The organism is Acidihalobacter yilgarnensis (assembly GCF_001753245.1).
GTDB classification, from domain to species: domain Bacteria; phylum Pseudomonadota; class Gammaproteobacteria; order DSM-5130; family Acidihalobacteraceae; genus Acidihalobacter; species Acidihalobacter yilgarnensis.
Window position 1 is genome coordinate 2,550,232 of sequence record NZ_CP017415.1, and the last position, 57,671, is coordinate 2,607,902.

The window sequence follows — 57,671 nt, forward strand, 5'->3', positions numbered from 1 at the left end:
ATCCACCAAAGGCGTCCGCGCCAAGAATCAGACAGAAAGGCCGCTCTGCGCCAAAATCCTCGCGCAGCGAACACAACGTGTCATAGGTATAAGAGGGTCCGCTGCGCATCAGCTCGCGCCGGTCCAGTACGAACTCAGGCACATCTGCCAACGCCAATGCCACCAGCGCCGCACGCGATTCGGCGCTGGCGCCGGGAACGCCACGATGCGGCGGAATCCCGCAAGGCAGAAAACGCACCTCATCGAGCCCGAGCGCCTCGCGGATCTCAAGCGCGACCCGCAGATGTCCGTAGTGAATCGGATCGAACGTCCCACCCAGCAAGCCGATCACGATCGCGTTCCCGATCGCACTATTGGCGCACCTGCCCATCACCCAGCACGACGTACTTTTGACTGGTCAGCCCCTCAAGCCCGACCGGGCCACGGGCATGCAACTTGTCGGTGGAAATACCGATCTCGGCACCCAGGCCGTATTCGAAGCCATCGGCGAGACGGGTCGACGCATTGACCATCACCGAGCTTGAATCAACCTCACGCAGGAAGCGACGCGCACGGGCATAGTCCTCGGTGAGAATGCTGTCGGTATGGTGCGAACCATACGTGTTGATGTGCTCGATCGCGTCGTCGAGTCCATCGACCACGCGGATCGATAGAATCGGCGCCAGATACTCCATGCCCCAATCCGCCTCAGTGGCCGGCTCGATATTCGGTAGTACCGCGCGGGTACGCTCGCACCCCTTAAGACGCACACCCTCGTCCATATAGCGCATGGCCAACGGCGGCAGAATATCGGCAGCGCGCGAGGCGGCCACCAGCAAGGTTTCCATGGTGTTGCAGGTACCGTAACGCTGGCACTTGGCGTTGAAGGCGACGCTCAGGGCCTTTTCGGCCTCTGCGCTGTCGTCGATATAAACATGGCACACACCGTCCAGATGCTTGATCACCGGAATCAAGGACTCACGACTGACACGCTCGATCAATCCCTTACCACCACGTGGCACGATCACGTCGATATAGTCCTTCATGCGCAGCAGTTCGCCCACGGCAGCGCGGTCGGGCGTTTCGATCACCTGCACCGCCGCCTCCGGCAGACCCGCCGCGGCCAGCCCTTCACGGATACAACCGGCAATGGCCTGATTGGAGTACAAGGCCTCGGAACCGCCACGCAGGATTGCAGCGTTACCGGATTTGAGGCACAACGCCGCCGCATCGACGGTCACATTTGGCCGTGATTCGTAAATGATACCGATCACCCCCAGCGGCACGCGCATGCGCCCCACCTGAATGCCGCTTGGCAGGTAGTTGAGCGCCTCGATTGCACCCACCGGATCGGCGAGCTTGGTGATCTGGCGCAAACCCTCGGCCATGGTCGCGATTCGTGCGTCAATCAGCCCCAGACGATCCAACAAGGCGGCATCCAGTCCCCGCGCGCAGCCCGCCTCGAGGTCACGCGCATTCTCGGCCTTGAGTCTCGGCGCTGCGGCCTCGATCGCATCCGCGATTGCCGCCAATGCGCGATTCTTGACCCCAGTTTCGGCGCGTGCCAGCACGCGTGAAGCGGCCCGCGCACGCCGGCCGATGTCGTCCATATAGGCCGCCACCGAGGACATCGATTCGGATGTATTTGCATTCATCTGGAACACCTCACACGGCTAGACCAGCACACGACCGGCCTCCGCCGCCAGACCCCATACGGGGGGAATAGGGCACGGCCGCCCAGCACGAGAGCCAATTGTAACAATTCATCCCACGGATCGCCCGCCGCCTGTCCTTTGACCACGCGGTCGGCACGCGCGGCGAGCAATATGAGCAGCTGCGCGCGCGGTCCCTGCCAGCGCCGCGCGGCCTGCTCGACCGGTCGGCGGCGTTGCGGCGGAATGCCGCGCCACAGCGCATCGGTCTTGCCGCCGCTCGCAAGCCGCGCCAGCAATCGAGCCTCGCGCACCAGCGCCCAGGCGATCAGCGTCGGTTCCACACCCTCACCTCGCAGTCCATCGACGATCTGGGTTACGCGTGCGGCATCACCGCCTCGAATAGCGTCGGTCAGGTCATTGATGTCATAACGGGCACTGTCGGTCACCGCCGCCAGCACGTCGGACGCCGTCAGCGTCCCTGCAGGATGCAGCAATGCCAGCTTGGCGATTTCCTGATCGGCCGCCAGCAGATTGCCCTCAACCCGTTCGAGCAGCAAGGTCACGACCGCTTCATCCGCCAGTAGTCCGCGAGCCTTGAGCCGCTGCAGCAGCCAGCTCCGGGTCTCAGCCGCTGCCAACGGCCAGACTGCCACCCAGCAACCGACGCGTTCGATAGCGCGCACCCAGGCCGCGCTTGACGCGCCCTTATCCAGACGTGCCGACTGGATCAACAGGATCGTATCCGGCGGCGGGCGTTCCAGATAGGCGGTCAACACAGCGCCACCCGCCTTCCCCGGCTTGGCCGTACCCAGGCGAAGATCAAGCAAGCGGCGCTCGGCGAACAACGAGGTCGCAGCTGCCTCGGCAGCCAGATCGGACCAGTCGAAGCCGGTTTCAACCGTGATGACGACACGCTCCGCATAGCCTTGCTCGCGGGCGGTGCTGCGGATACGGTCGGCGGCTTCCATCGACTGCAGGGGCTCGTCGCCGCTGATCAGAAAGGCCGGCTTGAGCGGACCGTTCAGCGCAGCGGCCAACTGCGTGGGTTTGAGCGCCACCGCTAAGGATGACCTGCGTGCGCCTGCAGGCGCAGCAGGGCCAAATTCGCCAGTTCGCGGGTCATACTCTGACCCAGAATCTGCGTCTCTGGACCCTGACTCTGCAACTGCGAAGTGCTCAGGCTGTATTGACGCTGCACGGTGATTGTCTGCGGCGGCATTTTCCAGTGGCCATGGGTCGCGCGCGCCTCGAATACCAACGTCGTCGCCAACGCATAACTGGTTGCCTGATTCAACGCGCTCACCGTTAAGGCCCGCTCCGAGGTATTCACGGAAACAATGTCTAAAATTGCGCTGGCCTGACTGGGATCACCCACCAAAGTCACACCATTGGCGCGCAGCGCCTCCTTGAGAGCAACCACTACCGGGGCGTGCGGTGACGCTCCGGTTATATAGGTCCTGTAAAGCGCAGCCGGCAAGTGCGCCTCGCCGCGCAAGTGAAATCCGCAGCCACCCAGCGATAAGCCCACGGCGACGAAGGCCAGCAAGTGTGCGAGGAGGCGCCGTGGGCGGATCATCCCACGACCACGTTCACCAGACGCCCCGGCACCGTGATGATCTTGCGTACCGTCTTGCCCTCCATGAAACGTTGGACATTCGGCTCGGCAAGCGCCACCTGCTCGATGAACTCCGCTGCGGCGTCTGCAGGCACTGCGATTTCACCACGCAGCTTGCCGTTGACCTGAACGACCAACGTCTGCGTATCCTGGATCAACGCCGTCTCGTCCATCACGGGCCAGGCAGCCTCGACGACCGGTCCCTGATGCCCTAGGGCTGCCCACAAGGCATGGCTCGCGTGCGGCACGATAGGCGCAAGCATCAACACCATCGCCTCCAAGGCTTCCTGCATCACCGCACGGCCCGGCGCGGAACGATCTTCAAAGCGCCCTAATTCGTTGAGCAACTCCATGTTGGCTGCGATGGTGGTATTGAATATCTGACGCCGACTGATATCGTCGCCCGCCTTGGCAATGGCCTGATGCACCTTGCGCCGCAGCGCACGTTGCGGTTCGTCGAGCGTATCCAGGTTTAGCAATGGAACGGTGCCGGCGGTGGCGTGTTCATACACCTGGCGCCACAATCGCTTGAGAAATCGCGCCGCGCCCTCGACGCCAGAATCCGACCACTCCAGCGCCTGATCCGGTGGCGCGGCGAACATCATGAACAGGCGCACCGTATCCGCACCGTAGCGCTCGATCAGGGGTTGTGGGTCGACCGTATTGCCCTTGGACTTGGACATCTTGGCCCCATCCTTGAGCACCATGCCCTGAGTGAGCAACCGGACGAAGGGCTCGTCGCCTTGCACCAGGCCTTCGTCGCGCATCAGCTTGTAGAAGAATCGTGCATAGAGCAGATGTAGCACGGCATGCTCAACGCCACCGACATATTGATCCACCGGTAACCACTGCTGCGCCTGCGCATCGACCATGCCCGTCTCGCAGTGCGGTGAAGCAAAGCGGGCGTAATACCAGGACGATTCGAAAAAAGTGTCGAACGTGTCGGTCTCGCGCCGCGCAGGCCCGCCGCAGCTTGGGCACGACGTTTCGTAGAACTCGGGCATGCGCGCCAAGGGTGAGCCGGAACCCTCCAGCTCGATATTCTCGGGCAGTACCACCGGCAATTGATCGTCCGGCACCGGCACCGCGCCGCAATCCTCACAGTGGACCATCGGGATCGGACAGCCCCAGTAGCGCTGGCGCGACACACCCCAATCGCGCAGTCGGAAATTGACCTGACGTTCGCCGCGGCCCTCCGACTCCAAGCGGGCTGCGATGGCCTCAAAGGCCTCCGCGGAGGACAGGCCATTGAACTCACCCGAGGCGACGAGCATCCCCTTGGCCGTGTAGGCACCCGCTTCCAGATCGACGGTGTCGTCGTTCACCGGCGCGATCACCTGCTTGATCGGCAATCCGTAGGCATGTGCGAACTCCCAATCGCGCTGGTCGTGCGCGGGCACGGCCATCACTGCCCCGGCGCCGTATTCGATCAGCACGAAGTTCGCTACCCACACCGGCACCGGCTCGCCTGTCAGTGGGTGAATCGCGCGGTAACCCGTATCCATACCGCGCTTCTCCGCGGTGGCCAGCGCAGCCTCCGCGGTGCCCGTGTGCTTGCAATCCGCAATGAAGGTGGCGAGCGCAGGGTTATCGCGCGCGGCCCGTTCGGCCAGCGCGTGCTCGGGCGCCACGCCAACATAGGTCACGCCCATCAGCGTGTCGGGACGGGTAGTGAATACTCGCAACGGCGTATTGAAACCCTCAACGTCGAAGGTCAGCTCGATACCTTCCGAACGCCCGATCCAGTTGCGCTGCATGGCTCGCACCTGTTCCGGCCAGCCGGTCAAACCGTCGAGGTCGTCCAGTAGCGCCTGAGCGTAATCGGTGATCTTCACGAACCACTGCGGAATCTCGCGGCGCTCCACTAATGCGCCGGAACGCCAGCCTCGACCGTCGATAACCTGCTCGTTGGCGAGCACAGTCTGGTCAACCGGGTCCCAGTTCACCACCGATAGTTTCTTGTAGACCAGTCCCTTGCGGAACAAGCGCGTGAACAACCACTGCTCCCAGCGGTAGTATTCAGGGCGACAGGTCGCCAGCACGCGCGACCAGTCATAGCCCAAGCCAAGGCGCTTGAGCTGACCACGCATGTAATCGATATTGTCGTAGGTCCAGCGCGCCGGCGGCACGTTGTTTTTGATCGCGGCATTTTCCGCAGGCAGACCGAAGGCGTCCCAACCCATCGGCTGCAGCACATTTCGCCCCTGCATGCGCTGATAGCGTGAGATCACGTCACCAATGGTGTAGTTCCGCACATGTCCCATGTGCAGCCGCCCAGAGGGATAGGGAAACATCGACAGACAGTAGAATTTCTCGCGCGACGCGTCCTCGCGGGCCTGGAAGGTCTGATGGGTCTCCCAGTACGCCTGTGCGGCCTGCTCCACCTCGGCGGCGTCGTATTGCTCCTGCATAGCCTTGCCCATGTCCCTATCAAGAAGGCGGGAAGCTTACCAGCGCCGAACACGACGCGGCAATCGACGCCGCACCACGCCCCTGTAGCCTATGGAGTAGAATTGAATCAACCCACTCGCCGGAGACAACCCGCATGAGCAAAGACGACCCCAAAGCACATCTGAGCGAGGCCTATACGCGCATGATCGAACGCGCACGCACGACTGCGGAAGATGCCGGCAAACGCCTGGAACTCGCAGTCGACGAGGCCCGCGACATGGCTCACGAGCTGGGCGAGCTGACCCGCGACGAGGCCGAACTGCTGGCCGAATACGTCAAACGCGATCTGCAGGACCTGGGCGCCTATCTTGGTAGCACCGGACACGACCTGCGCGGCTGGTTCGTAATGGACAAAACGCTGGTCGAAGCACGACTGTTCGAGCTGATGACCTCGGTCGCGGACAAGACCAATCTGGCGCTCGCCGAATTCTCGCGCAATCTGCACGAGCCGGCGGTCTGGCGCACCGGTGAAATCACCGGCCCCGGCGTACTCGCGTGCCTCGACTGCGGCAAGACGCTGCAACTGGCCAAACCCGGCCGCATACCCCCCTGCCCGCACTGCAGTGCCACCCGCTTCCGCCGCCAACATGGCCTGCCTTCGGATTAAAGACGCCTACCCGGGAACGAACGACCGCGCGGGGCGTCAACCCCGCCCGTAGCTATCCTCGAAACGCACGATATCGTCCTCGCCGAGGTAGCTGCCAGACTGCACCTCGATCATCTCCAGCTCGATGCGGCCCGGATTTTCCAGTCGGTGCTTCACCCCTAGGGGTATGAAGGTCGACTCGTTTTCGGCCAGCGTGAAGACCTCATCACCGCGCGTCACACGTGCGGTGCCGCGCACCACGATCCAGTGCTCGGCACGATGGTGGTGCATCTGTAGCGACAACCGTTCGCCGGGCTTGACGGTAATCCGCTTGACCTGGAAACGCTCACCCAGACTGATGCCTTCGTAGGCACCCCAGGGACGCAATACACGGCGGTGATTCACGCTTTCATTGCGGCCCTCGCGCTTGAGCTGACCGACGACCTCTTTGACCTCCTGCACGCGGTCGCGCGAGGCGACCAACACGGCATCAGCCGTCTCCGCCACCACCACGTCCGACAAGCCCAGCACGGCCACCAATCGGTGTTCCGCATGGACATAGCTGTCGCGGCAATCCAGCGCGATCACGTCGCCCTCCAGACAGTTGCCGGCCTCGTCCCGCGGCCCCACTTCCCATAGCGCCTGCCAGGAACCGACATCATTCCAACCGGCGTCGAGTGGCACCACTACGGCATCGTCTGTGCGCTCCATCACGGCATAATCGATCGAGTCGCTGGGGCTCGCAGCGAAGGCCTCTGCGTCCAGGCGCAGAAAATCCAGATCCTCGCGTGCCAGGGCATGGGCGCTGCGAACGGCTTCGAGAATGGCGGGGGCATGGGTCTCCAACGCCCGCAGGTAGCGCTCGGCAGTGAACAAAAACATCCCGCTGTTCCACCAGTGACGCCCACCGGCTACATATGCCTCGGCGGTTTCGAGATTCGGCTTCTCGACGAAGCGCGACACACGGCGGGCCGATCCGTTATTCACAGGCTCGCCGGCCTCGATGTAGCCATACCCGGTCTCCGGGCGCGTCGGCACCACCCGAAGGTCACCAGTGCGCCGGCCTGCGCGGCGGGGAGCGCGGCGGATATCGCGGCGTGGAATGCAGCGGTGTCGTTGATCAAATGGTCGGCAGGCAACACCAGCATCAAGGTCTGCGGGTCGCTGGCAGCCAAGTCCAGTGCCGCCGCCGCGATTGCCGGCGCGGTATTGCGACCCGCCGGTTCCAGCAGAATTCGTCCCTGCACGCCGATGGCGCGCAGCTGCTCGGCAACCATGAAACGTTGTTCGTCGTTGCCGATCACACAGGGCGCGCCCAGACCTGGGAAACCCTCGAGGCGTCGCAGCGTGGTCTGGAACAAGCTCAGTGCACCGACCAAGGGGATGAATTGCTTGGGATAAGCGTGGCGCGACAGCGGCCACAGGCGGGTGCCGGACCCCCCGAGAGTATGACTGGGACGATATGTGTCACGATCAGGATACCTTTCGTTGTTGACGGCGCAGAGCCGCGAGCGACAGCCACCCCAATATCAGCACCGCGAACGACGACCAGACCACCGGCCCGTTGCCGAGGCGTACGTAGGGCGTGGCGCCCCCCATCGGACGAACCTCGGCACTGATCACCTCGGTGCGATCCATATCCGCCAGTGCAATGATCTCACCCTTGGGGCCGATGATTCCGGAGATTCCCGTATTCGCCGCACGCAGCAGGTAGCGTCCGGTTTCGAGAGCGCGCATGCGCGCGATCTGCATGTGCTGAGCGGGTTCCAATGAATCGCCAAACCAAGCGTCGTCGCTGACGTTGACCAGCAGACTCGCCTGCGGCAGACCCCGGATGACGAGATCGCCATAGGCATCCTCGTAGCAAATCGACACGTCAACCACCTGCCCTGCCGCGTGAACCGTATACCTCCCCTGCCCCGCACTCAACCCGGACATCGGCACGTCCATGCGACGATACAACCCGCCCAGCAGGCGCTTGAGCGGCATGTATTCGCCGAATGGCACCAGATGGTGTTTGAAGTAAAACTCGGGAGGCCCTTCGCCGAGGCTCGCCACGGCATTGTATATTCGTTGCCCTTGTTGCACGAACAACCCGACCATCAAGCCTGAGCCGTGTTTTTTAGCCTCCGCGGCAAGCGGGTCGAGATAGCTTTTGGCCACCTGTCGATACAGCGCCGGCACTGCACTCTCCGGCCAGACGATCAGCCGGCTGTCCCAATGGGCACGCGTCAGATCCCGATACCGCGCCAAGGTATGCTCGAATTCGCTCGGGTGCCACTTGACCTCTTGCGGCACGTTGCCTTGCACCACGCTCACCCGCATCGGTGCGCCCGTGGGGTGCGTCCAATCGATGTGCCTCAGCGCACCGGCACTGAACCAGAGGACTCCGGCCGCCAGCAACGCGCCAGCGCGCACAGGCACGCGCCGCCCGATCATAGCCATAACGAGCAGACCGGCCAGTATCGCCATCAGCCAACTGACGCCATAGTCGCCCAGCACGGGCGCCAGCCCTCCTGGCGCACTGGCAACTTGACTGTCGCCCAGCAACAACCAGGGGAACCCGGTAAACAACGTCCCACGCAACCATTCGAACGCCGTCCACAACGCCGGCCAGACCAGGATGAGCCGCACACTCAACGGCAGGCCACCAAAACGCGAGGCCACCCAGCCCATCACACCGGGGTAGAGCGCGAGTATCAGCACAAATACGCTGGCGAGCGGCAGGGCCAGCGCCTGCATGTACGCGCCGAACAGGGACAGCCCTGCGGTGATCCAGGAAACACCGAAACCGAAAAACCCGATGCCAAACAAGTAGCCGCGCCACGCCATACGGCGCGGGCTCGCCTCGATCCAGCTCAAAAACAGCAATGCAGGCCCGATCAGCGCCAACGGCGCCACCGAATAGGGCGCGAAGGCGACGACCGTCAGCAAGCCGGCCATCAGAGCGAGCAGATCGACGAGCCACGGTCGTCCGCTCAGGGCCTTGATCCTCATGCGACTCAGAGCGCGTCGCCGGGCGCCGGTATCGGCTGCACGCGAAGCTCCAGCAGATACACTCGGCGATTATCGGCACGCAGTACGCGGAAGCGGAAGCGATCGAGGTCGATCACTTCGCCGCGCTTAGGCACGCGCCCGACGCGGTTGATGATCAGCCCACCGATAGTATCGAACTCCTCGTCGCTGTAAGCCGTACCGAAGTGCTCATTGAAGTCCTCGATCGGCGTCAGCGCCTTGATGGTGTAGTGCCCATCGTCGTGCAGCAGGATCAGGCCCTCGCCCTCCACCTCGTCGTGCTCGTCGCCGATATCGCCGACGATCTGCTCGAGCACATCCTCGATGGTGACCAGACCGGCCACGCCGCCATATTCGTTGACCACGATGGCCATATGATTACGCGTATTGCGGAAATCTTTGAGCAGGACATTGAGACGCTTGCTCTCCGGTACAAATACCGGTGGACGCAACAAGTCCTGGGGATCAAAGCGCTCGTCCGCCTGACGGCAGTAGCGCAGCAAATCCTTGGCCAACAGGATACCGACGACCTCGTCGCGACTGTCGCCGATCACGGGATAGCGGGAATGCCCGGAGTCGAGCACACTGGCGAGAATACTGTCGAGGCCGTCGCTACGATTAACCACCTCCATTTGCGCGCGCGGCACCATGATGTCGCGCGCCTGCATGTCGGCCACCTCGAACACCCCCTCGATCATCGCGAGGGCATCGACATCCAGCAGTTCCCGATCATGCGCACTGCGCAGCAGCTCCACCAGCTGTTCGCGGTCCTGCGGTTCGCCCAACAGGGCACGGCTCAAGCGCTCCAGCCAGCCTAGCTGGCCGGAGCGCTTACTGGATCGATCTTCCATTAATGCATACGTCTCGCGTCGTGGTATGCGGCAGTCGCCGCGGTGCTAGGGGACCGAAAAATAAAGACGTCGCGCCGGCCAGTCCCTTATTCGTATGGATTGTCATAGCCTAACTGCCGGAGAATTTCGATTTCAAGCGACTCCATACGCGTCGCCTCATCGTCGGATTCGTGGTCGTGCCCCTGCAGATGTAATAGACCGTGAATCACCATGTGCGCGTGGTGCGCCTCGATCGACTTACCCTGAGCTTCGGCCTCGGCCTCGACCACCGGCACACAGATCACCAGATCGCCAAGGTGCGAATCATCCACACCGGGCGGCAGCTCGAAGGGGAAAGACAAGACATTGGTCGGCTTGTCGCGTCCACGATACGTGCAGTTGAGCGCACGCGATTCTTCCGCATCCACGTAACGCAGCAACAACGAACGCCCCGGCACACACATCGCGGCCTCAGCCCAGGTCTGCAAACAGTCATCGCTCGGCCCACCCGCCGTGATCGCCCGCTGCACCTCGATTTCGACCCGTGCCACCCTAACTCTGCTCGAAGCTGGCATAGGCCCGTACGATGCGCTGCACCAGTGGATGACGGACCACGTCGCTGGCATTGAAGAAGGTAAAACTCACACCATCAACCGACTTGAGCACCTCGATGGCCTGACGCAATCCCGATTCCACGTTGCGCGGCAGATCCACCTGCGTCACGTCACCGGTCACCACCGCGGTCGTGCCGAAACCAATGCGGGTCAGAAACATTTTCATCTGCTCGACGGTCGTGTTCTGTGCCTCATCAAGGATCACAAAGGCTTCGTTGAGCGTACGCCCGCGCATGAAGGCCAAGGGCGCTATTTCGATAATATTGCGTTCGAGCAGCTTGACCACCCGCTCGGGCCCAAGCATCTCGTAGAGGGCATCGTAGATCGGACGCAAATAGGGGTCGACCTTCTGCGTGAGGTCGCCGGGCAGGAAGCCCAGACGCTCACCCGCCTCCACGGCCGGGCGCACCAGTACCAGTCGACGTACCGCATCGCGCTCCAACGCATCCACCGCGCTGGCCACGGCCAGATAGGTTTTGCCGGTGCCCGCGGGCCCAATGCCGAAGGTCAGATCATTCGTTTGTATCTGATGCAGATAGCGCGCCTGCCGCGGGCCCCGGGCACGGATCAAGCCTCTGCGCGTGCGCAACTCGACCGACTGGATATCCGCCGTTTCCTCTGGCGGCAGTGCCTCCGCACCACATTCCTGCAGACACAAATGCACCCTCTCCGGCGTGATGTCCTCCGTGCCGGTACTCTCGTAGAGCGCGCGCAGCACCCGCGCGGAGACTTCAAGGGCCGCAGGTTCCTGCCCTATCAGAGAAAAGTGACCACCCCGATTATTGACCTCGACGCCGAGGCGGCGCTCGATCAATCTCAGGTGTTCGTCGAATTGTCCGCAGAGGTTGGCTAGCCGGGTGGTGCTGGCAGGTTCTAGCGTCAGATTGAGCGTTGCAGGGTGGGCGACGGCCGTCATTGTGGCCGATCCGCCTCGTCGTGAAGTCGCTGCTTGCGCGCGCTCATGCCCACGCCACCTCGGCCGGTGCCGCCGTATCGGCCAGAACGCCGCGCAATGAATTAGGTAATACCTCAGTAACGCGCACCTCGGCGAACTGACCGATCAGCGCCGGGTCACCCTGGAAGTTGATCACCCGATTGTTCTCCGTGCGCGCGGCCAGCCAGTTTGGATCCTTGCGTGACGGTCCGGTTACCAGCGCCGTCTGCACCGTGCCGATCATGGCCCTGCTGATCACAGCCGCCATTTCGTTAATGCGCGTCTGCAGACGCGAGAGGCGCGCCTTCTTGACCGTCATCGACACGTTGTCCTCATAGGCCGCAGCCGGCGTGCCGGGGCGCGCGCTGTAGATGAAACTGAAAGACTGGTCAAAACCAACGTCCTCGATCAGCTGCATCATTTCCTCGAAGTCCTCGTCGGTTTCGCCCGGAAAACCCACGATGAAGTCCGACGACAGGCACAAATCGGGTCTGACCTTGCGCAATCGGCGGATTTTGGCTTTGTATTCGAGAGCGGTATGACCACGCTTCATCGCCGCCAGAATACGATCGGAACCATGCTGTACCGGTAGATGCAGATGGCTAACCAGCTGTGGCACCTCGGCGTAGACCTGGATCAGCGAGTCGCTGAATTCGACCGGGTGCGAAGTGGTGTAGCGAATGCGGTCGATACCCTCAATGGCGGCGACGTACTGGATCAACAAGGCGAGATCGGCGATCTCGCCGTCCACCATCGGGCCCCGATAGGCATTCACGTTCTGCCCCAGCAGATTAACCTCGCGCACGCCCTGCGCGGCCAGCAACGCAACCTCCGCGATCACATCGTCGAAGGGCCGGCTCACTTCCTCACCGCGGGTATAGGGCACCACGCAATAGGTGCAGTACTTGCTGCAACCTTCCATGATCGACACGAAGGCGGTCGGTCCCTCGGCACGCGGCTCGGGCAGATGGTCGAATTTCTCGATCTCGGGGAAGCTGATATCGACCACCGGCGCGCGCTCTCGGCACACTGAAGCGACCATCTCGGGCAGTCGATGCAGTGTTTGTGGGCCGAACACGATATCCACGAAGGGCGCCCGCTCACGCAGCGCCTCGCCTTCCTGACTGGCAACACAGCCGCCGACGCCGATGATCAGATCCGGGCGCTGCAACTTCAGCTCGCGCCACCTGCCGAGCAGGGAAAACACCTTTTCCTGTGCCTTTTCGCGGATCGAGCAGGTATTGACCAGCAGGATGTCGGCCTCTTCCGCCGTGGTGGCGGCCCGCGCACCCCGAGCTTCGCGCAGCACGTCCAGCATCTTGCTGGAATCGTACTCGTTCATCTGACAACCCTGGGTCTGGACGTAAACCTTTTCGTGCATGGGGCGGCGACCGCTGGAAACGCAATGGAAAGGCGCATTCTATCAGAACTTAACGCCACGGCGCGCTTGCCACAGCACCGCCGTAGCACTAGATTTTCATTACACCCAACAGGGATATGACTCGCCATGACGGCACCCGACAAACCCACCCACACCGACAGCGGCGGACACATCCCCTCACCCGCCAACCCGCTGCAACGTCACGAACCACTACCTTGGCACCACCCCAAGCCACCGGAAGAAGACCCGGATGCGCCCGAACGGGTGCGGCGAATTCTGGCCAACGCCAGCTATCGCGAAGCCATCGAAGACAGTGATTTCCTACGCGACGACCAAACCCGCGGACCGCGCCTGCAGCTCGACTACCTCAAACCGGAGCTGACCTTGCGCGACCACGGCATCGAGCACACTGTCGTCGCCTTCGGCAGCACGCGCCTGGTCGAACCCTCCGCCGCCCAAGCTCATGTCGACACCCTGCGCGCACAGGTCGCGGAACACCCCGACCATGCTCCGGCCCGGCGACAATTGGCTACCGCCGAACGCATTCTTGCCAAGAGCCGCTATTACGACGTCGCGCGCGAATTTAGCGCCATCGCCAGCCAAGCCGGGCGTCATGCCCATGGTGGACGACTGGTGGTCATGACCGGCGGCGGACCCGGCATCATGGAAGCCGCCAACCGTGGCGCGCACGATACCGGTGCCGAATCCGTAGGACTGAACATCCGTCTGCCGCACGAACAGTATCCCAATCCCTACATCACGCCCGCCTTATGCTTCCGCTTTCACTACTTCGCGATGCGCAAACTGCATTTCCTGTTGCGTGCTCGCGCCCTGGTCGCCTTCCCGGGCGGCTTCGGCACGCTCGACGAACTCTTCGGTACGCTGACTCTGGTGCAGACCCGCAGCATCGCGCCGGTGCCCATCGTCCTGGTCGGCGAGTCTTACTGGCGGCGCGCGATCGACTTTGCCTATCTCGCCGACGAAGGCGTCATTGACCCGGAAGACATGGAGCTATTCTGGTATGCGGAAAGCGCGCAGGAAATCTGGGACGGCATCCTCGCGTGGTACGAGGCCGCAGGTAAACCGCTGATCGAGCAAGCCGACACCCACGCCGAGTGAGTTGCCTCACCTTCACGGGAGAACCACCTGCGTGCCGGGGTCGAGGACGGCCGCCTGCCCGACTCGCCACCCATATTTCTGGACTCGCCGATGGCCATCTCCGCCACCGAAATCTTCCGGCGCCACCCAGAATGCTACGATGCCGATGCCCTGGCGCTGCTCGCCGGCGGCCAGGACCTCTTCGCCGCGCCCAATTTGCGCTTTACCCGCGAAGCCCCACAATCGATGGCCTTGAACCAGATACACGGCGGCGGCGTGATCATGGCGGAATCCGGCATGTGTACCGGCGGCCGGGTACGCCACCACCTGCGCCACCATCTCTGGCGCACCGACAGCAGCGTAATCTTCGTGGGTTATGCGGCGCGAGGCATGCCCGCCCGACGAATCATCGACGGGGCGGACAGCCTGCACCTGTTTGGCGAAGATATCCCGATACGCGCACGCATCCATACCATCGGCGGATTCTCCGCGCATGCCGATCAGGCCGAGCTGCTGGCCTGGCATATGCGCACCGGATCACCCGAACTAACCTTCCTGCCTGGTCCACGGCGAACCCGAAGCGATGAGCGCCTTCGCCGACAAACTACCGCCCGCTGCGCGCGTGGAGCAACCGCGCCTGCACGCTGGCTTCGCGCTCTGAGCGCTAGGCGACGATTCCGGCTCAATCGCGATGTCCGTCACCGCCATAACCATATCCGTAGTCGCGGCCATCATCACCCCGGCGGTATCTATCGCCGCGATGATGTTCGCGCCACTCGTGACGTCGCCAAGCCCGCCTCGCCTCACGGTGGCGCCAGTCACCGCGATATCCGGGATGATACTCATCCACCCGTATGGGTGGCCGCACGACGACAACCGGCGGCGGCGCGATCCAGGCGCGCACCGGCCCCATATTCAGGCCGAACCACATGCCGCCATCGTTGTCAGCACGCGCCACGAGGCTACTGCTCATCAGCAAGACGCCGACACCCAGAGCCAAAACCGTCTTTTGTATTTGATTAGGCATTTCCATTTCCTCCCGGCAACCTTGCTCGCGACTGTATATACCGATACGGCGCATCGAATTCACCACCGTTGAACACAGTTTCTGCGGTCATGCATGAACACTGGCTGAATCGATGAAACGCGGCGCAACCCTAGCCTGGAGCCAACGGCATTCGCCACTGTCGGCAACTGGCGACAGTGTTCGCGCGAGGGAACTTCCGGCACAATACGCGTTCTAATTGTCCGGTCTGCTTGGTCAACGCGCCAGGCAGGCGAGACAGGGGGAAATCGATAAGGGACCCGTCGATCGGCGGTCCCGGCGTGAATGATCTGGACTTGCGATCAGTCTTGCACGAACATATCGCAACCCTTCTGAATCGTATCCGGCATCACCACCGGCATTCATCACACCTCAAGGAGAAAAAAGGATGAAAGTCAATGCCATACGCGGTTCAGCGGCGTCAGTGGCGCTCATCTCCCTGGCCCTGCTAGGGGGTTGTGCCACTACCGCCCAAACCGCTGCGCCCGCGCCCGTTGCGCCGCCCGCCCCCGTCGCCAAGCCCACACCGCCTCCGCCGCCTCCGGCACCGGTCAAGCCCACCCAAATGACGTCATACACCGTCATGAAGGGCGACAACCTGTGGCACATCGCTGGGATGCAGGATGTCTATTCCAATCCCTACGAATGGCCGCTGATCTATAAGGCCAATGCAGGCAAGATCAAGGACCCTGACCTGATCTTCCCCGGCGAAAACCTGACGATCAATCAGGATGCAAGCACGATGGAAATCGATGCGGCGATCTACCACGCCAAACGTCGTGGCGCCTGGAAGCTCGGACACCCGACCTCCAGCGATCTGAAGTATCTCAAGGAAAGCGCGGCCTCGTTCCTGAAGGCCAAATAAGCGTTCCACCCGCGCCGCCGGCCCACATGGGCTGGCGGCCGGTTGACACAGCAGCTTCACGGTCTTCCTTTCGAGTCAAATCGAGTCAAATTTTGTCAAACTTTTCAGCCGCTTAAATCCCCCCTCCAGTGCTACAATCCGCCACGGGCCACATGCAAATACCTCGGGTCACAAGCGGGCTCACAGCACCTCAGGCAGGGATGAGCGATGAACAGAATCCTCATGACACGCGCACTGCTCGCCAGCACAGTCCTCCTCGCAGGACTGATGACCGCCACGGCTGTCAAAGCCGATCGCGGTGACTGGCACGGCGACTACAGACACTTCGACCGCGGCGACCGCTGGTACCACGACGACCACGACGGTCGGTTCGGCTGGTGGTGGACGCAGGCCCGAGGCTGTGGTATTTCCAGACTCGCCCCGCCTGGCCGTACGCCTACCCCCGTTATCGCTACGAGTACCCATATGAATATCCGTATGAATATCCGTACGGGTACTCGTATGAATATCCGAACCCACCCGTCGTGGTAGTACCACCATCGCAACCTGCAGCCCCGCCGCCACCGCCACCGCCACCGCCACCGCCACCGCAGCAATACTGGTACTACTGCGAAGGCGCCAAGGCATATTACCCCTATGTAAGCACCTGTCCGGGCGGCTGGCGTAAAGTCCCCGTCACGCCACCCGCCGTCGATCACAGGTGAACGTGCCCATGAACGACTCCCGTCTCTTCTGCTCGCCGTCGTCGCGACCGGGCTGCTGGGCGGTTGCGCCACCCTGCCGCAAACGCCCACCGTCGCGGTCATGCCCGGACCGGGTAAGCCCTTCGATCAGTTCCAGCGCGACGACCTCGTATGTCGCCAATACGCCCGCCAACAGGTCGGCGTGGACCCCAATGCGGTCGCCCAACAACAGGTGGTGTCGGGCGCTGCGGTAGGCGGCGCCCTAGACCTTCTCGGCGGCCTGATCATGGGCGGCGACGACCCCGGCTTGACGCGTTCCATGACGGGTGCGGGACTGCTAATGGGTTCCGCGATGGGCGCCGGCGCCGCCCAGCAAAGCGGCATGACCCGATGCGCGACAAGCCCCGTCGTTCAGGGCTGGGAAGGATAGCGCTGGCGGCGTAGCCGCCTGTTGTTCTTGCGGTCTTGAGCAGTGTGGCCTTATGCCATACCATGAGCGACATGAAGACCCACGTCAGTTATCGCCTATCTGAAGAAGCCCTTCGGTTGTTGAAGCGCCTGGCCGCGGCCAAAGGGATCAGTATGGCGTCGGTTCTGGAGATCGCGATCCGAGAAGCTGCTAAAAAGGAATCGCTGCGTTGAACCGCCGCCAAGCCTTCAAGTACGCACTCATGCCGACCGGCGAACAGCAGCGCCAGATGCGCCGCTTCTCGGGTGCGTGCCGGTTCGTGTTCAACGAGGCACTGGAACTGCAAAAGCGTCGCTACGCGAGCGGCGAGTCGGGTCTCGGCTACGCCGGACTGTGCAAGGCGCTCACCGGTTGGCGCAATGGCGCCTCGCTGCCCTCCGGGCGCGGGGCGCCCTGGCTTGCCGATGCGCCCGTTCACCCGTTACAGCAATCGCTCAAGGACCTGGGTCGCGCCTACGCCAATTTCTTCGCCAAGCGTGCCGACTTCCCGCGCTTCAAGAAGAAAGGCCAGCACGACAGCTTCCGCTACCCCGACCCGAAGCAGCTCAAGCTCGATCAGGGCAACAGCCGCCTCTTCCTACCCAAGCTTGGCTGGCTGCGTTACCGCAACAGCCGGGACGTGCTCGGCACGGTGAAGAACATCACCGTCAGCCAGTCGTGCGGTCAGTGGTTCGTGTCGATCCAGACCGAGCGCGAGGTCGCGCAGCCCATCCCGCAAGGCGATGCGATCGGCATCGACATGGGTATTACGCGCTTTGCCACGCTCTCGGACAGTTCGTTCTACGCGCCACTCAATAGCTTCAAGCACCACCAGGCTGGGCTGCGCAAGGCGCAACAAGCCCTGAGCCGCAAAACCAAGTTCAGCAACCACTGGAAGCGGGCGCGAGCCCGCGTCCAGCGCATTCACGCCCGCATCGGCAATGTCCGCCGCGACTACCTGCACAAAGCCACGACCACGATCAGCCAAAACCACGCGCTCGTGTTCGTCGAAGACCTGCGGGTACGGAATCTGTCCAAGTCGGCGTCCGGCACCACCGAGAACCCTGGGAAAAACGTTCGCGCCAAGTCTGGCCTGAACAAGGCCATCCTTGATCAGGGCTGGTTCGAGTTCCGGCGTCAGCTGGACTACAAACTGGCGTGGCAGGGTGGCTGGCTAGTCGCCGTACCACCGCAGAACACCAGCCGCACCTGCCCGTGCTGCGGCCATGTCTCGGCGGACAACCGGCAGACACAGGCGCAATTTCGCTGCGTTGAATGCGGCTTCGAGGAAAACGCCGATGTGGTCGGCGCGATCAACGTACTAAGGGCGGGACACGCCCGGTTCGCCTGTGAAGTGAGCGGTGCAACAATGCCGCCAGCAGCAGGAACCCACCGAAGCGACTCAGGGGTGGCTCAATGCCGCGCCTGAGCGCCGTAGGAATCTCCGCCCTTCCCGCGCAAGCGGTGGCCGCAGGCCAAGGGCGGGGAGGATGTCAAGCTGCAAAGACGTTACAACGTCGCCTATATGCAATGCATGTACGCCAAGGGCAATGCCGTACCCGGATTTCCGGCCCCCCGCTACACGCCACCTCCGCCACCCGGCTATCCACCTCCGCCACCTCCGCCCCCCGGCGCGAGGTAAGGTCGCAACGTGGAAAGGCGGCGACGTCAGGACGCGGGCTGACGGGCGAACACCTCGCTCATCCCACCGCCCGCCAGTTCATGGGAGATTTCCTTACCATTATCGCTGACCGTATAAGTCTCAGCGCGAATCACCGTGGGCGTAGTCTTGAGCCACACCATCACCTGATTGCCCTTGATGTCGTAATGATCCACCGCCGTGCGGCTCTTCTGCCCGTCCTGGGTAACAATCATCGCCGACGACGTGAATTCGAGCGTCATCCCCTTGCTGAACGGCGCCGCAAGCCCACCCAGCACCGAACCCAGGTCGCCCCCGCCCGAATACCGCTCGAAGGTCCATCGACCTAATAACGGGTTGTTCAGCGAACAGCCCGTCAACAGCAAGGCCCCCAGAATCCCCAACACCCATATTCCGCGATACCACGCCCGCATCCGATTCTCCGTTCATGTCGGGGGACTCCCCAGATCGCTGATTTTACATGCACCGCCGACGCGGCCGAAATGAACTAGGGTCCGTTCACACTATTGGGCAACTGGCTTTTCGTGGCTCGCTAGGCGCCGCAAGCGTGGTGCAGCCTGTTACATAAGCGAGCGGCAACACCGCGAGACGCGAAAAGCGGCCGGCCCTACGGGTGCGACTGAAAAGCCACCACTCGGCGTTGTAAGGCGTTTACCCAAAGTGTTGCGAAACGTCTCTTCTCAAATAACCCAAGGATTAAGAACTTCCACCCCTGCTGCCTGAAAGGGGCCCGTATCTCGCGTGGCCACGACAAAACTGTTGGCTGCTGCGATAGCAGCGATAAAGCCGTCAGGTGCAGCAATGGCGATTCCCGCCATTTTTGTCTTCGTCATCAACTCAGCATAAGCTTGCGTGCAACTCATATCGAAGGGCAGCACACGCCCGACGAAGAGGGGCAAGACCTGCTTTTCCAGGTGCGCTTTCAATCCATCCCGACGTTTACCCGAAGGGAGGAGCGCAACACCCATGCGCAACTCTGCCACCGTGATGGCAGAAAGACAGAGAGTTTCCAGCGGCTGTGCGTCGAGCCACTCTATGATTCGTGGTTCCGGATCACGACGCAGAGGTTCTGAGACCACGTTGGTATCGAGCAGAATCATTCAAAGCTCAAGATCTGTGCTGGTGTCTGATCACGCACCTGCTCGATAATGGCGAATTCCGAGTCGCTCAGTCTTGCCTCCCGCCCGATACCAGCCAGTAACGAGCCTAATTTCACCCGTCCTTCCGGCTTCACGGCTTGCTCAAGGATCTCGCGAATTTCCGCCTCAGCGCTTCGGCCATGTTGGGCGGCCCGCACGCGCAATGCGCGGCGCACCTCTTCAGGCACATTTCTAACCGTTATGGATGACATGATAGCAACACCTCTCTTCGACATCATTGATGACATTTTACTAATTTGCAATCATGCTCACAACAACACTTTAGATAAACAGCTTGTCGGCGTTGCTCGTCGCTTATTTGGAATAACCAAACGGCACTCCTCGCGTCTTGATCGGCGGCTTTTCAGTCACAACAGCATGCCGCCCAATAGTGTGAACAGACCCTAGCCCCTGACGGATCGAGCTTGTGCAATTTGCGACAAAGCGTCGTACGGCTAATCCCGAGCGGTATACCCCCGGAACCAAGTAGCGCTGCCACTTAGAGTCCAATCACCTCATCCCATGGCATGAGGCCATGAACGGAGGGACATCGACAGGAAGGCTCTCATAGCCTCCGATTCCTCGCCCACTCGCGCGCGCTGAATCTGCGCGCCTTGCACACCCCTCAGGTCACTCAGTGGGACATCCGCACCACCGTAGCCGCGTTCACGACGCCCGGCGCCTCAGTCCCGCCCGCATTCCCCAAAGCCCCAGCAACGGCCCCGGCACCAGTAGCCAGATCACCGCCGTGCCCAGCGAAGCCCATAGCTGGGTCGTCAGCTCAATGGCCAGCACCGTGAGCATGAAACCCAGACTGTTCATGATCGCCAACGCGCTGCCCATCGCATCGCCAGACACCTCCCCCGCCGCAAGCGCAGAGAACTGTGGCGAATCCGCCGCCACGGCCATACCCCAGACCGCGAGCACGAGCCAGACCGACCACAACGGCGCGGCGCCCAATACCGGGTAGGCCACGCAAACCGCGCCCGAGATCGCAAGCGCGCCCGCGGCCACCCGCGCACTGCCGAGAGACCGGCTCAGATAGCCGCCGGCCACGCAGCCCACGCCGCCCAGCGCAATGAACGCGAACGACAGCATCGCCGTGGTCTGCGGTATCCAATGCGCCCTCGCCACCAGCGGCGCGATCAGCAATGGCGCCAGCGTCCATACCGCGTACAGCTCCCACATATGGCCGAAATATCCCCAGGCCGCCGCGCGAAAACCAGGACTTGCGAAGGCGCGGAAGACGCCGCCCCAGTTCATGCGCCCAGGTGCCGGATGGTGGGGACCGTCACCCAGCCAGAGGATCGCAAGCCCGGCCAGCAAGGCCAACGCAGACGAAATCCAGACGACCGTATGCCACTCCAGCGAGGCGCCCAGCGCATGCACCAAATGCGGAAAGCCGGTGCCCAGCGCCAGCATACCCACCAGCCAGCCGAGGACCATGCCCTTTTTTTCCGGTGCCCAGCTGACCACCAGCTTCATGCCCAATGGGTAGATGCCGGCCAGCGCCAACCCGGTGACGAAACGAAAGGGCAGCCCACTGGCCACCGAATGCCCCCAGCCGGCGAACCCCGCATTGGCAATCGCACCGATCAGCGTCGACAGAAAGAAGATGCGACTCGCCCGGTAGCGATCCGCCAGACCGGACAGCGCGAACAGCAACGTGCCGGCGATAAAGCCCAGCTGTACCGCGCTGGTCAGATACCCCAAGCCCTCAGCGCCAATACCCCAGGCACGTTCGAGTTGATCGGCCACCCCATTGGCGGAAAACCACAGCGACGTGCCGCAGAATTGGGCAACAACGATGGTGACGAGCGGGAAACGTTTCATAAGGAATGCTTCCGATCGGCCGAGGAAGCCCCTAGACCGGGTGCTTTGCGCCTCGCCACCGGTATCGACCGATGTAGAGGAACGGGCGCGACGCAACCCGACACGCACCGGGGAAACTCAAGCCGCCCCGGCCACACGGTTTCAGGCTTGTCCGCTCGCGGCAGGCTGCGTTTGCTGCTCCAGCACGCTCCAGGTCAGCAGGAGTCCGGACATGAACATGAACATCTCCCACATGTGATCGCGCATGATGCTATCGACCAGACTGCGGGTGAAATAATCGAACACGACCATGCCCAGCGCTGCCGCCGCTGCAAGCCGGTGGCGCGACACCCCCGTCCACGCCCGGCGGAAAAGGGTGCCAATGAAGATCAGCCACAACACCAATCCCGGCAACCCGACGCCGTCGGTGAAATCAAGAATGCCGCTGTGGCTGTGATTCCCGCGCGCCAGGTCGGTGTGGTAGATCGCATCCACGCCATAGCCGAAGGCCTGCCCCTGAAAGCCCACACCCAAGGGATAGCGCCAAATGACATGCAGCCCCTCCTTGGCCCAGGCGATACGCTGGTAGTTTGAGACATCCACCGTTTGACCATTCGGAAACTTGGGTAATCCGCCGGTAAGCCACTCGCGGTTATGCGCCGTGTCCAGGGCGATCGGCACCGTGGCGATCAGTGTTTTCCAGCGCTGTTGGTGGCTCAGCGTATAGCCCACGAAGCCGATGCCCAGGATACCGACCAGCGCCGCGACGATTAGCTCGCGCTGCCTGCGAGCCGGCGGCGACTGGCTGATCAGCACACCAATGCTGAGCAAGGTCATCAGACCCAACAATACGGTACCGTTGCGCATGTCCTCGATATAGGAAGAAAACAGGCCGCCGGCGAACAACAACGCGATCAAAGGGTAACCCAGTCCCAGCAAGCCTTGCCGCCCCAGGCGTTTCATGATGATCTCGGCGAACAACAACGCCAGGTACATATTCGTGAGGTAATTGGCCTTATCGGGTGCCGCACCCGTCCATGAGAAGAAATCCGTACCCTCCAGCCCGCCGAAGCGACGCATCAGCTCGCCATGTTGAAGCCAGTGGATCAGGTCGACGACCACGATGAACCAGACATTCACCGCCAGCACGGCGAACAGCAGGCGCAACAGGGTCTGCCGATGATTCGGCAGGAGGCGCGCCGCCGACACGCCAATGAAAAATACAATCAGGTTGAGCAACCAGCGTCCACGAATCTCGTCCAAGACCTTGTCAGGCGCCAACGCCCAGCCGAAGACCTGGATCAGCATCCAGACCGTCAGCAGTCCGAACACCCACCACACCACGCGCGGCACCTCAACGGGCCAACGGGCTCCACGCGGCAGCCGCCTGATGCCGACGACAACCCAGACCAGAGCGGAAAACAACAGGGCGTTGCGCAGGGCGATGGTGCCCTGAATCGGCCAGATGAACATCACCGCGGTCAGCAGCGAAAGTCCCGTCCAGACATAGGGGCGGGTCGATATCCGCTCATGGTTCAGGGGCGTACTCGTCATGCATTGTCTCGTAGATAGAAGAGGGTATGAACCACCACCGGCAAGGGCGCGACCACATCGGTCGCCGGCATGCCTGGCAGGCATGCCGGGTAAGACCACACACGCGTGGAATTATTTCATCGATTGGAAAATCATTGATTGGCGAACTTGCGTTCCCAGCGCCAGGCATCGGCCACGATACGATCCAGATCGTCGTAGGCCGGCGTCCAGCCCAGCTCCCGGCGAATGCGCGTATTGTCGGCCACCAGGGCCGGCGGATCGCCGGCGCGACGCGGCGCTTCGTCGACGCGAAATTCAACGCCACTCACCCGACGCACCGCATCCGCCACCTCGCGCACGCTGTAGCCGCGCCCGTACCCACAGTTGAGCACTGCCGAGGCGCCCCCGCCGGCAAGATAGTCGAGCGCGGCAAGGTGTGCGCGCGCCAGATCCTCGATATGGATGTAATCGCGAATGCAGGTACCGTCCGGCGTCGGGTAGTCCGTGCCAAAAATCTGCAGGCGCTCGCGCTGGCCCAGAGCGGCCTGACAAGCCACCTTGATCAGGTGCGTGGCATCCGGCGTCGCCTGCCCGATGCGCGCCTCGGGGTCCGCGCCTGCCACATTGAAATAGCGCAGCGCCACATAGCTCGGCCCGCCCGCCACGCCCAGATCCATGAGCATGCGTTCGCTCATCATCTTGGATGCGCCATAGGGGTTGATCGGCACCAATGGTGCACTTTCATCAACCATCGACTGCTCCGGCATGCCGTAGACCGCCGCCGTCGAGGAAAACACGAAATGCGGCACGCCGAAGCGTTGTACGCGTTCAAGCAGACCCAACGTGTTGCGCGTGTTGTTGGCGTAATACTTGAGCGGCTCGGCCACCGATTCTGGCACCACGATAAAGGCTGCAAAATGCAGCACCGCGTCGAATCGATGGGCCTCGAATACTGCATCCAGCCGCTCACCGTCGGCCAGATCGCCCTCGACCAGGGTGCCGGACAATATTGCCCAGCGATGCCCGGTGGAAAGGTTGTCGTAGACCACCACCTCATGTCCGGCCTCGCCAAGCTGACGTACCACATGCGAGCCGATATAGCCCGCCCCACCGGTGACCAATATTTTCACGCAACCTCCTGGATTTGATGGTGGATACGCCGGACGCTCTCGTCGACGCTGGACCGGCTGCACTGAAAGGCCGGGGTGCGGGCCAGTATAGATGCCACAGATTCAATAAGCGTTGCGGTGCACGAAACCTCGCAACAAGGTCATGAAAATAATTTTCAAATCAAAACCCAGCGACCAGTGCTCGATGTAGTAAAGGTCGTGCTCGACGCGCTGCTGCATTTTCTCGACCGTATCGGTTTCACCGCGCCAGCCATTGATCTGCGCCCATCCCGTAATACCGGGTTTCACCTTGTGACGCAGCATGTAACGATCAATCATGTCGCAATACTGCGCATTGTGCTCCACCGCATGCGGGCGCGGACCAACAATGGACATACGCCCCTGCAGCACATTGACGAACTGCGGCAATTCATCGAGGCTCGTCCCGCGCAACAAGGCGCCCAACGCAGTAACGCGAGGATCACGCCGCGTGGCCTGCGTCACCCGTCCGGCTTCGGCATGCACCCGCATCGTACGAAATTTGTAGATGACGATCTCCTGCCCGTCCCAACCGTGCCGCCGCTGACGGAACAGTATCGGTCCCGGCGAACTCAGTTTGATCGCCACCGCAATCAGCAGCATCAATGGGCTAACGCTCAGCAGAATCAGCGCGGCAAGCAGTCTGTCCTCCAGCGCCTTGAGCAGACGGTTCACGCCCTGCATCGGGCTGGCCGACAGGTCGATCATCGGCACGCCCACGATTTCCGTCACGCCGTTATTGAGTAGCGAAAGCCCGAAAAGATCCGGTGCATAGCGAATATTGACCGGCGAATGACGCAGCAATTCGATCACCTGACGCAGTTCGGCACCGCGCTCCAGCGGCATCGCCACCCAGACCTCCCCCACCTGATGCTCGGTCACGAAGCTCGCCAACGCATCGAGCGGATAAACAGCCAACCCATCGTCCGCATCCTGCACAGACGCCGGCACGTCAAACAGCGCCAACACCTCCAGCCCAGACCAGTCGGCCGACCGCGCGCGCGCGGCCAGCGCCCGCCCCTGCTGATCCGCGCCCACGATCACCACCGGGCGGCGATTGTAGCCACGGCGGCGCAGCGACCGCAGCAGCCAGTAGATCGCGATCCGCAGCCCCACCAGCAACATTGCCGAAAGAAGGCCCCAATACGCCAGCCAGAGACGGGAAAAAAGCGTGGATTCGCGTACCACCACGAGGATCACCAGACCGGACAGATACACCACGAACCAGCCCATCAGCGCACGCCCTGCCGGCGCGAACATGCCTTTGGCACGCCACGAGTCATAGACCGAGAATAACGGGAAGATGATGAGCACCAACAACGCGCCGATGAGGGTCAGTGCACTGTAAGCCATCGGCAATGGCGGTGACGGCTGGTCGAAAAAGCGCAGCGCGTAGGCCAGCCAGCCCGCGACGGCCACCAGCAGGATGTCCAGCGTGCGCGTCAGCAGCGAAATGGCCGAGGCATAATCCCGAAGCAATCCGCATCTCAACATATACGTCAACAAACAACCTGTACGTAGCCGTGCATTCTAGCAACCCGGCGCCCTGTCCAGGATAGCCGCCTCAAATATCGTCGACGGCCATCGCGCGCCGGACAACCGCGGCAAACGCCGTGCGAAAGACTTGCACGGAAAAACGCTCCGCGTTGTCACGGCATTGCGCCGCTGACATAGACACGCCAACAGCCTCGAAACGTTCCATTCCTTCGACCAATGCATCGACCGTCTGCTCATCAAAAAACAGTCCGGTCCGCCCCTCGACGACCGTCTCCCGCGCGCCACCACGGCCATAGGCGATCACCGGCGCGCCAGCAGCCTGAGCCTCGACCGGCGTAATGCCGAAGTCCTCCTCCGCTGCAAACACGAAGGCCCGGGCACGGCCCATCAGCGCGGCCAGGGTCGCGCCGTCCTGATAACCCAGCAATTCGATATTCGAGTGATCGGCTGCCAACCGCGCGATGCGGTCGAACTCCGGCCCGGTCCCAATCACCTTGAGTTGCCGCCCCGGCATGCGTGCAAAGGCGGACACCACGAGATCAACGCGCTTATAGGGCACTAACCGGGACGCGGTCAGGTAGTAATCCTCCCGGACCGGTGCCGGGGCAAAGCCCTCGACATCGACCGGCGGCGGCACCACCACAGAATCGCGCCCGTAAGCCTTGCGAATACGCCGCGCGATGTAGGCGGAATTGGCCACGAACACATCCACCCCGTTTGCCGTCCGTACATCCCACAAACGAATGCGATGCAACAAATAACGCGCGAGCCAGCCCTTGAATCCACGATCCAGCCCTGATTCGCGCAAATACTGGTGCTGCAGATCCCAGGCATAGCGGATCGGCGTATGCACATAGCTGACATGCACCTGATCGGGCCCCGTCAGCACACCCTTGGCTACCGCGTGCGAACTGGATATTACCAAATCATAGCCCGACAGATCGAACTGCTCGATGGCCAGCGGCATCAATGGCAGATAGGCGCGATAGCGCCGACGCGCGCCGGGCAGGCGCTGAATGAAGCTCGTACGCGGGCGTCGCCCACCCAGAAAACCACGTTGGTCGTCGGGCAAGAAATCGCAAACCGCAAACAAGTCCGCCTGTGGATACATCAGCAAAATCTGCTCCAATACCCGCTCTGCACCCGTGTAGGTCACCAGCCAATCGTGCACCACGGCGACGCGCGTACCCTCAGGCAGCCCCGTCCCGGCAGGCATGGCATCATGCGTCACGACGGGCATATCCGATAACGGCGCGGCACGGCTCAGGCGATCCCCGGCACCGGGCCGGCAACGCGGGCGAGATCCGCGCGCATCATCATGTCGACCAGCCCCTCGAAATTCACCCGTGGCGACCAGCCCAGGCGCTCGCGCGCCTGCGTGGCATCGCCGATCAACAGATCGACCTCGGCCGGGCGGAAGAATTGCGGGTTGATACGGACCAGAACACGTCCGCTGACGCGATCCACACCCTGCTCGTCCAGCCCTTCGCCCCGCCATTCCAGGTCAATATCCGCAATGCTCGCCGCGCGTGATACGAATTCACGCACCGAATGCGTCTCGCCGGTGGCGATGACGTAATCATCCGGTTCGGCCTGCTGCAGCATGCGCCACATGCCCTCGACATAATCGCCCGCAAAGCCCCAATCGCGCCGTGCGTCCAGATTGCCCAGCTCCAGTACCTCGTCGGCCCCGTGACGAATACGCGCCAGCGCAGCGGTGATCTTACGGGTCACGAATTCGATCCCACGCAGCGGCGACTCGTGATTGAACAAAATGCCCGACGAAGCGTGCAGGCCATGCGACTCGCGATAGTTCACCGTAATCCAGTGCGCATACAGCTTCGCCACGCCGTAAGGACTGCGCGGATAGAAGGGCGTCTTCTCCGATTGCGGTACGGCCTGCGCCTTGCCGAACATCTCCGAGGTCGAGGCTTGATAGAAGCGTGCCCGCGGATTGACCAGGCGCATCGCTTCCAGGAAACGGACCGCCGATACGCCCGTCACCTCCGCCGTCAGCACCGGTTGATCCCAGGACGTGCCGACAAAACTCTGCGCGCCCAGATTATAGATTTCCTCGGCGGCGGAACGCTCCAGCGCGCGCGCCATGGACGACAGATCGATCAGATCGCCATCGATGAGATTGACCTCACCCACCACACCCAGCTCACGCAGACGCCACAGCGTATCTGTGCCGCGCCGGGCCAGCAGCCCGTGAACCGCATAGCCCTTTTCCAGCAGCAGCTGCGCCAGATAGGCGCCATCCTGGCCGGTAATCCCGCTGATCAGTGCCGATTTACTCACCCGTCAATCTCTCCATCCAGTCGTCAAGTATCGCCCGCAGGCTCTCATCCGGCATCAGTGCCGGCGCCCAACCCGTATCGACGCTCAGATGCGCATGGCTACCGACCATACGGCGCTGTTCGCTCGGCCGTAGGCGGGCTGCATCCTGTTCGATTCGTACCGAAACGCCCGCCATCGCCGCCAGACGCGTGATGATCCCGCGCAGATCGAGTTCCCGCCCCGAACAGACGTTATAGACCTCGCCATTGCGCCCGCGCGCGAGCAGCAGTTCATAGGCGCGCACCACATCCCTCACGTCGGTAAAGTCGCGCGTGACGTCGATATCGCCCACGTTCAGCACTGGCGCAGAACGGTCCAGCGCAATCATCGCGATCTGGCGCGCAAAGTCCGATACCGCAAAACGCGGCGACTGCCCCGGCCCGATATGATTGAATGGCCTCGCCATCACCACCTCGAAAGGGCCGCTCTGGCTCCATTGATAGCACAATGCCTCGGCCGCAACCTTGCTTACCGCATAAGGATTGCGCGGACGCAGTGGCTGATCTTCCGTGACCGGTAGCGCCGTCTCGTCCACCCGGCCATAGGTATCCGCTGAGCCGACATACAGGAAGCGTCCGCGAAAACCGATGGCACGTAACGCAACCAGCAGGTTGTATGTGCCCTGAAAATTGACTGCGAAGGTTTCGGGCGGGTCGTCGAAGGAAGCCGGCACAAAGCTTTGTGCCGCCAGATGGATCACCGCGTCGAACGGCGCCAGCGCCGTCAACGCACCCTCCAGACGATGCGCTTCGCGCAGATCGATCACACCGTCATCGTCCAGGAACGGAACGCAACCCTCGATACCCTGGCGAACATGTCCGCCGACAAACCCCTCGCTTCCCGTCAACAAGCAGTGCATATCATTCCTTACCCCTTATCCTTCGTTCCCGCCGCAGAATAGCGGATACCCTCGGGGGCCGTACACAAAGCCCGCATCACTTCTGCGATGCGACCAAACTCTGATAGAGCCCGTGAATGTCAGCACCGACCCGCCTTGCCGAATAGCGTTCTTGCTGCACTGCTCGTCCACGCTCGCCCATTTTGCTGCGCAACGCCGCATCACCCGACAATCGCGCCAATTGCGCGGCCGCCCTCGCAGGTTGGCCAGCGGGATAAAGCAGACCACCACCGGAGGCGCCGACCAGCTCGCGATGCCCCGTCACATCGCTCGCCACCACCGGCAGGCCCATCGCCATCGCCTCAATCACCGCCAGGGGCAGGCCTTCCCAGCGCGCGGTCGATAGATAGATGTCTGCCATTGCCAACAACGGCGCCGAACGCTCCTGCGAGCCCAGAAAACACACGTTATCGAGGCCCTCGGATGTCGCGCGCCGCCTGAGACCCGCCGCATCCTCACCATCTCCCGCCCACAGGAACAAAATGTGCGGCGAGGCGGCCACCACCGCGTAAGCTTCCTGCATGTTCTTCTGATAATCGAAGCGGCTCAGCGTGGCCGCCACGATCCGGTCGTCCGCGATGCCCAATTGCGCACGACCGGATCTGCGCAGGTCGGCGCGTACCGCATCGTCGACATCCTCGACGCCGTTGACGATCACACAGGCCCGCGTGCGCGGCCACAGGCCGGCAGTCCGGGCCACCTCGCGCTCCTCGTCGGAAACATAGACCACACTATCGACCCAGCGCGCGGACAGATTCTCATAGGCCCGATACAGTCGCCGCGCCCAGGGTTTATATTGCGAAACATGCACGCCATGCGGTGTGTGGACGCTGCGACAGCGCAGCAGCATCGTCGCCAGCCGTGCATAGGCCCCAGCGCCCTTGCCGTGCGCATGGATCAGGTCGATGCGGTTTCGGCGCGCGTAGGCCACCAGTCTCAGCGCCGCGCCCAGCGTGAAGCGTCGGTGGGGAATCAAAACCACTCGCCCCCCGGTCTCGTATTCTAAGCGTGCGCGATAGGGCGGCTCGTCCGGGCAGGCGACGTGCGCCTCCACGTCTGCCGGAAGATGTTTGAGCAGGAGTTCGAGATGCCGCGGACCGCCACCGTGATCGGCGCGAACTGTAATCATCAGTACGGAGATTGGATTTTCTCCATGATTCATAAAACCCAGTACCAGGCCAGAGTGCGCAATACTCCTTCCTTATGTAAGCCAAGCCGTGCTGCGGATATCCGCCTTTGTAAATCGCCTTGGCGCGGCAGGTTCAGTACCGACTCCAGTATTTTTCTTTTCTCGGAAGACATTCGATCAGCATAACGCTGGTACAGCACTTCTGCCTGGGTCAATGCCTCCTGCCAGCCCCTGCGAACGCGCCGCTGGACGGCTAAAGGCCCTAAGCGCAGTTTTTTTGCAACGCCTGACATATCCCAGGCTTCCGCACCGATGGTATTCGACTCATGCTGGCGATAATCCACCAAAGGCTGAGGCACACAGCGTACTTCACCCAGCGTGTGTGCTACCAAAAGCAACCACCAGTCATGCATCACCGCCGCATCTGGTACCGGCAGGGCCACTTCCAGCAAGGCGCGGTTGACCAGCATGGTACAACCCGGCACCGTGTTTTGAATCAATTCACGTTTGAAATCTTCACCAGTATGCGATTTAAATCCTTGCCATCTTGATGCCGATGGTGCCAAAACACGCCCGTCCGAATCGATGATACGAGCACCACTGTAAACCAGAGTGGGTAAGGAACGTCCTTGTTGCTTTTCCAAGCGCTCGGCGCAAGCCACCAGTTCGGCTACCTTGTTTTGGTGCCAGAGGTCGTCTTGATCCGCGAGCAGCGTGTAGTCGCTGGTACAGTGGGACAATATGCGTCCGAAGTTCGCAGCCGGTCCGAGCGGGCCATCATCATCCATCAGGAATTCGATCGGCATGGCCACCTTACGCTCGCGTTCAAGGATTGAACAAGTCTCGTCTATCGAACCGTCATCACGAACCTGAATACTGTCTGGCGCCATTGTCTGCCCGGCAATCGAGGCCAGCAACGCTGGCAAGAATCGGGCGCCGTTGAAAGTGGCTAAGGCGATATCAATGCGACGCATATCTTCTACATGCAAGCTGATGGCAAGCGGGAAAACACCTTTGGCTTATTCAGCAATGCCTTAGACACACTGGCGGAGTGAGGCCCGCTTGGCCGCGAAACAATGCCACCATTCGGCCAGCATGACCACAGCGAACAACAGCCGCTCGCGGTGTATACCCGCGAGGAGGTCAGAGCCCACAATGTCAGTCAATGTCTCGTGGTCGATGCCCGGAACAGGGCGCTGAGCAAAATACGCACTGACACCACCCCAGGCACCGAACCATTCACCGATCCAGCGGCGCATTGGCAAGACAAACCCCTGTTTGGGTCGTTGTAGAATATCGTCGGGGAGCCAGCGGCTCGCCGCACGGCGCAGAGCGACTTTAGAATCTCCGGACATTCGCTCACTCGGCAGCAGCGCCAATCCTAGCGATACAACTCGTGGATCGAGGAAGGGGGCACGCCCCTCCAAGCTGTGCGCCATCGTCATCCGATCAAACTTGACCAACAGATCATCGGGCAGCCAAGTACCGATATCCGTGACAGTTGCACGTTGCAATGGCCCATGCGACCGGCCGATCCAATCGAGCAAATCATTTTCCCAAGGGTTGACGTTGTCGACCATCTCGTGGATCAAACGGTGCCGTTCCGCACAGCCAGTTAGGAGGGGAAAACCCGATGGTGTTGTCGGCGGGTCGTTGAGCAAAAATCGATCTAGGTGGTCCAGCGGCACGTGCCGCCGGCGAAGTAGTCCGGCCAACTTGTCCAATCGGTCACGCCAGCCGGCTGTTGTGGCGAATTGACGATAGTAGTTATAGCCCGCGAAGATTTCATCTGCCCCCTCCCCAGCCAATACGACCGTGACATGCTTACGCGCCTCGCGTGCTAACCAATAAACCGGCAAAACAGCTTGGTCACCGATCGGCGTGTCGAGTGCCGCAGCAACTTCCGGAAGTAGCGTCATAAAATGATTTTGATCAAAGATGAACCTGTGATGGGTGCTGCCAATATGACGAGCAACGGCCGCAGCGTGTGTACTCTCATCAACTTGTGCCTCGCTGAAGCCCATCGAGAAGGTAGCGATCGCCGGGTTGGCATGAGCTGCAATCGCGGCCACCACTGAACTGTCGATGCCTCCAGAGAGGAACACTCCCACAGGTACGTCAGCGATAAGGCGTGAGGTAACGGCAACTTCTAATGCTTCGCACAACTCATCGTCAGATATGCGGCGTGAAGCCTCCAGGGGAGGTCTGTAGTAACGTTGATGCGTGATCGTCAAGTCACCGAGCCGCACGGTCAGCCGCTCGCCTGGCAGAACCTGGCGTATCCCAGAAAAAATGGTAGACCGACCTGGAACAAAATGGAGCGCCAGATAACTGTCAAGGGCCTGCGGGTCAAACTCATCTGTCACCCAAGGCAGCGCCGACACAGCCAGTAACGTCGAGCCATAGCCAAATCGACCAGGAGCTGCGGTATAGAACAGCGGCTTCTCGCCAAAACGGTCGCGGGCGAGATGTAGCTCGCCGGAATCGCGGTCATGAATAGCTATGGCGTACATACCATCGATGCGAGCCAGCAACCCGTCTATGCCCCAACACGCATATCCATGTGCGAGCGCTTCTGTGTCGCTGCGTGTTTTAAAGACATATCCAGCTGCCTCTAATTCAGAGCGCATTTCATGATGATTGTATATTTCACCGTTCTGGAAAACGACTACCCTTCCCTCACGGCTGAGCAACGGTTGCCTTCCATGTGTCAGATCAATGACTGATAGCCGCCGCATGCCCATATGCACGGAGCCGTCGTGGTGTTGGCCGTCACCATCTGGACCGCGATGGTACATACTAGCAAGGAGAGGCGGAAGCAGTTCATCGCCGAGGCCATCACCAACGTAACCAAAAATTCCACACATTACTCGCTATCTCCGTTTGTGGCCATGCCGAAATTCAGAGCCAGTTCTCGCGATCGGCTGAAACGCGCTTCGAGAAAAATTTGTCCATATTTCTCGATCATCTCGTGATATGTGGTTAGACCACTTAACACCGTACGACTTGCAATTGAGAATGCCGCGCGCCGCTCGTCATCCTCCACAAGGGATGTGAGCGCATCAGCCAAGGCTTTAACGCTGCCTGGTTCGTAGATTAAAGCATTGACATTATCCTGAACCTGTTCACGTATACCGAATACTGGTGTGGTAATTAACGGTAGGCCGCAAGCCATTGCCTCTAGAATTATGCGCGGGTAGCTTTCGATACGAGAAGTACATAGGGCAATATCCGCAACTCGGTAATAGCGCGGAACCTCGCCGGTCTCCGGTTCCACTACCAGCCTTTCACGTAGCTCACCCGGCATGCGCTCAATTTCCAGATGCATTGCTGTGCTGTAGTCTCCGGCACGATCGCCTATGATAAAAACGCGCAATCGATTGACAATCTGCGGCGACAGGATCTGCAGCGCACGCAGGAGATCAATTTGCCCTTTGCGGTCACAAACTGTACCCACCAGCACTACGGCGACCTCGTCAGGTTTAATGCCGAGCGCGCGACGAGCCTCCATCCGATCAATGGCAGCGAGTCTTGTTTCGATGCGGTTTATATCTAGCCCGTTGTGAATAACTGTAAAATTGAAGCATTGCTCGACCGGAGCCCACGCTCGGCGTGTAGCATGGGCGACGAAAATTACACGGTATGGCAGTGCGAAACATTTATAGGCAATATCGCGTAGATCAGGCATTAGAAAATCGAAATAGGTTTCCCAAGGCTCACTTTCGCGTGGATTCCATATTGTAGGCAAGCCAGCTCGTTCGCCGGCTTCAATTGCCCAGAAGGTTTGAAGTGTATTCGCGTAAACTACTTCAGTATCCAAATCACGCAAAATATCGGCTAATTCGCTTTGTCGAACCTCGAACGCGTCGCGCGTATGTATATTCTCTAATGGCAGCTTAATAATACGTACTTCGATACCAGCTTCCGCATAATAAACTCGTAATGGCCCGTCGACAGGAGACAACACAATTGGATCAATAATCCCCATCTTAGCAAGACCAACAATCAACTCTAATTGGCTGTTTGGTGCTCCCTCGTTATTGAGATTATGCGTCACCATGACTGCGCGGACTGGCCGCGTGATATGTGCGGGCTTATGATAAGGACGCACGCGGAAATGCTCATCATCGAGAGACAAATTCAGGTTAAACCAAGGGTCAGTTCGCCTGCTGTAATGCTCACGGAAATTTGCGACTTCACGTGGCTCATCATTAAAACCACGGCTCTTACCCTCAAAGTGGAAGAGCTCAGCCCCGGGCGCATATATGCAACGCCTGCCGGAATCGACTACACGATAGCAATAGTCAACATCGTTGTAAGCTACAGCGAAATTTTGCTCATCAAGGCCACCAAGTTCCAGGTAAAGTGCACGTGGTGTCAAAAGACATGCGGCGGTTACGGCGGAACATTCGCGTGCCACGACAGCATAGTCGAGATAACCATTATCCCACAATGGCGCGTTGCGAAATGCCGGACCCGCCATGCCGCCGTAAAAGCCGTGAACGATTCCGGCGTGCTGCACTGTCTTGTCGCCAAATAAGAGACGAGCCCCAACGACACCAACATTCTCCATAAGAGAATAGCCCATCATCTGAGATAGCCATTCCGGCGTGCGTACCTTAGTGTCATTGTTCAGAAGTAGCACATAGTCTCCATCTACCTGCTTAACCGCCGTATTGTTGATATATGCAAAATTAAATCGTCCATTTGGCGGGTTGGCAATATGCAACACTCGGTGAGGTAGGGTAGCGAGATAGGCTAATGTCTCAGGATCGTCACTCGCATTATCGATAATGACTACTTCGTAATTTTTGTACGTCGTTTGTTTCAGAGATAAGACACAGTTACGTAAGAGTTCGGTATTATTTCTGGTTGGAATGATAATGGAAACTTTTGGACCACTGTCTGGAAAGCGCAAGGAATAGACGCCACATCTAGCATCGATCGCCCATTGCGGCTGTATTACGTCGGCCTTGATCCCGCGGCGTTCTAACGCTTCAGCAACTGCTCGGCGGCCAGCATCAAAACTTGCCGGCTTAGCATCACCGGACGCAGCGGTAGAGCCAGGTACAACTCGCCAGTGGTATAGCACTTTCGGCACATGCATGATTCGTTGCGTTCGCTCACTTATGCGCAGCGCGAAATCATAGTCCTGCGCGCCCTCAAAGCCGACGCGAAAGCCGCCGAAATCTAGGAACAGCGATCGGCGCACCACCTTGACGTGACCCATGTACATGTATGAGAGGAGTAACGTTGGCGACCAATCCGGCTTAAATTGTGGAGAGAATCTCCGACCCTCCTTATCGATCTTGTCGTCATCGCTGTAAACATAGTCTGTGTCCGGTGCATCAGCCACGGTAATCGCTATTTCAGCCAATGCATCTGCGCTCAGCTCGTCATCGTGGTCAAGGAAGGCAAGAAATCCGCCAGAGGCCAGACTAGCTGCAGCGTTAGTGGCGCGGCTGATATTACCGTTCTTTGCGCAGAAGAAGACCTTTATTCTTGTATCCCGCTGAGACCATGCCTCGAGCGCTAGAACTGTACGTTCATCATTGCTGGCATCATCCGCAATGCATAATTCCCAATCTTCATAAATCTGTTTAAGCACGCTGCCGATGGCGCGGTCGAGCAGGTGGACCGGTGTGTTGTAGGTCGGCATAATCACTGAGATGCGCGGCAAACGTTCTTTTCGCGCATCCAGAGCAGCACATAGTGTGTCCTTCTCCTCGCGGCTAAGAGTATTGAAACGCAGCCATGCGGCATATCGGGTTGGGCATGTCTCCGATTTGATGTGGCCCCTGATCGCCGTCTTTCCATGCCCCGTCGACTCTATAGCACTGAAGATTTTTTTGGCAGCGAGTCGCAAGCGCGGTCTAAAACTCGCCGGCAATGGGATGGTTCGATACACTTTCCGAGAGGTACGGTAAACGAGTGATCGATTTTCTGAATCAGGTTCTTGTAGCTTGGCTCTTACATTGCGTAAAACCGTAATCGTCTTACGCAGCGGTTTAGTAACTCGCCAGGACCTTGATTTTAGTATCCCGGCTAACTGCGTCTTGGCCTGTTCGGCTTCTGCCTTGGCCTGTTCGGCTTCTGCCTTGGCCTGTTCGGCTTCTGCCTTGGCCTGTTCGGCTTCTGCCTTGGCCTGTTCGGCTTCTGCCTTGGCCTGTTCGGCTTCTGCCTTGGCCTGAATCACCAACCGGCTTTGTTGGTAGACCGCTCCCCGTAAGGCTGAAGACGCCCGCGCATCTAGTTGGGAAAGCTTGGCAAAAACATCCGGGAGGTGTTTCCCCACCTGCAGAACCCCCAATCCGTGGCTATGGAAAAACTGAAATGAGGGATATTTATTTTCCAGTTCAGACCAAAACTTCCACACACCGAAATCGTCGTGCCTCACGACAGTGTCGTGAAAGAGCACAACGGCTTTAGCGCTTAGTTTCGGCAACCAGGATTCAAAATCGTGCTTGACAGCTTCGTAGGTATGAAGACCATCGATATGAAGCAGGTCAATGTTGCCGTTTTCGAAAAAAGCCGATGCTTCATCAAAGGTTTTCCGCAAAAGTTCAGAAAACTGCGAATAACGCGAATCGTGATAATTTTTCAGCTCTGAATAGATTTCATCTCCGTAAAAGCCTGCCTGGTGATCGCCTTCCCAGGTATCGACTCCGTAGCACCTCGTATTCAGATTAAAGCTTTGAGCGGCTTGGCAGAAGGCTGAATACGAATCGCCTTTGTGCACCCCCAGTTCGACGAACACTGCTGGCTTAACGGCTTGCATGATGACCGGCACAAAGCACAAATGTCCGCGCCATGATTGAACATCAGTCAGCCTCTCAGGAATGAAGCCAACCGCAGGCGCTAGCAGTGGGCGTATTCTTTCTAAAGGATCATTGAGTTGCACGGCTCGCTGAGCGATAAACGCCTTGAATTCATCTGAAGCAGTAGGCCCTTGTTCTCTTAGCGCATCTTTTAGTGAATTGATTTCGGGATCGGGAAGATTTGAGCGATTTTCTCGTATGACACCGACACCAGGCAGGTGTTGCAGACCAATCAAAGCAGCAAAATCGTCGATAACATCGTGAGAATAGGCACGTACAAAAACATTCTCGGTACCAGCCGCCCGTTCGTAGTTACCAACCAATCTGGCGTAATTGAAATCTTGAAAGCAGGGAAGTGCATCCCGGAGATGGTAGCTTTTTGCCTTGGTAATTTCGGAAACAAAATTTCTGGGATCCGTTTTACACCTCAATTCGTCAAGCGAGGCATTCTCAGTAACATCCTGAAATGATAGCTGTTTCTTGTATTCCCCATGCAAAGATACGCCATAATCGATGGGATCTCGCAGATACACGATCAGGTTTACTTGGTAATCATTTTTTCTGAATTCATCCAAAAACGACTTAAGCACATCCGGTTTATTCGAAACGCAACCGAAGTCTTCGGAGGAAAGGATTACAGATTCATGACAGATCGACGAAAGTTCATCAAACAGCTCGCGCCGTGTACCATATGCTTCCGAAAATCGCGGGTCACCACTGAGCTCCCAGGCCAAGTTGTGGTGTCCGCTCGTGTTCTGAAATGGGCGCCCCATCTGTGGAACCAGCACGCCCACATCAAGCAGCATCGCGCTCTGCTCATGCAGCCATTTTTGTATGGACGTAGTTCCTGTCTTATGCGTGCCGACGTGCAGGTAGAGTGTTTTCATGAATTCAATTTGTAGTGGTTGATAGAATTGGAGCCAGTTCTCCGACTTCGCCTACGTCTACGACGCTTCCGTGCTCCATACGAATATATCGATCACAAAACTGTGCGACCTGATTCTGTTGATGCGACACAAACAAAAGCGTCATCCCTCCCTTACGCATTTCCTCGATACGAGACAAGCATTTTAGCTGGAAATCAGCGTCACCCACGGAGAGGATTTCGTCGGCGAGTAAGATTTCGGGATCGAGATGCACCGCAACCGAGAATCCCAGGCGGGCATACATGCCGGAGGAATAGTTCTTCACCGGCTCGTAGATGAAGTCGGCTAGCTCCGAGAATTCGAGAATCTTCGGATACAGCGCCCGCGTCTCACGGTTCTTGAGGCCGAACAGGCTGGCATTGAGGTAGATGTTTTCCTCTCCGGTCAGCTCAGGGCTGAAGCCGACACCCAGGGCGATCATCGGCACCAGACGGCCGTGGGTGATGATACGCCCGGATGTGGGCGGATAGATGCCAGCAATGAGGCTGAGCAGGGTGCTTTTGCCCGAGCCGTTGAGGCCCATCAGGCCCAGCGCCTCGCCGCGCTCGACGGTGAAAGAGACGTCATCGACGGCGCGAAATGTGTGCGGCCTCGGTCGCCAGCGTTTGTGCATCAAACCTACAATCCGTTTCTTGAGGGTATCCTGGGCATTGTGGTGCAGCACGAAATCTTTGCTTACACTCTCAACAATGATCGCCGGATCTCCGCTCATAGCCGCTCGATCAGCTGTGCGCCACGGCGATAGAACAAGCTCAATCCGATAGCCAAAGACAGCGCCGTCCAACCGGCAAACGCCGCGGTGATCTTCCATGAGGGTATGAGATTCTCCCAGAACAGGCTTTGGAAAATCAGGGAAAATTCAGCGAACGGGCTTACCTTCATGAGGGTCTGGATGAGCGAGTGGTGGATGCGGCTGATCGGATAGACAATCGGCGTCGCCCAGAACAGCAACTGGATGAAGACCTCGACCAGATGCTTGATGTCACGAAAATCCACATACAGCACGCTGAGCGTCAGCATGATGCCAAATGTGAAGCCGAAAAACAGCAGCAAGTAGAACGGATACAACAGCAGTCCCAGATGCCATGTTCCACCCAACGGGACATACAGTATCAACATGATCCCTAGCGCCATTAGCCAGAGCGTGGCATTGACCAGCATGTTCGAAAATGGCACGAGCAGCCGAGGGAAATAAATTTTCTTCAACAGACCCGCATTGCTCACCAACAACTCGGAACTTTGCATCACCAGCATAGAAAACAGGTTCCAGTGGATGATGCCAACGACCATGAACAACGGATAATGCGGCAGGTTCGAGGGAAACACATAGGTGAATACCACCAAGTACATCAAGGTAATCATCAAAGGATTCATCAGCGACCAAGCGAAGCCGAGCACCGCCCCCTGATAACGAATCTTAATTTCCTTGGAAACAAGGTTGCGAACCAGATCGCGGTAGGACCACCAACGCCTGAATGCCTCCAAAGGGGCCTGTGCCAACACGGTCATTTCGATTCGTTTTCGTCCAGTTAATCTTGGGCTACGGTGACCTTAGCCATCATCAATCATTACAAATAGACAGCGGAGAGTGGATTGTAAGGTATTTGCGCGGATTGTGTTCAGCCCGCACATGTGAATATGTACTCTAATTTGCGTATATGTCTGCGTAATCTTTCCCTTGCTCAGGGCAGCAGCTCATCTGCACCATTATGACGCACGCCCATCGGATCACCTGCGAGGCAGCAACTCAGCCGAGCGATCCGCTCATATGTGGCATCCCGTTAGATCAACGCTGCAACGCCACTATAATCCGCCTCCCGCAGCCCACTCGGAGGTTCTTGCCGACGCCATCGACCAGGACTGAACCGTCCAGCCGTTTGTTAATGCACCCCCGTAGGCACTGCTACGCGCTACCCAAGCCCATACGTCAATCCTCTATCAGGCATGCTTCAAGGGAATCCAAGGCCCGCTTCCAGGTGAACTCCTGAATGTGCTCAAAACCTGCCTGCGCGAGCCTTAACCTCAGGTCACGGTCTTGTATCAGTCGATTGATGTTGGCGGCAAGCGCATCGATATCACCGCTAGGGCTCAAGAGCGCCGTCTGGCTATCAGTGGCGTACGCTCTGACACCACCATTGTCCGTGGAGATCAGTGCCGCACCGCAGGCCATCGCTTCGGCACCCGGTAGCCCCCAACCCTCATAAAGGGAGGGGACGACAAAAATCATGGCGTGATTATAGAGCTGGCAAAGGACCTCATCGCTTGGTCGCCGATGATAGTTTATCCACTCTGGCAAATAGACCGGCTTGGCTCCGCCAAAAGACCAGACATCAAGCGCATTACCGAGCCTTGCATGTAACGTGGTTAATGCCGCCACCGCATCTTGGGTCCCCTTGAATCGCTCTGGCCGGGATGGAAAGCCGATCGAGATCCTTGACTCCGATTCGATGCCCACTTTCAAACCCATCACCTTAAAATCGATCGCATTGGGTATGTACGATGCATATGACGCATTGCATATGCTCAACATTTCAATGCCTGCCGGCGAAGTGACGATATTGTGCATCCCAGCGTTGTAGGTTAAGGCCATGCGCCTGCGTGTTTCGGAGTCGGCCACTTGAAAATATTCATAATCATGGATCAAATAGAACTGACGACCTTTGCTCCGTCCGTAGGTTCGGATCCATTCGGCGGTCTGCCACGCAGTGGCGATGATTACATCCCCCTCCGGAATCCATCGCTCACTCAGTGAATACACCCACTTTACTTTCACGGCCCGATCCAGCCGGAACCATGCGCGAGGGTGATAGCTGCCATCCAGGCTGCGCTGCAGATAACGCGCCGTTTTCGCCAACAACCAGAAAGCACTTCCCGCTTTTTGCACGACTGCGGGTTGCACCACGACAACATCATGCCCACGCTGCGCCAGCCCATTCGCATATTCATAAACAACCTTGAATCCACCAACCGGGTTACAGGCCGCGCCAGGGAGAACAAAAGTGATCTTCATGCGCTTCGTGTCTTTATCGCCTAACAAATACTAGGTTCAGATAGGGATAAAATACCTGTTTAGGGAAACCCCACCGCAGCAAGGTCCGATAAGGCAAAGGAATGCCTATCGGTACCCACCTACCCTGTATTTTGATTCGCTTGCCGATGAGCGTTATGGGCGGCACTTTTTCCAACGATGGAAAAACCCACTCGTCCGCAATGAAATCCATCTCGAAACCTTTAACGGCGAATAATTTTCTGATGCGCCGCAGCCCCCTGTAATAAACATCCCAAGAACCATCCTCTGAAATACAATACTGATGTCTACGCCCTCGTGTTTTCAGATACAGGAGTGCAAGCCAACGAGGCATCCAGGGCAAAAAACGCAAGCCCGTATGGTCATCTCTGATTTGCAGCTTATTGGGGACCAGCACATACAACACGCCGTGGCAAACACGGCGCAACTCCGTCAAAATGACATCCAGCACCTCATCGTTTAGATGTTCCAACACCACGAACATCGTGACCACATCAAAACTGTTGTCGTCGAAGGGTAGTTTGGGGCCGTGGCTTTGTACGAAGATGGACTCCGGTAGGCCATTCTCGTTCGCCAGTATTCGCGCGAGGCCCAGATGCTCGGTGTGCAAATCGATCCCTGTCGCATCAAAGCCCAGATGGTTCATCATCACGGTCAACTCACCTGTACCACACCCGAAGTCCAGAATTTTCAGCCGATGGCCAGATATATAAAATCGTTTGAGATGCGTCAGAAGTGCCTGCAGCCAGCGTCCATATCCGGATTCTGGGGAGCTCGTTTTTTGCTGGTAATCAAGAAGCTTGGCATCATAGATATGTGTTCCCTTCAGCGGCGCGATGTGTTTAATGGCCGCCTCTAGGAATCTATCCGCCCGGAGTGTCACGGCTTCATCGCCAAGTCCACTTTCAGTCCTATTCACCGGTACACCGCCTGCTTCATTTTCAACACTGATATGGAGCACACACATGCACAATATCCCTCTTTCGGCGACAGCCCCCCTGCGAAAACATCCCCATTTTGCACGTCAATGACCTCCATACGCGTGATTTTTACTTATTGATCAGACATAAGCGCATGAGCGAAGACATAACGCCATGTGGCTACGATTTACTTGTCGCGCGCGCTGTTTTAATCCGCAGTGCAGTGAGCACACGGTCACGTAGCGCCAAGGGCGACACATACCATGATGCAATCAGGGACACGGCCAGTGCCAGCAACCCTACGATCAGCTTCGGTATCAGGCCGATCGGCGCCAACGCGGACCACACGGCCATCATGATCGCTGGGAAATTAGGCAGAATCGCCTTCCAGTAAAGACCCAGCGTACGCGTCGCAACAAAACAAAATATCGCGTCCGCTGTGCTTCTGACGACCCAGGCGATGCCAGCCCCGACGATCCCCCATTGTCCCACCAAGACCCATAACAGCGCCAGGAACGGCAGCAGTTCAGCCACGTAAAATTTGGCCATCAGGTCCGGCCGTCCTTGTGCTGGCATGTAGACATTGGGCACGTAGGCCGGGCCATTGATCCAGATGCCAACCAATAGCACAATGGCAATTGGCACCATCTTGACCGCCATCTCATTCCCTAGCCATAACTGGAAAAAAGGCTGCGTCAGCACAACTCCAAGCACGACGACCGGCGTCTGGAGCGCCACCAACCCAAGTATGCTCTGATGCATGAGTCGTTCTGCGCTCTCACCCCTGAGCTGAGAGAATTTCGGAAATAATGTGGTCGCAAGACTCAGGGGAATGTATGTCACTCGCTGGGTCAATGAAAATGGAACCGTATACGCCGTCACTGCCGCTGCACCCAACTGGACTCCAATCACCATGCGATCAACAATGGTCAACAGTGGGATCAGCATACCGGACAGACTAATCCAACCACCGAATCGCAACAAGGACGCGATTTCGCCTCGCTGCATTCGCGGTGCTCCGAATATCGGCAATGCTCGCACGACCGCCCAGTAGATGAAGACCAGACCCGTCAGCCGCCCGAACAAGGCAGATGACACAAGCGCAGACATACTGGCATGACCCATGGCGACCCAAATCAATGGGAATACCTGCAGAGCGATCGAACCAATGGCTTGGCCTGCGTTCAATGCAATGAAGGCTTGTTTCGCCTGCAGCGTGCCGGTGAGCACTGACAGGGTGGAGACCAGTGGCACTGTCATGGCCAACCAAGGGATAGAATCCACCACCTGGGTATGATATTCAGGGGGTATACGGAACACCCCAGCAAAAAGCCAGTGACCGAGCGCATAAAGGACGAGACCGCCGATCAGGCCAACGCTCAAGCCGAAAGTCAACGCGGTCCAGAAAGTACGATTGTTCTCGACCACGTCCTCCTGCCCCGCCACACGCTGCGCCACTGCGCGCCCTAGGCCAAAGTCGAAAGCGCCGAAGTAACCCAGCATGGTGAACGCGAGGAGCAGCACACCATACTTCACTTCGCCGACCCAGTGCAGATACAACGGCACCGTAGCCAACGCCACGAGCGTCGGGACAACCTGACCGATCAGATTGATCACCGTCGACCGGATAACACCACGACTACTCATGCTGTTTCACCCGCTACAGACATCGGCCACACGGCCCAGCCGGTTGGGATGCCATCAGGGTGGCTGGATTCACTGGATGCCTTCATCCCACCACTCGATGAATCTAGCGAAATGAGTTCCCTTTAACACCACCGGTAACGGCGGACGATAACCGAAAACACTCCCGCCAAGCCAAGGCTCGTTGAATTCTGGCCGGAGTCCAGCTTGTAATCACTCACACGAGTTCGGTCTTAATTCGAACCGCCATACTGCCGCCCCACCCACTCGCGATATTCTCCGCTGAGGATGGGTTGCCACCAAGAGGCGCTGGCCAAATACCAATCGACCGTCTCGCGCAATCCGGCCTCGAAGCTGCGTGTCGGCGCGTAACCCAGTTCACCTTCCAGCTTTCGCGCATCAATGGCATAGCGGCGGTCATGGCCGGGCCTATCCTTGACGAACGTGATCTGCCGCGCGTGTGGCGCGGCTGTGGGGCGCAGTTCGTCCATGAGCGTACACAGGGCCTCGACGACCTCCAGATTGCTGCGCTCGCTGTTACCGCCGATGTTATAGGTTTCACCCGCGCGACCACCCGCGAGGATCAGCTCGATGCCCCGGCAGTGATCCTCGACGTGCAACCAATCGCGGATGTTCTTGCCATCGCCGTAGATCGGCAGCGGCTTGCCTTCCAACAGATTGAGGATGCACAGCGGGATGAGCTTCTCCGGGAACTGGTAGGGGCCGTAGTTGTTGGAGCAGTTGCTGATCGTGGTGTCGAGCCCGTAGGTGTGATGATAGGCGCGCACCAAATGGTCCGAGGCCGCCTTGCTGGCCGAATACGGCGAGTTCGGTGCATACGGCGTGGTTTCGGTGAAGGCGGGATCATTCGCACCGAGCGTGCCGTAGACCTCGTCGGTGGAGACATGATGGAAGCGGTGTTGTGGCAGGGGCGCCTCATTGTCCGGTAGCCAGACGGCGCGGGCGGCCTTGAGCAGGCTGTGGGTGCCGACGACGTTGGTATCGACAAACGCATCGGGCCCCGTGATCGATCGGTCCACATGGCTCTCGGCGGCGAAATGCACCAGGGTGTCGATCCCTTCTTCCCGCAACAGCTTCTCCACCAGAGCCTGATCGCGGATGTCACCCTGAACGAAGCGAAACTCGGGGCGATCCTCAGCCGCGTCAAGACTCGCACGGTTGCCCGCGTAGGTCAGTGCGTCGAGCACCACCAAGCGTCCACCCGGATGTCGGGACAGCCAGTAATGTACGAAGTTGGCGCCGATGAAGCCGGCGCCGCCGGTCACCAGCAGGCGTTTTTCATTCAATTCGATCATTCTGGATTCCACTTGATTTGGGTACAGCACTCGATTCGTCCCATGGCATCCTGGCCAGCCAACTACGCGTCAACGTGCAAATGCTCTGCCGCATATTGCCGAATCCGCAGCCAATCGTCGTGCATGACGTACGTGAATCGGCAAGCCCGGCCCAGCGCTTGGGCCAGATCGGCGGGATGCTCGATGTATTCGTGGACGAGACGGTTGCGCAAGCGCCGCATCTCGATCCAATCGTCGGCCGACTCGACCAAGCCCAGCCGCTCCATCCTGCCAAGGTTGTCGATCGCCGCCAGCACGCCCTCCCCGGCTACGCGCAGCAGCGTCGGAATCAGCTTGTCCACGACTGTATCCTGCATGCGTGCGAACTTGGCGCCGAAGGATTCGAGACGGTCGATCCCGCTAGTGTCGGCCAGCAGCGCTTCGGCGCGAGCCACGCTGACGACGCAATCATCATCCAGCAAGCGCTGCCGGACGGCGAGTAGATGCTCATCCTCCCGCGCGACGAGTGCGAGCAGGCGGCTCAAACGCTCTGCCTCTTCACGTAACGGCCCGCTCACAGAACAACCCCCGTGCGCATGGCCTGCAAATCGATGGGCCGCGGGGCGCTACCGCGCGGATGCACGACGATGTCGATCCGCCGGTCGCCCAGCCGACGGATCAGGCGGGCGTAGAGCTTGAGTTCGCGATCGAGCAGTGCTGCAGCATCACCTTCGGCCTCAATGTGCAGGTCGATGTCGCCGCCGCGCGCACTATCGTCCGTGCGCGAGCCGAACAAGCGCACGGTGACGTCCGGCCCGAAGGTACGGGCTGTTTCGGTCACGATGGTCTGTCGCTGGGTATCCGTTAATCGCATGGTCTGGGCAGAGGCCGTCAATACCGGCATTCTAGCGGTAAACGTGCGACGGTGCGGTTTGCAGGAACGGTCATTTCCCGCACCTACCGCGTCGCGCCATAAGTGAGCTGGCTGTCCTGCACGCGCGAGCAGGACAGCGCTCACTCGGCCGCCCTCGCAGCCGCCGTTTCCCTCAAGACCTCGTGCAAGGCCTCGCGCCAATGAGGTGCCGCGCCGCCCAGTGCCGTCCAGGTCTCGTGCTTGTCGAGGACACTGTACGGCGGTCGCTGTGCGGGGGTGGGATATTCAGCGGTGGTGATCGGGCGAATGGGGATTGTGCGGTCGAGCAGCCCCAGCGCGAATGCCTCATCGCGAATCGCGAGCGCAAAGTCGTACCAGGAAGCGACGCCAGCATCAGTCCAGTGATGCGTGCCGCCGAGACCGACGCCGATCATGGACCAAATGGCCACGGCCAGCCCGCTCGCGCAGGTGGGGGTGCCGACCTGATCATCCACTACGCCGAGCTGGTCGCGCTCGCGCATCAGTCGCAGCATCGTGCGCACGAAGTTGTTTCCCAGTGGCGCATACACCCAGGCGGTGCGCACGATCAGTGCGTCCGCACCCAGCCGCTCACGCACAGCGACCTCGCCTGCCAGCTTGCTCGCACCATAAACACCGAGCGGCGCGGTGGCGTCATCCGGGCGGTAGGGTCGGCTGCATTGGCCGTCGAAGACAAAGTCGGTGGAAACCTGGACGAGGCGCACGCCCTGCGCTTGCGCGGCAGTGGCGAGGTGACGGGGACCGTCGGCGTTGATGGCAAAGGCTAGGTCCGGCTCCGCCTCGGCGCGATCCACTGCGGTATAGGCCGCCGCGTTGATGATCCAGTCCGGCGCCGTCTCGCGTGCCGTCTCGCGTACGGCCGTGGCGTCGGTGATGTCCAGCTCGGCACGCGTTAGCGCGGTCACCTCGATGTCTGGCGGCACACTCGCACGCAGCGCCCGGCCGAGCTGACCGTCGGCGCCTGCGATGAGCACCTTCACGGATAGACCTCCGCCTCACGCAGCCGCGCACCCTCGGCGTCCTTGGCGGACACCAGCGGCGTTGCATGGGTCGGAATGAACCAGTCGATGCCTAGATCAGGGTCGTTCCAGCGGATGCAGCGCTCAAGTTCTGGGGCATAGAATTCGGTGCATTTGTAGACGAAATCTGCCTTTTCGCTGAGCACGTAGAATCCATGGCCGAAACCGGGCGGCACCCACAACATGCGCTGGTTCTCGTCGCTCAGCTCGATACCGAACCATTGCCCGAAGCGGGGCGAGGAACGTCGCAGGTCGACGGCCACGTCGAACACGCGTCCGGTGACGACGCGTACCAGCTTGCCCTGCGGCCGCTCGAGCTGATAATGCAGGCCGCGCAGGATGCCTTGACGCGAGCGGCTGTGGTTGTCCTGCACGAATTCGGCATCGATGCCGCCCTCACGGAACTTGGACGCGTGCCAGGTTTCCAGAAAAAAACCGCGGGCATCGCCGAAGACATCCGGTTCGACGACCACGACCTCGGGTAGCACAGTCGGGAGGAAGCGCATCAGGCGGTCTCAATCAGGCGTTGCAGATAGGCGCCATAACCGTTCTTACGCAACGGCTCGGCCAGGCGAGCGAGCTGTTCGGCATCGATATAACCCAATCGCCAAGCGATCTCCTCCGGGCAGGCAATTTTGAGCCCCTGCCGTTTTTCGACCACCTCGATAAAATTGGCCGCCTCCAGCAGCGACTCGTGCGTGCCGGTATCCAGCCAGGCGGTCCCGCGCCCAAGCGGCGTGACGGTCAGCCCGCCTTCAGCCAGATAGTGGCGATTGATGTCGGTGATCTCCAGCTCTCCGCGCGCGGAGGGACGGATACCCTGGGCAATCTCGACCACCCGTGCATCGTAGAAATACAGCCCGGTAACCGCATAGCTAGAGCGTGGCGCGACGGGCTTTTCCTCGATATCAAGCGCCTTGCCATCGCCGTCGAAGCTGACCACGCCATAACGCTCGGGGTCGTTGACGTGATAGGCGAACACATGCCCGCCACGCTCCAGGCGCGCGGCATCCTGTAGCTGACGGCCGAGACCGGGGCCGAAGAACAGATTGTCGCCGAGGATCAGGGCGACCGGAGCGCCATCGATGAAGGTCTCACCGATGAGGAAGGCCTGCGCGAGTCCGTCCGGCGAGGGCTGTTCGGCATAATTCAGCGACAACCCCCACTGCGAACCGTCGCCCAGCAGGGTTTGAAAGCGCGGCAGGTCGGCCGGCGTGGAGATGATCAGGATCTCGCGTATCCCCGCCAGCATCAGCGTCGACAGGGGGTAGTAGATCATCGGCTTGTCGTAGACCGGCAGCAGCTGCTTGCACACCGCATGCGTCAGCGGGTAAAGCCGCGTGCCGGAACCGCCGGCGAGGATGATGCCCTTCATGTTGATCCATTTCCCCTGGCCAGTTTGCCCGCATCACCCCGAACCTGGGCCGGGTGAGCACGTTTTCTCAAAACGCGTGCAGTCTAGCAAACACACCGCGATGTGGGGTCAACTTAGGTGCGTCCTTTCATCGCCAACCAGAAGCCGAACCTCCCCTTCATGGGTATTCGTTTCGCAACTTGTAGCGTGCGCGTGTCAATCACGACCAACTGATTGCCCCGGGTCGTGGCGGCGTATACGAAGCGACCATTATCGCTGGAACGCACGCCATGCGGCCCCGCGCCCACCTGAATGCGCCGGACAATCTTGAACGAGACCGTGCTGAGCGCATCCACGGTATTGCCACCAATGTCCGTGGTGAAGGCGAGCTTGCCATCGGGCAGCATGTCCATGCCACCGTGGAAAAGACCGACGCGCGTGTAATGCTCCACTTGGTCCGTTTTCAGATTAATGACCGCGACGGTGCCATCCTGATGAGGTTTCGGATGGTTGCGCACCCAGAGCATCTGGCCGTTGGGGCTCACTGCAAGGTTGTGTGGCCCGTCCATGCGCTTCAAAGAGATGTCATGGAGCACCTTGTCCGAGCGCATATCGATGACCGCGGTCTCGTGGGCGCCTTGCACTGATACATAGGCGTAATGGCCTGAGCGGGAGAACACCACGTTATGCGGACTTTTCCCGACGGGGATGATATGCAGCACTTTAAAGTCATGTGTGTCGATCACATCGATGGCACCGCCGGACGTATCGACCGCGACTGCCACCTGCCCCGTGGGGCTGATGTTTACACCCTGAACAAGCTTGCCGATCTTCTTGAGCGTCGCCAGCTTGTGGCCATTGTGCGCATTGGCGAAATAGATCTGTCCGGTCTTGAACCCGCTCAATATGAGTAAATTGCCCTTGGGGCCAATTTCGACGTAATGGCATTCGGGAAAACCATGCCATAGGATCTGTTGCGGGAACACCTCGACATCATTGGTCTTCTGCAGGTCAACGTAGACAGTTTGCGGACACAAAAGAAATCCTGATTACCACAAGAAGCACCTGAGATGGCAACAAAAAAGAACAACCCCAGCTGGAGCGACGTCAAAACCAAGCTGGCAGACTTCGACCGCGCCGGCTTGCTTGGCCTGGTGCAAGACCTCTACGCAGCCAGCAAGGACAACCAGGCCTTCTTGCACGCTCGCTTTGGGCTGGGCGACGATGTTCTGAAACCCTACAAGGCCACCATCGACAGCTGGCTGTGGCCCGATGTGTTCGAGAACCAGGACACCTCGGTCGCCAAGGCCAAGAAAGCGATTACGGACTACAAGAAAGCTGTAGGGCAAACCGACGGGCTGGCAGAACTGATGGTGTTCTATTGCGAGTGTGCTGCTGGTTTCAGCAACGATATTGGCCTGCAGGACGAAGGTTACTTTGATGCGCTGGTGCGAATGTTTGAGCAGGCATTGAAGACCATTGCGGCCCTGCCCAACACGACGCGACCGGCCCTCTTGGAGCGCCTGGATGATGTTCGACGCATCAGCCACAACTTTGGTTATGGCGTGGGCGACGACATGGATGAATTGCTGGCTGAGCACGGGGTCGATGACTGACCCGTCCGACCTTGCGGTGCTCCAAGCCGAAAACGCCCGCCTGATCGGGCTACTCGAGGCCCACGGCATCGCGTGGAAGTTGCCGCCGCCAGTGGAGGCTGTGGCTCAAGAATCGGAGCCGTCTCGGCTGTCCACCACAGAAAAGTTGGCACTTTTCCGGCGATTGTTTCGCGGGCGTACGGATGTCTATCCGGTCCGCTGGGAAAGCAAGACCTCTGGCAAGTCGGGCTACGCCCCAGCCTGCGCCAATGAGTGGCGCGCCGGTGTTTGTGAAAAGCCGCGCATCAAGTGCGGCGATTGCAGCAATCGTCTGTTGATCCCGATGTCCGATGCGATGATCTACGACCATCTGGCCGGCAAGCACACGGTCGGTGTCTATCCGCTGCTGGAGGATGACACCTGCTATTTTCTGGCTGTCGATTTCGACGAGGCCGACTGGCGCGACGACGCGCGAGCCTTCATAAAGTCCTGCGAAGAACTGGGTGTTCCGGCGGCGCTGGAAATCTCGCGGTCCGGGAATGGCGCGCACGCATGGGTGTTCTTCGCCAGCCGCGTTGCTGCCCGCGATGCCCGGCGTTTGGGCACGGCGATCATCAGCCATACCTGCTCGCGCACCCGGCAACTGAAGCTGGAATCCTATGATCGTCTATTCCCCAACCAGGACACGATGCCCAAAGGCGGCTTCGGCAACCTGATTGCCTTGCCGCTACAGAAGTGGCCTCGCGAGAGTGGCTTCAGCGTGTTCGTCGACGCTGAACTGCAGCCCTATCCGGATCAGTGGGGATTCCTGGCATCCATCCAGCCCATGGTCGCACACGATATCGAGCCGACCATCCTGCGGGCCGCGGGCGGCGTCCACCCGTTGGATGTGACATTCATCGACGATGAGGACTTGGCCACACCCTGGAAGCGGCAGAGCACGTCACCCAAGAAGCTGGCCGGGCAGATGCCCAAGTCACTGGCCGTGACGCTGGCCAACCTGATCTATTTTGAGAAGAACCAACTGCCCCAGGCACTGGCCAACCGCCTGATTCGTCTAGCTGCCTTCCAGAATCCCGAGTTCTACAAGGCCCAGGCCATGCGCATGTCGGTATGGGACAAGCCGCGTGTCATCGGCAATGCGGAGAACTACCCGAAGCACATCGCCTTGCCTCGCGGTTGCCTCGATGCCGCGCTGGATCTGCTGCGGGACAACGGTATCGCCTGTGACTTGCGCGATGAGCGCTTCGGGGGAGAACCCATTGATGTCTCCTTCGACGGCACCTTGCGTCTGGACCAGGAGGCCGCAGTTGCCGGAATGCTGCATCACGACACCGGCGTGCTGTGCGCTCCGACGGCCTTTGGCAAAACGGTCACCGCCGCCGCAATGATCGCGTGCCGGGGTGTAAACACACTGGTGCTGGTGCATCGAACGGTACTACTCAAGCAATGGCAGGAACGTCTGCAGGCTTTTCTGGGCGTTGGCAAGGGCGTGGTCGGCACCATCGGCGGTGGCAAGGCCAAACCTACGGGCAAGATCGACATTGCCGTGATGCAGTCCATCTCCCGGCAGGGCGAGGTGAACCCGCTGGTAGAAAACTATGGTCAGGTGATCGTGGACGAGTGCCACCACATTGGCGCTGTGTCGTTTGATGCCATCCTGAAGCGGACCAAGGCCAAGTATGTGCTGGGCCTGACGGCGACGCCCATCCGCCGTGATGGGCAGCAGCCAATCATCTTCATGCAGTGCGGGCCGATCCGATACACGGCGGCCAAGCCTGCCGGTGCGCCTCACGATCTGGAAGTGCTGCCTCGTTCACGCTTCACGCGTATCGATCTGCCCACCGATGCAGGCATCCAGGACGTGTTTCGTCATCTCGTCAATGACCAGGCCAGAACGGAAGCCATCGCCGCCGAGGTGCTTGATGCAGTCGGGCAGGGACGCAAGGTGCTGGTGCTAACCGAGCGCACGGAACACCTTGATGCGATCAAAGCGACACTCGATGGGTTGGAACCGGCGCCTTTCGTTTTGCACGGTCGAATGTCCAGGAAACAGCGAGCGGCGCTGGTCGCTGACCTGGATGCACTGCTGCCCGACGCGCCGCGCATTCTTCTTTCGACCGGCAAGCTGGTCGGCGAAGGCTTCGATCACCCGCCGCTCGACACGCTGGTGCTGGCCATGCCTGTGTCCTGGAAGGGCACCCTGCAGCAGTACGCCGGACGACTGCACCGCGAGCACGCCAGCAAGACTGATGTGCGGATCATCGATTTTGTAGACGCCGGCCACCCAGCGTTGCTGCGGATGTGGGACAAGCGGCAGCGCGGCTACCGCGCGATGGGTTACGGGGTGGGTTCTCTGATGTGCCTGCACAATGATGATGAATTCTCCTGAGGTCGTCTCCACATCTTGTCACGAGACCATAAAAAGACCATATTAAGTCCTTATCAAGTTTGGAGCACGACCATGCGCTACTCATCACAAGTCAAGCCCATCAGCTACCTCAAAGCCAACGCCGCCGAGGTTCTGGCGCACCTCGCTGAGCAGCGTGAGCCCATGGTCATCACCCAAAACGGTGAGGCCAAGGCTGTCCTGCAGGACGTCGCCTCGTTCGAAGAGACGCAAGAAACACTGGCCTTGCTAAAAATCCTTGCGCTGGGCAATCAGGATGTGGCCGCTGGCAAGGTCAAGCCTGTGGCTGACGTCGTTGCCCGCCTCCGCGCCAAGCGAGCCTCAATCTGATGAAAGGCGCACCTGCAAAGTTCGAAGTTCTGCTCACCGAAGGTGCGGCGCAGGACTTGGAAGCCATCCACGACTACATCTCAGAATTCGACTGCGTGGCCAACGCCAACCATGTGTTGGATGAGTTGATGGACGTTGTGGAGAGCCTGTCGAAATTCCCGGAACGCGGCAGCTTCCCGAAAGAACTGGTTGGCCTTGGAATCAAAGAATACCGCCAGACTTTCTTCAAGCCTTACCGCGCGATTTACCGTGTCACAGGCAGCCAAGTCATCATCTACCTGATTGCTGATGGACGGCGTGATATGCAATCGGGGCTGGCTCGCCGCCTGCTCGGTGCGTGACTCACAGCAACCCGCGCCAGCACTCATCAGCTCGGGAGGCCAGTCGGCACATGGTCAACCCATGGGGCGAGCGGAAAGGACTTGGCGCTAGGAGCCAAACTGTGGTGGAAACTTCGTGACCGGAAAAACTACCGGGAAAAACTGGCCACTGATTTCACGCGCATTCAATCAGGTGCGCTGGTCGCGACGACGTCGTTGGCGCACTCGCTTCTGAATTCAACAGCCTCATCTGGCGAGGCGCACGCATGCGCAGCCAAGTCGCGGATAGAGCCGTATTTTTGGACAGTCATGTACACGCTTTTGGTTCGGTGCCGGCGATAGGAGTCATACCCGGCGTGGCGGTTGCTCTCTGGTTCTCGCTGCAGAGGGCGACCCTGATGCTGGGGTACCTGCATGACGACGGTGGGTAAGCATTTATCGTGTCCTCGTACAGGGTTTATACTCATCACCAAGCACAGGAGGTCATCATGTCCGCACCCATCGTCATAGGCCTTATCATGATTGGCGGCACCTACTCGATTTTGGGCTTCATTTTTTTCATGAAGCACCTTGAGAATAAAGAACGCCAGCGCGAGCATTCATCGCACTAGATCGCGCACGCCTCCAGCCTCCCGCAGAACCGTACGTGACGTTCGCGCGTCATACGGCTCGCCGTTACCAACCACTTGAGCTTGCACGTCAAGGCCACGCGCTCGGCCAGTGCGCGGTCTAGTACGTAGAGGGTCCCCTCCGGCAGCCAGGGGTCGGTCCGCCACTCGACGGCGCCACCGTTGGCGAGCTTGAGCCTCGCGCCAAAGGGATTGACCGGCCCAGCCCAGAGGCGACTGACGCCGACCGCTGACGAGACCGCGCTCGACAGCGTGTAGCCGACGAGCCGATCGAGGGCACGCCACTCCTCCTGCGCGCGCACCAGGTGCCTGTCGATCTGCGCAGCCGCGTGATGGCGGCGCGGACAGCACTCCCCGTGACTTCGTGGTAGGTGACGCGCGGGCACCGAGACTCGGAGAGCTTGAGTGTTTCCTTGAGGTGCCACGCAATGGCCTTGCCCTTGCAACCCGGATCGGTCGCCAAGATGACGTTGTCAGCGCCCTGAATCATTTTGCGCAGCGGAGAGAGCACGTCCTTGCCTCGCTCTTGCCTCGCTCGGTGACCCCATCCTCAAACGCGAAGACGAGTGGTGCAACGCCCACGCTGTTGCACGGCAGATCGCGCACATGGCCGACACTCGCGGTGACGAGGTAGTCGTGTCCCAGTATGTGCTGTGTGACTTGCGCTTTGCCGGGGACTCGACGATGACGACAGCCTTGCTCATGCAGGCTTCTTAGTGAATCGCTTCGCCGGCTCGCGCGACACGCGACAAAGAGCCGATCTCTATGCCGTGGCGCAAGAAGACGCCGAGGTCCGACCCACCCGCCGCCAGCCAGTCGTCAGGGAGCGACGCCGCATCCTCGCAAAGCACGGCGCCCCCATCGCGCTACCGCGACAACGTCACTCGCTGGAAGGTTGATCTCGGCCGCCATCGGCAGGTGCGCGCCGGCCGCGTCAACACACACATCTCGCGCAGCAAGCAAGCACTCACTGAGGAGCATGGCGAAGCGCACAGCGTTCGGGTGTCGTGCCCTGCGGCGCTTGAGCTCGAGGAACAGCGGGTTGATGGGCTGTTCGTCACGTTTCTCTTGAGGATTGCCCGCGTTGCTTGTCGCTCTCTGCAACGAGAACAACGGAAGGGTAGCGCGGTGGCGACGACGCGTAATGGCATGGCAAATAAATTCCTTTGGCACCAACGTCGGATATGCGAGGACCCAGTGCGAGCACAAATTCAAACCGAGGCGAAAGGCTCCCTCGAGACCTGGCGCGGAACCAGCTCAGGGCGAGGCGCCGAGACCAGCGTCGTACCCGCGAAAAACGCCCAAAAACGCGACACAGAAAAACGCGCTACGGACTGATTCTTTATTTAAGTTCCGCAGGAAGTGATGACCATTCATAACTTGTGGTTTTTGCGACGCTCCAGAGAGGGCTGAATTCGACCGCCGTAGAGGGGTGTTTTTGCCATCGCGAAGTACCGAAAACGTGCAAGGATCGGCGCCTTTTCCGAGAGCCGCCGTGTCCGCCCAAGACCGCGCTCCGAGCAAGGATGGAGTGATGGGCAGCGGTGATCGCCGAGCGCGTAGCCGTAGCCATGATCGAGGGGCGATGCGCACACCGCGCCTTCGATCCAGGCCGGAGTTTGGTCTGAGTGGGTGCGCCATCACCGCTCCGCCGCCAAGCCCAGCGGTGATCGCCGAGCGCGTAGCCGCAGCCATGACCGAGTGCTTTCGCGGCAGCGCAAGGCGTCGCGGTGTTGCTGGGATTGGAGTGTCTAACGCTGTTCTGCGCGGTGTCTGGAGTCCAGATCAAAGGCGCCTCCCTGCCCGATCGCTTGCGCTCACGGTCAGTCCGGCCTGGGTTACGGGTGGCGCGATGCCATCCGATTAGCTCGCCAGATCAGGGCCGTGCCTCGTACCGGCATCGCGCGGGACGTGCACGCTTGAGACGACGCTTCTTGGCCAAAATAGCGGCGTGTTCGGGGTGTGTTGTCGGCCAAAAGACTGACTTTATCGACTCTAAAAACTCAATAGCCTATGCGTTGAGTGGCGTCGCGCGGCGGTGAAAGCAGCGCCTTGTGCGTTGCAAAATCCGGCTCCAGCGCAGCCCATGGCGCAAAACCAAACCACCGCGCGGGCTGCCGGCAAACCCAAAGCCCCTGCCCGCAGCGCCAAGGCCAAACCGCTCGGATCTCTGCCCGGTAGCGCCAAGGCCAAACCCGCCGCCACGCCCGGCATCCACGCAAAGCGCAAGCCCGAGAGTGGGTGTTTGCTCGCCGAAAGGCTGCGTGGCAAGGCTTCGCGCGAGGGGGTCTGGTGGCAGCGCAAGGCGTCGCGGTGTTGCGGAGATTGGCGCTGATGACGCTGTTCTGCGCGATGCCTGGAGTCCAGATCAAAGGCGCCTCCCTGCCCGATCGCTTGCGCTCACGGTCAGTCCGGCCTGGGTTACGGGTGGCGCGGCGTCAGTCCTTTTCGACCGGGTCGGCGGCTCGGATCAGGGCCCGACGCATGATGCCAATCCCCCTTGCCAGCTCGCTACGGACCTTGAAAAGACGCTGGGCTTCCTCGACAAGCCTTCTGGTTTCTGCGGCACCTGCCGCAAAATCCCCGGTCGAGTGAAGCCTCCGAAGTTGTGCCTGAATGGCGTGGGCCTGAAAGAAATGGGCCTTCACGGTGCGGCGCTCCCATCAGATCGACCACTTCAGATGCGGGCAGGTCAGGCATCCCCGCCCACAGGCATAAAGCCCAAGCGTGACGCTGCCAACCTTGACTGGCTGCGTCTCGCGCAAGCGCAAGCGGAGCTCCTCAAGACGCTGGTTGATTGGGTTGATGACGTTCGCCGCAGACAGTGCGATCTCATGCGCGCTGGCGCGCGGTGGCGGGGCCTGGAATATTATTTTCGCGGCCAAGTGGACCGAACAGATCCACGACGAGTGGATTCGTAATCTGCTGGCAAAACGTCCGGAGCTAGAGACCCAACTGGCGCACCCGAGCACTGATGGACCAGTCGGTCGAGGACTGCCTGGTTACCGGTCACATGCGCTTTGTCAGTGCCTTGAATCTGCCTGACCCAGCGGAACAAGCATTGGGCCGACTCTCCGCGATGTCGGGCCTAGTCGCTTCCGCTGAGTGGCTGATTTACAGCTCAATCCGCAAGGAAGCCTTGTTGACCAAGTGCGCGACAAGTCCCGTCGTTCAGGGCGGGGAAGGATAGTGCTGTCGGCGTAGCCGCCTATTGTTCTTGAGGGCAGCCAAGTGTAACTTTATACTATACAATCAACGTACTAAGGGCAGGACACGCCCGGTTCGCCTGTGAAGTGAGCGGTGCAGTAATGCCGCCAGCAGCAGGAACCCACCGAAGCGACTCTGGGGCGGCTCAATGCCACCCACGCCTGAGCGCGGTAGGAATCTCCGTCCTTCCCGCGCAAGCGGTGGCCACAAGCCAAGGGCGGGGAGGATGTTAAGTTTTGAAGCCTGACGCTCACCGGCCAGACGACATGGAAATTTCTCTCAGTACCAGTGCCGCCACTCATCGTAGCCATCATGTCTTACAGCAGCGCTTCGACAAGCTGCGTAAGCAGTTGCAGCGGCAGGAGCATCTCAAGTGTAAGCTGGCAGCGGATTTGGACGCGCTGGTGGAGCGTTATCAGTCCTGCCTTCGAGACGCCGATCACGGGCACCTTGATCCCCTGATCCGGTTAGCGGAACGCCTGATCGAGTTTTTCTCCCGTAAAAGCCTTTGCAGCTGGCAACGCGAGGAACTCAGTGACTGGATTACCGAAACCATTCAGCGGGTCCAGCGGATGGATGCGGCTGCCGGCGAACAGTTGCACGCGCGGTTCCGCGCTTCGCTCTCGGCGTTGCTTGGTCTGAGCGAGGCAGAGATGGACGCCCAGGTGGCGGAATTTTCCGAATACGTCGAGGCTGCCTTTGAGGAAGCATTTCGTTCGACGGATTCTGGCACGAAGCCCGAGACAAGCGACGATCCGCAAGGGGATTTATTCGGCGACGAGGCCTTCACCTTATTTGATGACGAAGGCGACACCGACCACGATTGGACCGACACACCGAAAGATGTCGACAGCCGGGAGCGTACGAGGCAGTTGATGGATGGCACCTGGGCGCGTCGCCTCTTCCGG

56 protein-coding genes and 3 pseudogenes (2 of these 59 only partly in view) are annotated in these 57,671 nt (G+C 59.8%); 16 read left to right on the plus strand and 43 right to left on the minus strand.

Going from position 1 to position 57,671, the window contains the following annotated elements; translation table 11 throughout:
- The 5 genes in view from nadD to leuS are tightly spaced (at most 19 nt apart) and all read right to left on the minus strand, a layout consistent with a single transcriptional unit that may run on beyond the window.
- A protein-coding gene (nadD, locus tag BI364_RS12235; protein WP_070080056.1) for a nicotinate-nucleotide adenylyltransferase crosses the window boundary here: on the minus strand, window positions 1–331 show its beginning. Its footprint begins 338 nt before the window's first position; the window shows 331 of its 669 coding nt (coding positions 1–331); its start codon is at window positions 329–331; its stop codon lies off the left edge, out of view.
- 19 nt (window positions 332–350) lie between these two features.
- The gene (locus tag BI364_RS12240; RefSeq protein ID WP_070078985.1) at window positions 351–1,634 is read right to left on the minus strand and encodes a glutamate-5-semialdehyde dehydrogenase; all 1,284 of its coding nucleotides are present in this window, start codon (window positions 1,632–1,634) and stop codon (window positions 351–353) included.
- A complete protein-coding gene (holA, locus tag BI364_RS12245) occupies window positions 1,631–2,692 on the minus strand; it encodes a DNA polymerase III subunit delta (protein WP_070078986.1) in 1,062 nt (353 codons plus the stop codon). The genes BI364_RS12240 and holA overlap by 4 nt, the downstream gene beginning before the upstream one ends.
- Window positions 2,693–2,694: 2 nt before the next feature.
- On the minus strand, window positions 2,695–3,210 hold the full coding sequence (locus tag BI364_RS12250) for an LPS-assembly lipoprotein LptE (protein WP_070078987.1): 516 nt from the start codon (window positions 3,208–3,210) through the stop codon (window positions 2,695–2,697).
- Window positions 3,207–5,660 (minus strand): leucine--tRNA ligase, encoded by a 2,454-nt coding sequence (gene leuS, locus BI364_RS12255; protein WP_070080057.1) that lies wholly within the window; start codon window positions 5,658–5,660, stop codon window positions 3,207–3,209. Before leuS ends, BI364_RS12250 begins: the two co-directional genes overlap by 4 nt.
- Window positions 5,661–5,794: 134 nt before the next feature.
- On the opposite strand from leuS, the gene BI364_RS12260 reads away from it, so the two are divergent.
- A complete protein-coding gene (locus BI364_RS12260; RefSeq protein ID WP_070078988.1) occupies window positions 5,795–6,307 on the plus strand; it encodes a zinc ribbon-containing protein in 513 nt (170 codons plus the stop codon).
- Window positions 6,308–6,343: 36 nt separating this feature from the next.
- Here BI364_RS12260 and BI364_RS12265 read toward each other — a convergent pair.
- The 6 genes and pseudogenes from BI364_RS12265 to miaB form a co-directional block, all read right to left on the minus strand.
- Window positions 6,344–7,701 (minus strand): annotated as a pseudogene (locus tag BI364_RS12265) (mannose-1-phosphate guanylyltransferase/mannose-6-phosphate isomerase).
- A gap of 58 nt (window positions 7,702–7,759) precedes the next feature.
- The gene (lnt, locus tag BI364_RS12270; RefSeq protein WP_070078989.1) at window positions 7,760–9,283 is read right to left on the minus strand and encodes an apolipoprotein N-acyltransferase; all 1,524 of its coding nucleotides are present in this window, start codon (window positions 9,281–9,283) and stop codon (window positions 7,760–7,762) included.
- A 5-nt stretch (window positions 9,284–9,288) separates the two neighbouring features.
- Window positions 9,289–10,152 carry an HlyC/CorC family transporter gene (locus BI364_RS12275; RefSeq protein WP_070078990.1) on the minus strand — a complete coding sequence of 288 codons (864 nt, stop codon included), beginning with the start codon at window positions 10,150–10,152 and terminating at the stop codon, window positions 9,289–9,291.
- An 86-nt stretch (window positions 10,153–10,238) separates the two neighbouring features.
- Entirely contained in the window at window positions 10,239–10,706 is a 468-nt protein-coding gene (gene ybeY / locus BI364_RS12280) for an rRNA maturation RNase YbeY (RefSeq protein WP_070078991.1), read from the minus strand.
- Window positions 10,684–11,661, minus strand: a complete 978-nt coding sequence (locus BI364_RS12285; RefSeq protein ID WP_070078992.1) for a PhoH family protein — start codon at window positions 11,659–11,661, stop codon at window positions 10,684–10,686. The genes ybeY and BI364_RS12285 overlap by 23 nt, the downstream gene beginning before the upstream one ends.
- A gap of 43 nt (window positions 11,662–11,704) precedes the next feature.
- Complete coding sequence (gene miaB / locus BI364_RS12290) at window positions 11,705–13,060, minus strand: tRNA (N6-isopentenyl adenosine(37)-C2)-methylthiotransferase MiaB (protein WP_070078993.1); 1,356 nt, start codon at window positions 13,058–13,060, stop codon at window positions 11,705–11,707.
- 126 nt (window positions 13,061–13,186) lie between these two features.
- Here miaB and BI364_RS12295 point away from each other — a divergent pair, with 126 nt between their 5' ends.
- Window positions 13,187–14,179: an LOG family protein gene (locus BI364_RS12295; RefSeq protein ID WP_070078994.1), complete on the plus strand. Its 993-nt coding sequence runs from the start codon at window positions 13,187–13,189 to the stop codon at window positions 14,177–14,179.
- Between the two features lie 90 nt (window positions 14,180–14,269).
- Window positions 14,270–14,644 (plus strand): annotated as a pseudogene (locus BI364_RS19220) (MBL fold metallo-hydrolase); the annotation flags it as partial.
- Between the two features lie 196 nt (window positions 14,645–14,840).
- Here BI364_RS19220 and BI364_RS18735 read toward each other — a convergent pair.
- Window positions 14,841–15,185, minus strand: coding sequence for a hypothetical protein (locus BI364_RS18735; protein WP_156782744.1), 345 nt, complete (start codon window positions 15,183–15,185; stop codon window positions 14,841–14,843).
- A 406-nt stretch (window positions 15,186–15,591) separates the two neighbouring features.
- On the opposite strand from BI364_RS18735, the gene BI364_RS18740 reads away from it, so the two are divergent.
- Window positions 15,592–16,068 (plus strand): LysM peptidoglycan-binding domain-containing protein, encoded by a 477-nt coding sequence (locus tag BI364_RS18740; protein ID WP_083251375.1) that lies wholly within the window; start codon window positions 15,592–15,594, stop codon window positions 16,066–16,068.
- Window positions 16,069–16,248: 180 nt separating this feature from the next.
- Here the strand turns inward: BI364_RS18740 and BI364_RS12315 are convergent, their stop codons facing one another.
- Window positions 16,249–16,695 carry a hypothetical protein gene (locus BI364_RS12315; protein WP_156782745.1) on the minus strand — a complete coding sequence of 149 codons (447 nt, stop codon included), beginning with the start codon at window positions 16,693–16,695 and terminating at the stop codon, window positions 16,249–16,251.
- A gap of 177 nt (window positions 16,696–16,872) precedes the next feature.
- Between BI364_RS12315 and BI364_RS12320 the strand changes: the two genes are divergently transcribed.
- From BI364_RS12320 to BI364_RS12325, 3 genes are all read left to right on the plus strand, one after another.
- Window positions 16,873–17,181, plus strand: coding sequence for a hypothetical protein (locus tag BI364_RS12320; protein WP_070078997.1), 309 nt, complete (start codon window positions 16,873–16,875; stop codon window positions 17,179–17,181).
- A gap of 62 nt (window positions 17,182–17,243) precedes the next feature.
- Window positions 17,244–17,393: a ribbon-helix-helix protein, CopG family gene (locus tag BI364_RS17980; RefSeq protein ID WP_156782746.1), complete on the plus strand. Its 150-nt coding sequence runs from the start codon at window positions 17,244–17,246 to the stop codon at window positions 17,391–17,393.
- The gene (locus BI364_RS12325) at window positions 17,390–18,628 is read left to right on the plus strand and encodes an RNA-guided endonuclease InsQ/TnpB family protein (RefSeq protein WP_070078998.1); all 1,239 of its coding nucleotides are present in this window, start codon (window positions 17,390–17,392) and stop codon (window positions 18,626–18,628) included. The genes BI364_RS17980 and BI364_RS12325 overlap by 4 nt, the downstream gene beginning before the upstream one ends.
- A 239-nt stretch (window positions 18,629–18,867) precedes the next feature.
- Here BI364_RS12325 and BI364_RS12330 read toward each other — a convergent pair whose 3' ends face one another.
- The 26 genes from BI364_RS12330 to BI364_RS12455 form a co-directional block, all read right to left on the minus strand.
- Window positions 18,868–19,224, minus strand: coding sequence for a hypothetical protein (locus BI364_RS12330; protein ID WP_207644991.1), 357 nt, complete (start codon window positions 19,222–19,224; stop codon window positions 18,868–18,870).
- Between the two features lie 315 nt (window positions 19,225–19,539).
- Window positions 19,540–19,959: a type II toxin-antitoxin system VapC family toxin gene (locus BI364_RS12335; RefSeq protein ID WP_070079000.1), complete on the minus strand. Its 420-nt coding sequence runs from the start codon at window positions 19,957–19,959 to the stop codon at window positions 19,540–19,542.
- Complete coding sequence (locus tag BI364_RS12340; protein WP_070080060.1) at window positions 19,956–20,210, minus strand: FitA-like ribbon-helix-helix domain-containing protein; 255 nt, start codon at window positions 20,208–20,210, stop codon at window positions 19,956–19,958. The genes BI364_RS12335 and BI364_RS12340 overlap by 4 nt, the downstream gene beginning before the upstream one ends.
- A gap of 454 nt (window positions 20,211–20,664) precedes the next feature.
- Complete coding sequence (locus tag BI364_RS12345) at window positions 20,665–21,831, minus strand: MFS transporter (RefSeq protein ID WP_070079001.1); 1,167 nt, start codon at window positions 21,829–21,831, stop codon at window positions 20,665–20,667.
- Window positions 21,832–21,972: 141 nt separating this feature from the next.
- Window positions 21,973–23,364 (minus strand): O-antigen ligase family protein, encoded by a 1,392-nt coding sequence (locus tag BI364_RS12350; RefSeq protein WP_070079002.1) that lies wholly within the window; start codon window positions 23,362–23,364, stop codon window positions 21,973–21,975.
- 131 nt (window positions 23,365–23,495) lie between these two features.
- A complete protein-coding gene (gene galE, locus BI364_RS12355; RefSeq protein WP_070079003.1) occupies window positions 23,496–24,473 on the minus strand; it encodes a UDP-glucose 4-epimerase GalE in 978 nt (325 codons plus the stop codon).
- Between the two features lie 102 nt (window positions 24,474–24,575).
- Window positions 24,576–25,970 (minus strand): undecaprenyl-phosphate glucose phosphotransferase, encoded by a 1,395-nt coding sequence (locus BI364_RS12360; RefSeq protein ID WP_233279514.1) that lies wholly within the window; start codon window positions 25,968–25,970, stop codon window positions 24,576–24,578.
- 85 nt (window positions 25,971–26,055) lie between these two features.
- Window positions 26,056–27,219: a glycosyltransferase family 4 protein gene (locus BI364_RS12365; RefSeq protein WP_197495701.1), complete on the minus strand. Its 1,164-nt coding sequence runs from the start codon at window positions 27,217–27,219 to the stop codon at window positions 26,056–26,058.
- Window positions 27,220–27,251: 32 nt separating this feature from the next.
- Window positions 27,252–28,289: a GDP-mannose 4,6-dehydratase gene (gene gmd, locus BI364_RS12370; RefSeq protein ID WP_070079006.1), complete on the minus strand. Its 1,038-nt coding sequence runs from the start codon at window positions 28,287–28,289 to the stop codon at window positions 27,252–27,254.
- Window positions 28,282–29,187: a GDP-mannose 4,6-dehydratase gene (locus tag BI364_RS12375; protein WP_070079007.1), complete on the minus strand. Its 906-nt coding sequence runs from the start codon at window positions 29,185–29,187 to the stop codon at window positions 28,282–28,284. The genes gmd and BI364_RS12375 overlap by 8 nt, the downstream gene beginning before the upstream one ends.
- Window positions 29,188–29,263: 76 nt before the next feature.
- A complete protein-coding gene (locus BI364_RS12380; protein ID WP_070079008.1) occupies window positions 29,264–30,388 on the minus strand; it encodes a glycosyltransferase in 1,125 nt (374 codons plus the stop codon).
- A complete protein-coding gene (locus BI364_RS12385) occupies window positions 30,385–31,344 on the minus strand; it encodes a glycosyltransferase family 2 protein (RefSeq protein WP_156782748.1) in 960 nt (319 codons plus the stop codon). Before BI364_RS12385 ends, BI364_RS12380 begins: the two co-directional genes overlap by 4 nt.
- Before the next feature lie 45 nt (window positions 31,345–31,389).
- Window positions 31,390–33,222, minus strand: a complete 1,833-nt coding sequence (gene asnB, locus BI364_RS12390; protein WP_083251376.1) for an asparagine synthase (glutamine-hydrolyzing) — start codon at window positions 33,220–33,222, stop codon at window positions 31,390–31,392.
- Window positions 33,222–38,060, minus strand: coding sequence for a glycosyltransferase (locus BI364_RS12395; RefSeq protein WP_070079011.1), 4,839 nt, complete (start codon window positions 38,058–38,060; stop codon window positions 33,222–33,224). Before BI364_RS12395 ends, asnB begins: the two co-directional genes overlap by 1 nt.
- A gap of 4 nt (window positions 38,061–38,064) precedes the next feature.
- Window positions 38,065–38,811: an ABC transporter ATP-binding protein gene (locus BI364_RS12400; protein WP_070079012.1), complete on the minus strand. Its 747-nt coding sequence runs from the start codon at window positions 38,809–38,811 to the stop codon at window positions 38,065–38,067.
- Window positions 38,808–39,608 (minus strand): ABC transporter permease, encoded by an 801-nt coding sequence (locus BI364_RS12405; protein WP_070079013.1) that lies wholly within the window; start codon window positions 39,606–39,608, stop codon window positions 38,808–38,810. The genes BI364_RS12400 and BI364_RS12405 overlap by 4 nt, the downstream gene beginning before the upstream one ends.
- A 418-nt stretch (window positions 39,609–40,026) precedes the next feature.
- Window positions 40,027–41,109, minus strand: a complete 1,083-nt coding sequence (locus BI364_RS12410) for a glycosyltransferase family 4 protein (RefSeq protein WP_070079014.1) — start codon at window positions 41,107–41,109, stop codon at window positions 40,027–40,029.
- A gap of 13 nt (window positions 41,110–41,122) precedes the next feature.
- Window positions 41,123–42,094 carry a class I SAM-dependent methyltransferase gene (locus BI364_RS12415; RefSeq protein WP_070079015.1) on the minus strand — a complete coding sequence of 324 codons (972 nt, stop codon included), beginning with the start codon at window positions 42,092–42,094 and terminating at the stop codon, window positions 41,123–41,125.
- Between the two features lie 133 nt (window positions 42,095–42,227).
- Window positions 42,228–43,694 carry a flippase gene (locus tag BI364_RS12420; RefSeq protein ID WP_070079016.1) on the minus strand — a complete coding sequence of 489 codons (1,467 nt, stop codon included), beginning with the start codon at window positions 43,692–43,694 and terminating at the stop codon, window positions 42,228–42,230.
- A 230-nt stretch (window positions 43,695–43,924) separates the two neighbouring features.
- Window positions 43,925–45,007 carry a dTDP-glucose 4,6-dehydratase gene (gene rfbB, locus BI364_RS12425; protein ID WP_070079017.1) on the minus strand — a complete coding sequence of 361 codons (1,083 nt, stop codon included), beginning with the start codon at window positions 45,005–45,007 and terminating at the stop codon, window positions 43,925–43,927.
- 62 nt (window positions 45,008–45,069) lie between these two features.
- Entirely contained in the window at window positions 45,070–45,564 is a 495-nt protein-coding gene (locus BI364_RS12430) for a hypothetical protein (RefSeq protein ID WP_070079018.1), read from the minus strand.
- On the minus strand, window positions 45,561–45,860 hold the full coding sequence (locus tag BI364_RS12435; RefSeq protein WP_070079019.1) for a nucleotidyltransferase family protein: 300 nt from the start codon (window positions 45,858–45,860) through the stop codon (window positions 45,561–45,563). Before BI364_RS12435 ends, BI364_RS12430 begins: the two co-directional genes overlap by 4 nt.
- 140 nt (window positions 45,861–46,000) lie before the next feature.
- Window positions 46,001–46,879, minus strand: coding sequence for a dTDP-4-dehydrorhamnose reductase (gene rfbD, locus BI364_RS12440; protein ID WP_070079020.1), 879 nt, complete (start codon window positions 46,877–46,879; stop codon window positions 46,001–46,003).
- Window positions 46,876–47,424, minus strand: a complete 549-nt coding sequence (rfbC, locus tag BI364_RS12445) for a dTDP-4-dehydrorhamnose 3,5-epimerase (RefSeq protein ID WP_070079021.1) — start codon at window positions 47,422–47,424, stop codon at window positions 46,876–46,878. Before rfbC ends, rfbD begins: the two co-directional genes overlap by 4 nt.
- Window positions 47,424–48,293: a glucose-1-phosphate thymidylyltransferase RfbA gene (gene rfbA / locus BI364_RS12450; RefSeq protein WP_070079022.1), complete on the minus strand. Its 870-nt coding sequence runs from the start codon at window positions 48,291–48,293 to the stop codon at window positions 47,424–47,426. Before rfbA ends, rfbC begins: the two co-directional genes overlap by 1 nt.
- Before the next feature lie 113 nt (window positions 48,294–48,406).
- A complete protein-coding gene (locus BI364_RS12455; protein WP_070079023.1) occupies window positions 48,407–49,309 on the minus strand; it encodes a YncE family protein in 903 nt (300 codons plus the stop codon).
- Between the two features lie 33 nt (window positions 49,310–49,342).
- Between BI364_RS12455 and BI364_RS12460 the strand changes: the two genes are divergently transcribed.
- From BI364_RS12460 to BI364_RS18945, 5 genes are all read left to right on the plus strand, one after another.
- Entirely contained in the window at window positions 49,343–49,888 is a 546-nt protein-coding gene (locus BI364_RS12460; RefSeq protein ID WP_070079024.1) for a hypothetical protein, read from the plus strand.
- Window positions 49,881–52,259: a TOTE conflict system archaeo-eukaryotic primase domain-containing protein gene (locus tag BI364_RS12465; RefSeq protein WP_070079025.1), complete on the plus strand. Its 2,379-nt coding sequence runs from the start codon at window positions 49,881–49,883 to the stop codon at window positions 52,257–52,259. Before BI364_RS12460 ends, BI364_RS12465 begins: the two co-directional genes overlap by 8 nt.
- 72 nt (window positions 52,260–52,331) lie before the next feature.
- The gene (locus BI364_RS12470; RefSeq protein WP_070078245.1) at window positions 52,332–52,607 is read left to right on the plus strand and encodes a type II toxin-antitoxin system Phd/YefM family antitoxin; all 276 of its coding nucleotides are present in this window, start codon (window positions 52,332–52,334) and stop codon (window positions 52,605–52,607) included.
- Entirely contained in the window at window positions 52,607–52,948 is a 342-nt protein-coding gene (locus BI364_RS12475; RefSeq protein WP_070079026.1) for a type II toxin-antitoxin system RelE/ParE family toxin, read from the plus strand. The genes BI364_RS12470 and BI364_RS12475 overlap by 1 nt, the downstream gene beginning before the upstream one ends.
- 467 nt (window positions 52,949–53,415) lie before the next feature.
- Window positions 53,416–53,538 (plus strand): hypothetical protein, encoded by a 123-nt coding sequence (locus BI364_RS18945; protein ID WP_267887958.1) that lies wholly within the window; start codon window positions 53,416–53,418, stop codon window positions 53,536–53,538.
- On the opposite strand, the gene BI364_RS17530 is transcribed toward BI364_RS18945, so the two are convergent.
- Together BI364_RS17530 and BI364_RS19225 are read right to left on the minus strand one after the other, a co-directional pair.
- Window positions 53,535–53,942 (minus strand): hypothetical protein, encoded by a 408-nt coding sequence (locus tag BI364_RS17530; RefSeq protein ID WP_233279515.1) that lies wholly within the window; start codon window positions 53,940–53,942, stop codon window positions 53,535–53,537. The genes BI364_RS18945 and BI364_RS17530 overlap by 4 nt on opposite strands.
- Before the next feature lie 35 nt (window positions 53,943–53,977).
- Window positions 53,978–54,046 (minus strand): annotated as a pseudogene (locus tag BI364_RS19225) (hypothetical protein); the annotation flags it as partial.
- A 226-nt stretch (window positions 54,047–54,272) separates the two neighbouring features.
- Between BI364_RS19225 and BI364_RS12485 the strand changes: the two are divergent.
- Window positions 54,273–54,455, plus strand: coding sequence for a hypothetical protein (locus BI364_RS12485; RefSeq protein WP_070079028.1), 183 nt, complete (start codon window positions 54,273–54,275; stop codon window positions 54,453–54,455).
- Between the two features lie 1,187 nt (window positions 54,456–55,642).
- Complete coding sequence (locus tag BI364_RS12495; RefSeq protein ID WP_070079030.1) at window positions 55,643–55,891, plus strand: hypothetical protein; 249 nt, start codon at window positions 55,643–55,645, stop codon at window positions 55,889–55,891.
- Window positions 55,892–55,994: 103 nt separating this feature from the next.
- On the opposite strand, the gene BI364_RS12500 is transcribed toward BI364_RS12495, so the two are convergent.
- Both BI364_RS12500 and BI364_RS12505 read right to left on the minus strand, forming a co-directional pair.
- Entirely contained in the window at window positions 55,995–56,204 is a 210-nt protein-coding gene (locus tag BI364_RS12500) for a hypothetical protein (protein ID WP_070079031.1), read from the minus strand.
- A gap of 15 nt (window positions 56,205–56,219) precedes the next feature.
- Window positions 56,220–56,441 (minus strand): hypothetical protein, encoded by a 222-nt coding sequence (locus BI364_RS12505; protein WP_070079032.1) that lies wholly within the window; start codon window positions 56,439–56,441, stop codon window positions 56,220–56,222.
- A gap of 89 nt (window positions 56,442–56,530) precedes the next feature.
- Between BI364_RS12505 and BI364_RS18400 the strand changes: the two genes are divergently transcribed.
- Window positions 56,531–56,746 carry a hypothetical protein gene (locus tag BI364_RS18400; protein WP_197495703.1) on the plus strand — a complete coding sequence of 72 codons (216 nt, stop codon included), beginning with the start codon at window positions 56,531–56,533 and terminating at the stop codon, window positions 56,744–56,746.
- A gap of 283 nt (window positions 56,747–57,029) precedes the next feature.
- Window positions 57,030–57,671 carry the 5' portion of a hypothetical protein gene (locus BI364_RS12510; protein WP_070079033.1) on the plus strand. Its footprint extends 471 nt past the window's final position, so 642 of the gene's 1,113 nt are visible here — the first part of the coding sequence; the start codon lies at window positions 57,030–57,032; its stop codon lies off the right edge, out of view.

Coding starts and splice junctions, on each gene's coding strand:
- BI364_RS12240 (WP_070078985.1), bottom strand. CDS start 1,634: ATGAATGCAAATACATCCGAATCGATGTCCTCGGTGGCGGCCTATATG.
- BI364_RS12250 (WP_070078987.1), bottom strand. CDS start 3,210: ATGATCCGCCCACGGCGCCTCCTCGCACACTTGCTGGCCTTCGTCGCC.
- leuS (WP_070080057.1), bottom strand. CDS start 5,660: ATGCAGGAGCAATACGACGCCGCCGAGGTGGAGCAGGCCGCACAGGCG.
- BI364_RS12260 (WP_070078988.1), top strand. CDS start 5,795: ATGAGCAAAGACGACCCCAAAGCACATCTGAGCGAGGCCTATACGCGC.
- lnt (WP_070078989.1), bottom strand. CDS start 9,283: ATGAGGATCAAGGCCCTGAGCGGACGACCGTGGCTCGTCGATCTGCTC.
- BI364_RS12275 (WP_070078990.1), bottom strand. CDS start 10,152: ATGGAAGATCGATCCAGTAAGCGCTCCGGCCAGCTAGGCTGGCTGGAG.
- ybeY (WP_070078991.1), bottom strand. CDS start 10,706: ATGCCAGCTTCGAGCAGAGTTAGGGTGGCACGGGTCGAAATCGAGGTG.
- BI364_RS12285 (WP_070078992.1), bottom strand. CDS start 11,661: ATGACGGCCGTCGCCCACCCTGCAACGCTCAATCTGACGCTAGAACCT.
- miaB (WP_070078993.1), bottom strand. CDS start 13,060: ATGCACGAAAAGGTTTACGTCCAGACCCAGGGTTGTCAGATGAACGAG.
- BI364_RS12295 (WP_070078994.1), top strand. CDS start 13,187: ATGACGGCACCCGACAAACCCACCCACACCGACAGCGGCGGACACATC.
- BI364_RS18735 (WP_156782744.1), bottom strand. CDS start 15,185: ATGCCTAATCAAATACAAAAGACGGTTTTGGCTCTGGGTGTCGGCGTC.
- BI364_RS18740 (WP_083251375.1), top strand. CDS start 15,592: ATGAAAGTCAATGCCATACGCGGTTCAGCGGCGTCAGTGGCGCTCATC.
- BI364_RS12315 (WP_156782745.1), bottom strand. CDS start 16,695: ATGCCTTGGCGCCTTCGCAGTAGTACCAGTATTGCTGCGGTGGCGGTG.
- BI364_RS12320 (WP_070078997.1), top strand. CDS start 16,873: ATGCCCGGACCGGGTAAGCCCTTCGATCAGTTCCAGCGCGACGACCTC.
- BI364_RS17980 (WP_156782746.1), top strand. CDS start 17,244: ATGAGCGACATGAAGACCCACGTCAGTTATCGCCTATCTGAAGAAGCC.
- BI364_RS12335 (WP_070079000.1), bottom strand. CDS start 19,959: ATGATTCTGCTCGATACCAACGTGGTCTCAGAACCTCTGCGTCGTGAT.
- BI364_RS12340 (WP_070080060.1), bottom strand. CDS start 20,210: ATGTCATCCATAACGGTTAGAAATGTGCCTGAAGAGGTGCGCCGCGCA.
- BI364_RS12345 (WP_070079001.1), bottom strand. CDS start 21,831: ATGAAACGTTTCCCGCTCGTCACCATCGTTGTTGCCCAATTCTGCGGC.
- BI364_RS12350 (WP_070079002.1), bottom strand. CDS start 23,364: ATGACGAGTACGCCCCTGAACCATGAGCGGATATCGACCCGCCCCTAT.
- BI364_RS12375 (WP_070079007.1), bottom strand. CDS start 29,187: ATGCACTGCTTGTTGACGGGAAGCGAGGGGTTTGTCGGCGGACATGTT.
- BI364_RS12380 (WP_070079008.1), bottom strand. CDS start 30,388: ATGAATCATGGAGAAAATCCAATCTCCGTACTGATGATTACAGTTCGC.
- asnB (WP_083251376.1), bottom strand. CDS start 33,222: ATGTGTGGAATTTTTGGTTACGTTGGTGATGGCCTCGGCGATGAACTG.
- BI364_RS12395 (WP_070079011.1), bottom strand. CDS start 38,060: ATGAAAACACTCTACCTGCACGTCGGCACGCATAAGACAGGAACTACG.
- BI364_RS12400 (WP_070079012.1), bottom strand. CDS start 38,811: ATGAGCGGAGATCCGGCGATCATTGTTGAGAGTGTAAGCAAAGATTTC.
- BI364_RS12405 (WP_070079013.1), bottom strand. CDS start 39,608: ATGACCGTGTTGGCACAGGCCCCTTTGGAGGCATTCAGGCGTTGGTGG.
- BI364_RS12410 (WP_070079014.1), bottom strand. CDS start 41,109: ATGAAGATCACTTTTGTTCTCCCTGGCGCGGCCTGTAACCCGGTTGGT.
- BI364_RS12415 (WP_070079015.1), bottom strand. CDS start 42,094: ATGTGTGTGCTCCATATCAGTGTTGAAAATGAAGCAGGCGGTGTACCG.
- BI364_RS12420 (WP_070079016.1), bottom strand. CDS start 43,694: ATGAGTAGTCGTGGTGTTATCCGGTCGACGGTGATCAATCTGATCGGT.
- rfbB (WP_070079017.1), bottom strand. CDS start 45,007: ATGATCGAATTGAATGAAAAACGCCTGCTGGTGACCGGCGGCGCCGGC.
- BI364_RS12435 (WP_070079019.1), bottom strand. CDS start 45,860: ATGCGATTAACGGATACCCAGCGACAGACCATCGTGACCGAAACAGCC.
- rfbC (WP_070079021.1), bottom strand. CDS start 47,424: ATGCGCTTCCTCCCGACTGTGCTACCCGAGGTCGTGGTCGTCGAACCG.
- rfbA (WP_070079022.1), bottom strand. CDS start 48,293: ATGAAGGGCATCATCCTCGCCGGCGGTTCCGGCACGCGGCTTTACCCG.
- BI364_RS12460 (WP_070079024.1), top strand. CDS start 49,343: ATGGCAACAAAAAAGAACAACCCCAGCTGGAGCGACGTCAAAACCAAG.
- BI364_RS12465 (WP_070079025.1), top strand. CDS start 49,881: ATGACTGACCCGTCCGACCTTGCGGTGCTCCAAGCCGAAAACGCCCGC.
- BI364_RS12470 (WP_070078245.1), top strand. CDS start 52,332: ATGCGCTACTCATCACAAGTCAAGCCCATCAGCTACCTCAAAGCCAAC.
- BI364_RS12475 (WP_070079026.1), top strand. CDS start 52,607: ATGAAAGGCGCACCTGCAAAGTTCGAAGTTCTGCTCACCGAAGGTGCG.
- BI364_RS18945 (WP_267887958.1), top strand. CDS start 53,416: ATGTCCGCACCCATCGTCATAGGCCTTATCATGATTGGCGGCACCTAC.
- BI364_RS12495 (WP_070079030.1), top strand. CDS start 55,643: ATGGCGCAAAACCAAACCACCGCGCGGGCTGCCGGCAAACCCAAAGCC.
- BI364_RS18400 (WP_197495703.1), top strand. CDS start 56,531: ATGGACCAGTCGGTCGAGGACTGCCTGGTTACCGGTCACATGCGCTTT.